Annotated in this window: 38 protein-coding genes (1 of these 38 only partly in view); 18 read left to right on the forward strand and 20 right to left on the reverse strand. The window is 73.4% G+C overall.

Annotation, left to right across the window (positions count from 1 at the left end):
* Positions 1-227: 227 nt before the first annotated feature.
* Together ABZX40_RS03865 and ABZX40_RS03870 are read right to left on the reverse strand one after the other, a co-directional pair.
* Entirely contained in the window at positions 228-1,487 is a 1,260-nt protein-coding gene (locus ABZX40_RS03865) for a helix-turn-helix domain-containing protein (protein ID WP_355731234.1), read from the reverse strand.
* Positions 1,488-1,739: 252 nt separating this feature from the next.
* Complete coding sequence (locus ABZX40_RS03870) at positions 1,740-3,188, reverse strand: aldehyde dehydrogenase family protein (RefSeq protein WP_355731232.1); 1,449 nt, start codon at positions 3,186-3,188, stop codon at positions 1,740-1,742.
* Between the two features lie 75 nt (positions 3,189-3,263).
* Between ABZX40_RS03870 and ABZX40_RS03875 the strand changes: the two genes are divergently transcribed.
* The 3 genes from ABZX40_RS03875 to ABZX40_RS03885 all read left to right on the forward strand — a co-directional run bounded on the left by ABZX40_RS03875 (position 3,264) and on the right by ABZX40_RS03885 (position 8,162).
* Positions 3,264-4,346 (forward strand): NAD(P)-dependent alcohol dehydrogenase, encoded by a 1,083-nt coding sequence (locus tag ABZX40_RS03875; RefSeq protein WP_355731230.1) that lies wholly within the window; start codon positions 3,264-3,266, stop codon positions 4,344-4,346.
* A gap of 167 nt (positions 4,347-4,513) precedes the next feature.
* Positions 4,514-6,772, forward strand: a complete 2,259-nt coding sequence (locus ABZX40_RS03880; protein ID WP_355731228.1) for a cytochrome P450 — start codon at positions 4,514-4,516, stop codon at positions 6,770-6,772.
* Positions 6,773-6,980: 208 nt separating this feature from the next.
* Positions 6,981-8,162 carry an acetamidase/formamidase family protein gene (locus tag ABZX40_RS03885; protein ID WP_355731226.1) on the forward strand — a complete coding sequence of 394 codons (1,182 nt, stop codon included), beginning with the start codon at positions 6,981-6,983 and terminating at the stop codon, positions 8,160-8,162.
* Here the strand turns inward: ABZX40_RS03885 and ABZX40_RS03890 are convergent.
* Complete coding sequence (locus ABZX40_RS03890; protein WP_355731224.1) at positions 8,122-9,039, reverse strand: DMT family transporter; 918 nt, start codon at positions 9,037-9,039, stop codon at positions 8,122-8,124. The genes ABZX40_RS03885 and ABZX40_RS03890 overlap by 41 nt on opposite strands.
* A 92-nt stretch (positions 9,040-9,131) precedes the next feature.
* Here ABZX40_RS03890 and ABZX40_RS03895 point away from each other — a divergent pair, with 92 nt between their 5' ends.
* Positions 9,132-10,049, forward strand: coding sequence for a LysR family transcriptional regulator (locus ABZX40_RS03895; protein ID WP_355731222.1), 918 nt, complete (start codon positions 9,132-9,134; stop codon positions 10,047-10,049).
* Positions 10,050-10,083: 34 nt separating this feature from the next.
* Here the strand turns inward: ABZX40_RS03895 and ABZX40_RS03900 are convergent, their stop codons facing one another.
* Positions 10,084-11,025: an NADP-dependent oxidoreductase gene (locus tag ABZX40_RS03900; RefSeq protein ID WP_355731220.1), complete on the reverse strand. Its 942-nt coding sequence runs from the start codon at positions 11,023-11,025 to the stop codon at positions 10,084-10,086.
* Positions 11,026-11,357: 332 nt separating this feature from the next.
* Between ABZX40_RS03900 and ABZX40_RS03905 the strand changes: the two genes are divergently transcribed.
* The gene (locus ABZX40_RS03905) at positions 11,358-12,194 is read left to right on the forward strand and encodes a S1 family peptidase (protein ID WP_355731218.1); all 837 of its coding nucleotides are present in this window, start codon (positions 11,358-11,360) and stop codon (positions 12,192-12,194) included.
* A gap of 29 nt (positions 12,195-12,223) precedes the next feature.
* Positions 12,224-13,909: an ATP-binding cassette domain-containing protein gene (locus ABZX40_RS03910; RefSeq protein WP_355731216.1), complete on the forward strand. Its 1,686-nt coding sequence runs from the start codon at positions 12,224-12,226 to the stop codon at positions 13,907-13,909.
* 16 nt (positions 13,910-13,925) lie between these two features.
* On the opposite strand, the gene ABZX40_RS03915 is transcribed toward ABZX40_RS03910, so the two are convergent.
* On the reverse strand, positions 13,926-15,260 hold the full coding sequence (locus tag ABZX40_RS03915; protein ID WP_355731510.1) for an aminotransferase class V-fold PLP-dependent enzyme: 1,335 nt from the start codon (positions 15,258-15,260) through the stop codon (positions 13,926-13,928).
* A 699-nt stretch (positions 15,261-15,959) separates the two neighbouring features.
* Here ABZX40_RS03915 and ABZX40_RS03920 point away from each other — a divergent pair.
* Entirely contained in the window at positions 15,960-16,292 is a 333-nt protein-coding gene (locus tag ABZX40_RS03920) for a hypothetical protein (protein ID WP_355731214.1), read from the forward strand.
* A gap of 113 nt (positions 16,293-16,405) precedes the next feature.
* Positions 16,406-17,062, forward strand: coding sequence for a maleylpyruvate isomerase N-terminal domain-containing protein (locus tag ABZX40_RS03925; protein WP_355731212.1), 657 nt, complete (start codon positions 16,406-16,408; stop codon positions 17,060-17,062).
* Between the two features lie 43 nt (positions 17,063-17,105).
* Here the strand turns inward: ABZX40_RS03925 and ABZX40_RS03930 are convergent, their stop codons facing one another.
* Complete coding sequence (locus tag ABZX40_RS03930) at positions 17,106-17,906, reverse strand: VOC family protein (RefSeq protein ID WP_355731211.1); 801 nt, start codon at positions 17,904-17,906, stop codon at positions 17,106-17,108.
* 155 nt (positions 17,907-18,061) lie between these two features.
* Here ABZX40_RS03930 and ABZX40_RS03935 point away from each other — a divergent pair, with 155 nt between their 5' ends.
* Together ABZX40_RS03935 and ABZX40_RS03940 are read left to right on the forward strand one after the other, a co-directional pair.
* On the forward strand, positions 18,062-18,535 hold the full coding sequence (locus ABZX40_RS03935) for a hypothetical protein (RefSeq protein ID WP_355731209.1): 474 nt from the start codon (positions 18,062-18,064) through the stop codon (positions 18,533-18,535).
* Positions 18,536-18,637: 102 nt separating this feature from the next.
* A complete protein-coding gene (locus ABZX40_RS03940) occupies positions 18,638-19,840 on the forward strand; it encodes a cytochrome P450 (protein ID WP_355731207.1) in 1,203 nt (400 codons plus the stop codon).
* On the opposite strand, the gene ABZX40_RS03945 is transcribed toward ABZX40_RS03940, so the two are convergent.
* The 8 genes from ABZX40_RS03945 to ABZX40_RS03980 all read right to left on the reverse strand — a co-directional run bounded on the left by ABZX40_RS03945 (position 19,797) and on the right by ABZX40_RS03980 (position 32,166).
* Positions 19,797-20,372 (reverse strand): TetR family transcriptional regulator, encoded by a 576-nt coding sequence (locus ABZX40_RS03945; RefSeq protein ID WP_355731205.1) that lies wholly within the window; start codon positions 20,370-20,372, stop codon positions 19,797-19,799. The genes ABZX40_RS03940 and ABZX40_RS03945 overlap by 44 nt on opposite strands.
* 29 nt (positions 20,373-20,401) lie before the next feature.
* Entirely contained in the window at positions 20,402-20,983 is a 582-nt protein-coding gene (locus ABZX40_RS03950) for a sugar O-acetyltransferase (RefSeq protein WP_355731203.1), read from the reverse strand.
* Between the two features lie 195 nt (positions 20,984-21,178).
* On the reverse strand, positions 21,179-22,387 hold the full coding sequence (locus ABZX40_RS03955) for an MFS transporter (RefSeq protein ID WP_355731202.1): 1,209 nt from the start codon (positions 22,385-22,387) through the stop codon (positions 21,179-21,181).
* Between the two features lie 174 nt (positions 22,388-22,561).
* On the reverse strand, positions 22,562-24,754 hold the full coding sequence (locus tag ABZX40_RS03960; protein WP_355731200.1) for a bifunctional serine/threonine-protein kinase/ABC transporter substrate-binding protein: 2,193 nt from the start codon (positions 24,752-24,754) through the stop codon (positions 22,562-22,564).
* Positions 24,754-26,889: a bifunctional serine/threonine-protein kinase/ABC transporter substrate-binding protein gene (locus ABZX40_RS03965; protein ID WP_355731198.1), complete on the reverse strand. Its 2,136-nt coding sequence runs from the start codon at positions 26,887-26,889 to the stop codon at positions 24,754-24,756. The genes ABZX40_RS03960 and ABZX40_RS03965 overlap by 1 nt, the downstream gene beginning before the upstream one ends.
* A complete protein-coding gene (locus ABZX40_RS03970; RefSeq protein WP_355731197.1) occupies positions 26,886-27,998 on the reverse strand; it encodes a hypothetical protein in 1,113 nt (370 codons plus the stop codon). Before ABZX40_RS03970 ends, ABZX40_RS03965 begins: the two co-directional genes overlap by 4 nt.
* A gap of 175 nt (positions 27,999-28,173) precedes the next feature.
* The gene (locus tag ABZX40_RS03975) at positions 28,174-28,722 is read right to left on the reverse strand and encodes a DinB family protein (RefSeq protein ID WP_355731196.1); all 549 of its coding nucleotides are present in this window, start codon (positions 28,720-28,722) and stop codon (positions 28,174-28,176) included.
* A gap of 69 nt (positions 28,723-28,791) precedes the next feature.
* Positions 28,792-32,166 (reverse strand): pyruvate carboxylase, encoded by a 3,375-nt coding sequence (locus ABZX40_RS03980; RefSeq protein ID WP_355731194.1) that lies wholly within the window; start codon positions 32,164-32,166, stop codon positions 28,792-28,794.
* 1,093 nt (positions 32,167-33,259) lie between these two features.
* On the opposite strand from ABZX40_RS03980, the gene ABZX40_RS03985 reads away from it, so the two are divergent.
* The 4 genes from ABZX40_RS03985 to ABZX40_RS04000 all read left to right on the forward strand — a co-directional run bounded on the left by ABZX40_RS03985 (position 33,260) and on the right by ABZX40_RS04000 (position 41,087).
* Entirely contained in the window at positions 33,260-33,763 is a 504-nt protein-coding gene (locus tag ABZX40_RS03985) for an FBP domain-containing protein (RefSeq protein WP_355731192.1), read from the forward strand.
* Positions 33,764-34,215: 452 nt separating this feature from the next.
* Positions 34,216-37,347 carry a ThuA domain-containing protein gene (locus ABZX40_RS03990; RefSeq protein ID WP_355731190.1) on the forward strand — a complete coding sequence of 1,044 codons (3,132 nt, stop codon included), beginning with the start codon at positions 34,216-34,218 and terminating at the stop codon, positions 37,345-37,347.
* A gap of 122 nt (positions 37,348-37,469) precedes the next feature.
* Positions 37,470-39,785 carry a glycoside hydrolase family 95 protein gene (locus tag ABZX40_RS03995; RefSeq protein ID WP_355731508.1) on the forward strand — a complete coding sequence of 772 codons (2,316 nt, stop codon included), beginning with the start codon at positions 37,470-37,472 and terminating at the stop codon, positions 39,783-39,785.
* Positions 39,786-40,232: 447 nt separating this feature from the next.
* On the forward strand, positions 40,233-41,087 hold the full coding sequence (locus ABZX40_RS04000) for an ROK family protein (RefSeq protein WP_355731188.1): 855 nt from the start codon (positions 40,233-40,235) through the stop codon (positions 41,085-41,087).
* A 77-nt stretch (positions 41,088-41,164) separates the two neighbouring features.
* Here ABZX40_RS04000 and ABZX40_RS04005 read toward each other — a convergent pair whose 3' ends face one another.
* Genes ABZX40_RS04005 through ABZX40_RS04030 form a run of 6 tightly spaced genes read right to left on the reverse strand, consistent with a single transcriptional unit; the run spans position 41,165 to position 50,371 of the window.
* Positions 41,165-42,250: a Gfo/Idh/MocA family oxidoreductase gene (locus ABZX40_RS04005; protein WP_355731186.1), complete on the reverse strand. Its 1,086-nt coding sequence runs from the start codon at positions 42,248-42,250 to the stop codon at positions 41,165-41,167.
* Entirely contained in the window at positions 42,243-46,226 is a 3,984-nt protein-coding gene (locus tag ABZX40_RS04010; RefSeq protein WP_355731184.1) for a glycosyl hydrolase family 28-related protein, read from the reverse strand. Before ABZX40_RS04010 ends, ABZX40_RS04005 begins: the two co-directional genes overlap by 8 nt.
* Positions 46,227-46,270: 44 nt before the next feature.
* Positions 46,271-47,107: an NAD(P)-dependent oxidoreductase gene (locus tag ABZX40_RS04015; RefSeq protein ID WP_355731182.1), complete on the reverse strand. Its 837-nt coding sequence runs from the start codon at positions 47,105-47,107 to the stop codon at positions 46,271-46,273.
* Positions 47,107-48,006, reverse strand: a complete 900-nt coding sequence (locus ABZX40_RS04020; protein WP_355731181.1) for a carbohydrate ABC transporter permease — start codon at positions 48,004-48,006, stop codon at positions 47,107-47,109. The genes ABZX40_RS04015 and ABZX40_RS04020 overlap by 1 nt, the downstream gene beginning before the upstream one ends.
* Complete coding sequence (locus ABZX40_RS04025) at positions 48,003-49,001, reverse strand: sugar ABC transporter permease (RefSeq protein ID WP_355731179.1); 999 nt, start codon at positions 48,999-49,001, stop codon at positions 48,003-48,005. Before ABZX40_RS04025 ends, ABZX40_RS04020 begins: the two co-directional genes overlap by 4 nt.
* Complete coding sequence (locus ABZX40_RS04030) at positions 48,998-50,371, reverse strand: extracellular solute-binding protein (RefSeq protein ID WP_355731177.1); 1,374 nt, start codon at positions 50,369-50,371, stop codon at positions 48,998-49,000. Before ABZX40_RS04030 ends, ABZX40_RS04025 begins: the two co-directional genes overlap by 4 nt.
* 163 nt (positions 50,372-50,534) lie before the next feature.
* On the opposite strand from ABZX40_RS04030, the gene ABZX40_RS04035 reads away from it, so the two are divergent.
* From ABZX40_RS04035 to ABZX40_RS04050, 4 genes are all read left to right on the forward strand, one after another.
* On the forward strand, positions 50,535-51,320 hold the full coding sequence (locus tag ABZX40_RS04035; RefSeq protein ID WP_355731175.1) for an IclR family transcriptional regulator: 786 nt from the start codon (positions 50,535-50,537) through the stop codon (positions 51,318-51,320).
* 237 nt (positions 51,321-51,557) lie between these two features.
* Complete coding sequence (locus ABZX40_RS04040; RefSeq protein ID WP_355731173.1) at positions 51,558-52,853, forward strand: enolase C-terminal domain-like protein; 1,296 nt, start codon at positions 51,558-51,560, stop codon at positions 52,851-52,853.
* 270 nt (positions 52,854-53,123) lie between these two features.
* Entirely contained in the window at positions 53,124-56,255 is a 3,132-nt protein-coding gene (locus ABZX40_RS04045) for a glycoside hydrolase family 38 C-terminal domain-containing protein (RefSeq protein WP_355731171.1), read from the forward strand.
* A protein-coding gene (locus ABZX40_RS04050) for an ROK family protein (protein WP_355731169.1) crosses the window boundary here: on the forward strand, positions 56,248-57,671 show its 5' portion. The gene runs 811 nt beyond the window's last position; 1,424 of the gene's 2,235 nt are visible here — the first part of the coding sequence; it begins with the start codon at positions 56,248-56,250; the stop codon falls past the right edge of the window. The genes ABZX40_RS04045 and ABZX40_RS04050 overlap by 8 nt, the downstream gene beginning before the upstream one ends.

Here is a 57,671-nt window from a genome sequence, read left to right on the forward strand (position 1 = left end):
GCCCGCCGGACAGCAGCCAGAAGCAGGACGTCACCGCCACCCGGTCCCATCGCGCGCGGCCAGCAAGAACCGAGGCCCGACACCCGCATCAGCCGCACGCAGGCAGCCAAAACCCCGCCGCCACAAGCCCGCCGGACGGCAGCGGGAAGCGAGGCGTCACCGCCACCCGGTCCCAGCGCGCGGCCGACGACAGGCCCGGCCCGCCGCTCGGCCCCGTGGCCATCGCGTCAGCCGTGCGCGGGCAGGGGGTCGTCGTCGCCTCGGGCGGGGCCGGTCCGGGGTGTCCTGGCCGCGTCGGCGGCGAGGAGGTCCAGTGCCGTCAGGGCGAGGTGGAGTTCCGCGGAGGCGGCCGGGAGCAAGGGGTCCGTGCCGAGCAGGTTCTTGATCTGCCGTACCCGGTAGCCGACCGAGTTGCGGTGCAGATGGAGCTGTTCGGAGACGCTCTGCCGGCTGCCCCGTTCGGCGAGCCAGGCCCGCAGTGTCGCCATCAGTTCCGGGCGCTCCCGGACCGGCCCGAGATGGGTCTCGGCGTACGCCTCCAGCCGGGCGCGGGACAGGGGCAGCAGGATCTGTACGACGCCGCAGCGGTCGAAGGTGAGCAGCGGGACCCGCTGGGCGCGGGCCAGGCCGAGCAGCCGTTCCGCCTCGGTGAAGGACTGGGTGAGTCCGTCGGCCGACTCCGGCCGTGAGCCGCTCGCCGCGACGACCTGCCCGGCCGACTCGTCGCCGGTCATCAGCCGCAGCCTGTTCTGGAGCCGGGTGAGGGTGGCGTCGTCCGGGACCACCGTCCAGGCCGTGCGGCCCTCCTGCTGGGCCGGATGCTCCAGCCAGGCGAGGGCGGTGGACCAGGCGCGCAGCCGGGTGCCGCTGTAGTGCAGGACGGCACCGGCGGGCGGGTGGCGCAGATCGATGCCGAGGCTCTCGGCGGCCGAGCGCACCGAGGCACCGGCGGTGCCGGAGCGCAAGGCGGCGACGACATCGGCCGGGGTGTGCCGGGCGGTGGCCTCGGCGGGGTCGTCCCCGGCGCGTACGGCGTCGATGAGCAGAGCGGTGACGGCGGCGCGGGCCAGTGCCTGGACGCGGGGGTCGGCGTGGCCGACGGTCAGCAGGACCCCGGCCACCGTGCTCCCGGCCCGGACGGGCAGGGCGGTGGCGCGGAGGCCGTCGAGGGCCTCGACGACCGGGGGCGCGGCGGCGGGGGCGGGGTCGGCCAGCACCCCGTTCGCGATCTCGGCCGGTACTCCCGGGCCGCCGTCGGTGGTCGCCAGCGGGACGCCCTCGGCGGACAGCAGCCGCAGATGGCGTCCGGTGGCCCGCAGCAGCGCGCGGAGCACGTCCGAGCGGGTGGCACCGGCGAGCACGGCCTCGGTCAGTTCCCGCTCCAGCAGGGCGGGCTGCGGATGGTTCGGCGCCGGTTCGTCGCGGGCCGGGCCGGGCCGGGCCCCGGCGGGGGCGGCCAGGCCGTCCGGCCCGAGAGGGACAGTCACGCCGTCGAGCGCGGCAGGGGCAGCCATACCCTCGGACCCGGCCCGGACAGTCACACCATCCGGCCCAGCAGGGGCAGCCATGCCCTCGGACCCCGCCCGGACAGTCACACCATCCGGCCCGGCAGGGACAGTCACACCATCCAGCCCGGCCCGGACAGTCACACCATCCGACCCAGCAGGGGCAGCCACACCCTCGGACCCCGCCCGGGGGGCCACGTCGTCCGGCCTGGCAGCGGTAGCCATGCGTCGGCCTCAGTGGTCCAGCAACCGGATGGCCACACCCTTTTCCTGGGTGTACTCGCGCAGGGCCGCGTAGCCCCCGCCGCGGCTGAAGCCGCTGTCCTTCTGCATATTGAAGGGGAAGCCGATGACCCCGGCGTCATGGAACTGGTTGACCGCGACCTGCCCGGAGCGGACATCCTTGGCGAGCCGCAGGGCCCGGGAGATGTCATTGGTCCAGATGCAGGCCAGCAGACCGAAGTCGGTGGCGTTCATCAGCTCGGTCGCCTCGGCGGTGCCCTGGAAGGACTGCACGGCGAGCACCGGGCCGAACACCTCCTCGCGGGCGATGCGCATCCCGGCGTCGACCCGGTCGTACACGGTCGGGCGGACGAACCAGCCCCCGTCGCCGGGGGTGCCGCCGGTGACCAGCCGTGCCCCGTCGCGCGGGGCGTCGGCCAGGAAGCCGCTGACCCGGTCGTACTGGGCCTCGCTGACCAGCGGACCCATGTCCGCGTCGGCCTCCCAGGGCCCGGTCTTGACGGCGGCCATGGCGGCGGCGATCCGCTCCACCACCTCGTCGTGCGCCGAGGACTCGACCAGCAGCCGGGACCCGGCGTAGCAGTTCTGTCCGGCGTTCTCGGTGATGGAGGCGACGATGGCGGGGATCGCCGTGTCGAGGTCGGCGTCGGCGAAGAGGACGTTGGGCGACTTGCCGCCGAGTTCCAGCTTGACCGGGACGAGGTTGCGGGCGGCGGACGCCATGATGGCCCGCCCGGTGGTGGTGGAGCCGACGAAGCTGATGTGGTCGACGCCGGGGTGCGAGGTGAGGGCGACGCCCGCCTCGGGGCCGAGGCCCGCGACGACATTGATGACACCCGGCGGGAAGCCCGCGCGGCGGGCGAGTTCGGCCAGCGCGAACGGCGCCAGCGGGGCGATCTCGGAGGGCTTGAGGACGACGGTGTTGCCCGCGGCGAGGGCCGGGGCGACATTCGCGGCGGTCAGGACGGCCGGGACGTTCCACGGGATGATCACCGCGCACACCCCGTACGGCTCATGGACCGTGTAGCCCAGGTAGTCGGGGCTGCGGGTGGGCAGGGTGACACCGGTGAGCTTGTCGGCGGCGCCGGCGAAGTAGTCGATGATGCCGTGCGCGATATAGATGTTCGTCCGGCCGCCGGACAGCGGCTTGCCGACGTCCTGGGCCTCGACGGCCGCGAGCGCCTCGACCTCGGCGATGATCAGGTCGGCCCAGCGGCGGATCAGCGCCCCGCGTTCACTGGGGTTGGTGGCGGCCCAGGCGGGCGCGGCGCGGCGGGCCGCGGCGACCGCGTCGTCGACGTCGGCGGCACCCGCGCGGGCCACGGTGTGGAACACCGACCGGGTCGCCGGATCGAGAACGTCCAGCGTGCCGCCGTCTCGGGCCGCGACCCATTCACCGTCGATGAAGTGCAGAGCAGAGGGGATGTCAACAGCGACCATGGGGGGAACCTTGACCGACCTTGTTGCACATGTCAAGATGCGGTCTCACTTTGTGAGGTGCAACTAGGAGGCCCTGTGCGTGCCACCGCCGCTCTGCTGACCCAGCCCAAAGAGCCGTTCCTGCTGACCGAGGTGGACCTGGAGGAGCCCCGTCCCGACGAGGTTCTCGTACGGGTCGCGGCCGTCGGGATCTGCGGCACCGATCTGGAGTTCGCCACCTTCTTCCCCACCCCCGCCCTGCTCGGCCACGAGGGCTCGGGTGTGGTGGAGAAGGTCGGCGCCCAGGTCACGTCCGTCCGTCCCGGCGACCATGTCGCCATGTCCTTCGCCTCGTGCGGCACCTGTGCGCTGTGCCGTACCGGCTCCCCCGCCTACTGCCGCTCTTTTGACGCGGTCAACTTCTCCGGCCACCGGCCCGACGGCACCTCCGCGGTGTCGTACGAGGGGCGGGAGGTCAATGCCCACTTCCTCGGCCAGTCGTCGTTCGCCAGTCATGTCGTCGCCCCCGAGCGGGCGGTCGTCCGGATCGATCCCTCGCTGGATCTGCTGCGGGCCGGGCCGTTCGGCTGCGGGTTCCAGACCGGGGCGGGCGGGGTGCTCAATGTGCTCCAGCCGCGTCCCGGGTCCTCGCTCGCGGTCTTCGGCGCCGGGGCCGTCGGGGTGGCCGCCATCATCGCCGCCGTGCTGAGCGGCTGCAAGAGCGTGGTCGCGGTCGATGTGAACCCGGCCAAGCTGGAGGCGGCGCGCGGCTACGGCGCCACCCACACCGTGGACTCCTCCACCGGCGACAGCGCGGACAAGCTGGCCGCCCTGGTCCCCGAGGGGTTCGACTTCGTCATCGACACGACCGGCCGCGAGGATGTGCTGCGCACCGCCGTGGAGGCGCTCGGGCCGCTCGGCCGGGCCGGGGTCATCGGGGTCGGGGCGAGCGAGTCCATGAGCTTCGAGTGGCGCTCCATCCTCAACGGGCGTTCCGTCACCGGCATCATCGCCGGGGCGAGCGTGCCCCAGCTGTTCCTGCCGCGGCTGCTGGAGCTCAATGCCGAGGGCCGGTTCCCGGTCGAGAAGATGATCACCTACTTCCCGTTCGAGCAGATCAACGAGGCCGTGGCCGCGGTGCGCTCCGGCGCGGTCGGCAAGGCCGTCCTCACCTTCTGACCCACTCCTTCTGACAGCCCGGTGCGGAGATCGGCCCCGGCCGACTCATTGCCGTCGGCGCGGACACCGCTTAAGGTGACCTGACCTGCGCCGATGAGGCTTCAGACATCCGGTGGCGCGGCCGGACAACACCGCGCACAGGTACCAGCACGTGGAGCGTGCCCACCATGTCCGCCGACATCGACCTCCCGCTCTCCCCCAGCCTCGATCCCGGCTCCGCCGAGGGTCGTCACCCCGACTTCGACCACCACTCCGACGACGCCAACGCCGACCCGGTCGCCTACTACGCCCGGTTCCGGGCCACCTGCCCGGTCGGCCGCTCCGAGGCCCACGGCGGCTTCCACTACACCACCCGGTACGCCGATGTGGCCCGGATCGCCCGTGACGACGAGACCTTCTCCTCGGCCCGCAGCGACTCCGGCGGACCCGGCGTCGGCATCGTCATCCCCAAGGGCCCCGGGCTCGAACAGTTCCCGATCGAGCTGGACCCGCCCCGGTCCACCGAGTACCGGACGCTGATCAACCCCCTGCTGACCCCGGAGGCGGTCGAGCGGCTGGTGCCGATGATCGAGCGCCACGCCGCCCGGATCGTGGACGACTTCATCGAGCTGGGCTCCTGCGACTTCGTCCGCGATCTCACCAACCCGCTGCCCGCCGCGGTCACCCTGGACTGGCTCGGCTTCCCCGAGGAGGACTGGGCGAAGCTGGCCGGGCCGATCCATGACATCTTCGCGGCCCCGGCCGGCAGTGAGCGCGCCGCGCGCGGCGCCGCCGGTCTCGCCTATATGGACCAGCGGATCCGGGAGCTGATCGCCGACCGGCGCACGGCTCCTCGCGAGGACGCCATCAGCGAGCTGGTCGCGGGCCGCCGCTCGGACGGCACGCCGTTCGGCGACGACGAGCTGGTGTCGGTGATCGGGCTGCTCATCGCGGGCGGCGTCGACACCACCACCTCGCTCACCGGCTCCACCCTGGTCCATCTCGCCCGCCATCCCGACCAGCGGCGGCGCCTGGCCGAGACCCCGGACCTGCTGGAGAGCGCCACCGAGGAGTTCCTGCGCGCGTTCGCCCCGTCCCAGTCGATGGCGCGGACCGTCACCCAGGACACCGAGGTGGGCGGCTGCCCGATGCGGGCGGGCGACCGGGTGCTGATCCCCTGGGTCGCCGCCAACCACGACCCGGCCGTGTTCCCCGACCCCGAGCAGGTGCGGCTGGACCGGGACACCACCCGGCACCTCAGCTTCGGCATCGGCTCGCACCGCTGCGCGGGGGCGCATCTGGCGCGGGCCATGTTCCGGGCGATGATGACCCAGATCCTCACCCGGCTGCCCGACTACCGGGTGGTCGAGGAGGGCCTCGTCCCCTACGACACCCTCGGCAACCAGTCCGGCTGGGACGCGATCCCGGCGCTGTTCCCGCCCGCGCCCCGCGCCACCGGCACGGCCGACCGGGGCCCGCGCACCCTCACCGCGCCCACCCCGCTGCGGGTGACCGCCGTGCATCGCGCGGCCGAGGACGTGCTCGCCATCGGCCTCGCCCTGCCGGGCGGCGGCGACCTCCCGGCGTGGCGGGCCGGGGCCCATGTGGAGGTGCGGCTGCCGTCGGGGCGGCTGCGGCAGTACTCGCTGTGCGGGGACCCCGCCGACCCCACCACCTGGCGCATCGGCGTGCTGCGCGAGCCCGGGGGCCGGGGCGGCTCGGTGGAGCTGCACGAACTCGCCCGCCCCGGAGCCACCTTCGCGGTGCGCGGCCCGCGCAACCACTTCCCCCTGGTGGACGCCCCGTCGTATCTGTTCCTCGCGGGCGGTATCGGTGTCACCCCGATCCTCGCGGCGGTCCGCGAGGCCGCCGAGCGCGGCACGCCGTTCACCGTGGTGTACGGCGGACGCTCCCGGTCGACGATGGCGTTCGCCGATGAACTCGCCGCCGTCGCCGGGGACGCCCTCACCCTGCTCCCGCAGGACGAGGCCGGACTGCCGGACCTGCCCCGGCTGCTGGGCGGGCTGGCGGCGGACACCGCGGTCTACGCCTGCGGTCCGGCGCCGATGCTGGCCGCCGTCGAGCGCGAGTGCGCCCGGCTCGAACTGGCGGACCGGCTGCATCTGGAGCGCTTCGCCGCCGGGGACGAACTGGAGACGGCGTTCGCGGCCGAGGCGAACCGGCCCTTCGAGGTCAGCCTCGCCCGCAGCGGCGTCACCCTCGCCGTCCCGGCCGACCGCCGTCTGATCGAGGTGCTGCGCGACTCGGTGAGCGGACTGTCCTACGACTGCGAGAAAGGGTATTGCGGCGCCTGTGAGACCCGGGTGCTCGCCGGGACCCCCGAGCACCGGGACTCGGTGCTCACCGAGGAGGAGCGGCAGGCCGGGCGCACCATGATGATCTGCGTCGGCCGCTGCCAGGGCGACCGCCTCGTGCTCGATCTCTGACCCTCGCCCGGCCCCGTCCGGGGCGAGCCCGCGCACGGGTCCGGCACCCCACCGGCCCCGTGCGTCGGCATGCCCTCCCCCACCCCGATCTCATCGCGAGACGCCATAACGCCATACAAGACGCCGTTACGGGCGTGCCCCCACCGCGAAACACCCGCGCAACGAGTCGTTCCTAGCGTCGGCCCATCCCTTCCACGAAAGGCGGGCCATGCCAGCGACCGACTCTCCCCCGCTCGATGTCGCCGCGACCGGCTTCACCGTCCTCCAGCCCGGCCACGGCGACCTCCCCTCCGGCACCTATGTCCCGGCCACCCCCGGCAACGTCCTGTGGGGCCGACTGCCGTGCGCGGCGGACACCCCCCGCGCGGTGGTGCGCTCCGGTTCCGTCGTCACCGTCGACACCGTCAGCCACGAGGGCGTCCTGGAGGACCAGGGCCGCGACCCCCGGGACTTCTTCGCCCGGTACGGCATCGGCGGCGCCCATGTCCTGGACGACGCCCAGCAGATCGCCGACTCCGCGCTCCCGCACGACGACGACATCGACGGACCACACCTGGTCACCGGCCCGATCGCGGTCTCCGGCGCCCGCCCCGGCGATCTGCTCGCCGTGACCGTCCTCGCCCTCACCCCCCGGGTCCCCTACGGCATGGTCTCCGCCCGGCACGGCTTCGGCGCGCTCCCGGGCGAACTGCCCTCGCTGCCCGGCCCGGTGATCACCTTCGCCACCGCGCACCGGGACGGCGACGGGGCCTTCGGCCGGATGGCGGTGGACCCCGCCGACCCCGCCCGGGGCGCACTGCGCTTCCCGCTGCGCCCGTTCCTCGGGGTCATGGGCGTCGCGGTGCCCGGCGGCGACCGCCCGCACTCGGTGCCCCCGGGACGGCACGGCGGCAATATCGATGTCTCCCTGCTCGGCGTCGGCGCCACCCTCTATCTGCCGGTGCAGGTCGACGACGCCCTCGTCTACTTCGGTGATCCGCACTTCGCGCAGGGCGACGGCGAGGTGGCGCTCACCGCGTTCGAGGCGTCCCTGCGGGCCACCGTCCGGCTGGAGATCGTCTCCGGCGGCGCGGCGCTCCGCCCCGGCCACGGCCGGATCACCCCCTTCGCCGAGACCGACGAATACCTCGTACCCATCGGCCTGGACGAGGATCTGGACCGGGCGATGCGCGACTGTGTGCGCTGCGCGCTGGATCTGCTGGTGACGGACTACGGCATCGACCGGCATCTGGCGATGGCCTACCTCAGCGCCGCGGGCGACTTCGCGGTCTCCCAGGTCGTGGACGGTGTCAAGGGCATCCACGGGAAGATCCGCAAGCGTGACTTCCGCGAGGTGACCGGCCCGGCGCTCACCGCGCGGACGGGGCCCCCGCTGCGGGCCGCAGGCTGACCACCACCCCGCACAGCACCAGGGCGGCGCCCGCGAGCTGGTACCGGGTGGCGGTGCCCGCGCCGGTCAGGAACAGCGCGAGCAGTGAGGCGAAGGGGACCAGCCCGTTGAAGAGCCCGGCGCGGCTCGGCCCGAGCCGTTCGACGGCCGCGTACCAGAGGAGGAAGACGACGGTGGTCACGCCGAGGGCGAGGAAGGCCAGCGCCGTGAACTCCCCGGCGGTGGGCAGCCGCAGGACCGGATTCCCGGTGACGGCCCGGGTGAGCAGGGCGGCGGTGAGGAGCATCGCGGAGGCGAGGGCGCAGGCGTAGGTGGTGACGGTCAGGGCGCCCAGGTCCCGGATGGGCGGTGCGCCGAGCAGGGTGACCGAGACGACCCCCACCAGGGCGAGGCAGGCCCACAGCAGTCCGCCGGGGCTGGGCTCCACCCCCTGGGCTCCGGCGAGTTGGGCCACCGCCGAACCGGCGGCCACGCACAGCGCCCCGCCGGTCAGGGCGCGGGACGGGCGGGTGCCGGTCACCGCGGCCCGGATCAGCACGATGACCAGGGGGGCGGCGCCGATGGCGATGCCGATGTTGCCGGGCGCGGTGGCCGAGGTGGCCCGGATCAGGACGACGCCGTACCCGGCCATGCCCAGGGCCGCCAGGAGGGTGATCCACAGCAGGTCGGTGCGGGTCGGCCGGGTGAAGGTGTGGCGCCGCAGCCGGGCCCAGACCAGCAGGAAGAGGGTGGCCAGGGTGAACCGCACGGCCTGTCCGCCGAGCAGCGGGTAGCCGTGCAGCCGGTCGGAGGCGGCCACGGACCCGCCGACCAGGCACACCGCACCCACCGCCGCCCAGACTCCGGAGCGCGGGGCGGACAGGGGGGTCGGTTTCATGGCGCCAGGCTGACAGCGGCCGGACATCAGCAGAAGTACGGTATTACTGGCCAAGTCGTAAGCAGAACTGATGAACCCGTCCGGGAGGGCCGATGATCGAGGCGCAGCGGCTCGCCGTGTTCCGCGAGGTGGCCCGGCACGGCAGCTTCGCGGGGGCGGCACAGGCGCTGCGGCTGACTCCCTCGGCGGTGTCGCAGCAGATGGCAGCGCTCGAACGGGCCGCCCGCACCCCGCTGTTCGCGCGCAGCACCCGGGGCGTGACCCTCACGGCCGCCGGGACGGCCCTGCTGCGGACGGCGGACGCCGTGCACGGCGAACTGCGCCGGGCCGAACGCACCCTGGCCCGGCTGCGCGAGCAGGGGCCGCCCTCGCTCACCGTCGCCACCTTCGCCAGCGCGGGCTCGCTGCTGCTGGCGCCCGCGCTGGCCGCCCTGAAGCGGGAGGCGGGGGTCGCCACGACGGTGATCGAGGCCGAGCCCGCCGAGGCGCTGGCCGCGCTCCACGACGGCCGGGCCGACATGGCGCTGGTGTACCACTTCAACAGCAGCCTCCCACCCGCGAGTTGGGACGAGACGGCGGGCGGGTGCGCGTACCGGCCGCTGGTCCGGGACGAGCTGCGGCTCGTGGTGCCGGCCGGTCATCCGCTCGCCCGGGGGCGGGCGGTGGCCCGGCTGGAGGCGGTGGCGGACGAGCCGTGGATCCAGGGCTGGGACCTGCCGGGCGAGGCCCTGGACGCCCTCGCCGCCACCCACGGGCTGCGCCCCCGGGTGGTGTGCCGCTCCAGTGACTTCCGGTTCATGCAGGCGCTGGTGGCGGCGGGGGTCGGGGTGGCGTTCGTGCCGTCCCTCGCCATCGAGCGGGGCCCGGACACCCGCGCGGTGCGGATGGAGCCGACGGCGCGCCGCTTCATCGGCGTGTACGCCGCTGCGGGCACGGCGGCGTCGGCGCTGCTCGGGGCGTTGGAGGAGCGGGCGGCGGCACTGGGCACGGAGGCCGGTCGCCGGCCTTGAGCGGGGCACCGGCCCGGTCAGGTGTGCCGCCGGTTCAGCCCGTCTCCTCCTGCGTGACCTGGATGACGGTCTTGCCGGAGGTGCGCCGCTCCGGGGCGAACGCGGCCGGGGTCTCGGCGAGGGGGCGGACCGCGCCGATCCTCGGGTGGAGCCGTCCGTCGCGCACCCGGGCGGCGAGGTCGGCGAGCCGGGCACGGTCGGGTTCCACGACGAAGAACACGGCCCGGCCGTCGTCGGGGCGGACGGTGACCGGGCGGGCGATGGTGACCAGGGTGCCGCCGGGGCGGACCAGCGCGGCGGAGCGGTCCAGGACCTCGCCCCCGATGACATCGAAGACGACATCCACCTGTCCGATGCCCGCCAGGACATCCTTCAGCCGTCCGGCCTGGAGGTCCACGAACGCGGTCGCGCCCAGGGTCCGGGCGGTCTCGCGGTCGGCGGCGCGGCCGGTGCCGACGACCACGGCACCGGCGTCGCGGGCGAGCTGGACGGCGAGGGAGCCGACACCGCCCGCGGCCCCGTGGACCAGCACGGTCTGGCCGGTGGTGAGCCGGGCGTGGTCGAACAGCCCCTGCCAGGCGGTGAGTCCGGAGATGGGCAGCGCGGCGGCCGTGACATGGTCGATGTCGGCCGGGAGCGGGGCGAGATTGCGGGCCTCGACGGCGGTGTACTCGGCGAGGGTGCCGTTGCGGGTCCAGTCGGCGAGGCCGAAGACCCGCTGTCCCACGGTCAGGCCGGTGGTGCCGTAGCCCAGTTCGGCGACCACGCCGGACAGTTCGTGGCCGGGGACGCTCGGGGTGCGGTCACGGCCCGCCCGGTCGGTCCAGGTGCCGGGCCAGGACAGCTCGCCGGGGGTGAATCCGGCGGCGTGGACGCGTACGACGACATCGTTCTCGGCGGCGTGCGGATGGGGCAGCTCGGTGAGGGTGAGGCCGCCGGTTCCGGCGTCACGGTCCTGAACGGTGATGGCTCGCATGGGGGCCTCCTCGGGAGGGGTGGATCGGTCGTCCGTGCCGGTTGATGGTGTCCGTCCCGGCGTGATCTCCACCGTAATGAGGAAGCGGCCCAGCCTCATGGGCCAATCGGAGGCCACCCGACCGGGCCATTGACCGCCGTCGTCGCTCACCCCCCCCCGCCCCGAGGGGAACAAGGGCGAGGGCGAGGCACGCTGGTCGTCGACGGCCGGACACCCCGGTGACCCGACGGACACGGCCGAAGTCCGCCCTATCCGGCGCGGCAGCGCCCAGGCACAATGAGCGCTGGCTCGTGCCCGGCCTGACCGACCTTCTCCCCGGGGGGACTTGGGTGATGAGAGCACGCCGTAGCGTCGTGGGGCGCTGTCTGCTGAGTCTGTTCGTGACGGCCGGCCTCGCCGTGTCCGCCGCTCCGGCGACCGCCGCGCCCCCGGCCGTGGCGCAGGCCCGGGTCGCCGCCGCCGTCGAGTCGCTGGGCATCACCGGTACCGCCTGGGTGCCGGACCCGGTCACCGGCCGTACCCGGGTGCTCGCCGATGCCACGGTCACCGACGCGGATGTGGCCAGACTGGGCCGCCTCGACGGCTCCGTGGCGGTGGAGCGCGTCGAGGGGCGGCTGCGCCCGCTGCTCTCCGGCGGCGACGGCATTTACACCGGCACCTCCCGCTGCACCGCGGGCGTCAATGTGCAGGGCGGTTCGTCGTTCTACTTCGTCACCGCCGGGCACTGCACCTCCGGCGCCGCCGACTGGTACACCTCGTCGGGCCTGAGCACGCTCATCGGTGTCACCACCGCCACCAGCTTCCCCGGCAACGACTTCGGGGTCGTCCGGTACACCAACTCTGCCGTGCCGCACCCCGGCACGATCGGGACCGTCGATGTCACCGGCACCGCGACCGCCACCCTCGGGCTGGCCGTCTGCCAGCGGGGCGCGGTCTCCGGGGTCCGCTGCGGAACGATCACCGCCCTCAACGCCACCGTCAACTACGGCGGCGGAAACGTGGTGTACGGCCTGATCACGACGAACATCTGCTCGCAGCCCGGTGACAGCGGTGCCCCGCTCTACGCGGGCGACCGGATCATCGGCATCCTGTCCGGCGGTTCCGGCTGCACCAGCTTCTACCAGCCGATCCAGGAGGCCCTGGCCATGTACGGAATGTCCGTGTACTGACCCGGCCGGGCGGCTGGCATGCTGCACCCATGGTGACGCCTCCCTCACAGTCCGTCGGCCTCCCCGCCCCCGCCTCCCCGCCCGGCCTGCGTCTGCGGGCCCGCCATGTCGGCCGGGACGTGCCCGGTGCCGGGCGGGTGCTGCACGACATCAGCCTCGACATCCCGCCCGGCCGGCTCACCGTCGTCGCCGGGAGCAGCGGCGCCGGGAAGACGGTCCTGCTCCAGACGCTGGCCGGGCTGAGCGCCCCCAGCACCGGCGAGGTGCTGCACGACGGGGCCGCACCGGGGCCGCCGGGACCGGCGTTCGGCCATGTCCCGCAGGACGACATCATCCACCGCGCGCTCCCGCTGGGCCGCACCCTCACCTACGCGGCGGGCCTGCGGCTGCCGCCCGGCACCCCGGCGGCGGACATCGCGGCGGCCGTGGACCGCGTCCTCGCCGTCCTCTCTCTCACCGACCGCGCGGCGACACCCGTGCGCGCGCTGAGCGGCGGGGAGCGCAAACGGGCCAGTATCGCGGTCGAGTTGCTCACCCGTCCTCGGGTGCTGTTCCTCGACGAACCGACCTCCGGCCTCGACCCGGTCACCGGCGCCGCTCTGCTGCGCACCCTGCGCGCCCTCGCCGCGACCGGCACCACGGTGGTCATGACCACCCATGTCCTCGCCGACCTCCTCGGCGCCGACCGGATCGTCTTCCTCACCTCCGGCGGCGAACTCGCCTACGCGGGGGACCCGGCCGGCCTGTGCCCGGCGTTCGGGGTGGCCACCCTGGAGGAGGTGTACGGGGCGGCGGCGCAGGGCGTACGGGCCGCGCCCGCGACGCCACCGGCTCCGGAGCCGGAACCGGTCGGGGAACCGGCGAGGGACGCCGCGGTCCCCGGCGCCCTGCGCCAATGGGCGCTGCTGACCCGGCGCGGTACCGCGCTGCTGCTGCACGACCGGCTCTCGGTCGCTGTGCTCGCCGGGTCACCGGTGATGATCGTGGCGATGTTCGCGGTGCTGTTCCGGGCGGGGGCGTTCGACGCCGGGTCGCCCGATCCGGGGTCGACGGCCATGATCATGTTCTGGATCGCGTTCGGGGCGTTCTTCTTCGGGCTGACCTACGGGCTGCTCCAGATCTGTCCCGAGCTGCCGGTGCTGCGCCGGGAGTGGCTGGCGGGGCTGCGGATCGGGCCGTATGTGGCGTCGAAGCTGACGACGATGCTGCCGGTGCTGGCGGTGGCGGACGCGCTGCTGCTGGTGGTGCTGCGGGCGCTGGACCGGCTGCCCGCGGCGGGCTGGGGGACGTACGGTTCGCTGTTCATGACGAGTGTGCTGGCCTCGGCCGCCGCGCTGGCGCTGGGGCTGCTGGCCTCGGCGGCGGTGTCGGAACCGGCGCAGGCCACGCTGATGCTGCCGCTGCTGTGCTTTCCGCAGGTGCTGTTCTCGGGGGCGTTCGTGCCGGTGCCCCGGATGACCGCGGCCGGGGAGGCCATCAGCTGGGCGATGACCAACCGCTGGGCGTTCGAGGCACTGGGCGGCGCGGTGGGGCTGGAGACCCTGTGGCGGAGCGGCGGCTCCCCGCTCGGACCGCCGCTGCTCGCCTCGTACGGTGACTCCTTCGGGCATCCGGCGGCGCGGGGATGGCTGATTCTGGCGGGCTTCACCCTCGTCTTCCTGGCGGGTACGTGGGCGGTCCTGGTGCGCAAGTGCCGGGACGGGGCGCGGCGGTGACCGGGGCGGGCGCCGCTCAGCAGCCCTGTCTGGGGGCCAGCCCCGCCGTGCCCGGCGCCCGGTCCCGGTAGGTGTCCTGGACGAAGCCGAGGAAGGTGTCGACGTCCCTCGGCTGGGACGACACACCGAGCGAGACGCGGACGGCGCCCGCCGACGGCAGGTGCAGCGCTTCGAGATAGTCCTCCAGCGAGCCGAGGCGGCGCCGGGCCGCCGCGCGGAGCCGGTCGGCCGGCAGGGCGAAGGCGGCCTCGCCCGCGCCCGGGTTGCAGAAGCAGCCGGTGCGCAGGGAGATCCCGCGCGCGGCGCTGTCCCGGGTGACGAGCCGCTCGTCCACCACCGCGCCGTGCGCGTCGAGTACGTTCAGCGCGACCGTGCCGCCGCGGGCGGTGTCGGCGCGGCCGGGTCCGTACACCCGGACGAGCGGGGTGCCGTCGCTGTGCCGCAGCTGGCCGAGGCCGGTCAGCAACCGGTCGGTGAGGGCGGTGACATGGGCGTGGATCCGGTCCATGCCGATGGCGTCGATCCAGGCGAGCCCGGAGGTGATGTCGGGCAGGGCCAGGAAGTTGAGGGTGCCGTCCTCGAAGGCGCTCTCGCCGGCGGCGAGGACATGCCACTGGGCCTGGGCGCTGACCGCGTAGATGGTGCCGCCGGAGAACCAGGGGCGGCGCAGCACGGCCAGCGCGGAGCGGCGGGCGATGAGCGAGCCGACGCCGGTGGGGTGGCCGAAGACCTTGTACCAGCTCACCGCGGTGAAGTCGGGGTGGTGGCGGCTGAGGTCCAGGGTGTTGGTGGGGGCATGGGCGGCGGCGTCGAGCAGGACGTGATGGCCGTGGGCCTGGGCGGTGGCGATCCAGTCGAGCGGGTGCCGCACCCCGGTGAAGTTGCTCTGCGCGGGGTAGGCGAACAGGCCGGGGCGGCGGGTTCCGGCCAGGGCGGCGCGCAGCCGGTCCTCGTCCAGGGTCAGACCGGGTCCGCTCACGGGGACGTACACCGTCCGCGCTCCCCGGGCGCGGGCGTACTCCCTGAGGCCGTTGACGGAGTTGTGGTTGTCGAGCGACAGCACCAGCCGGGTGGAGCGGGTGAAGGGGTATGCCTCGCCGACCAGGCGCAGGGCGCCGGTGGCGTTGGGGGTGAAGATCACGGCGTACTCGGCGGGGTCGGCGTTGAAGTGCCGCAGCACCGCCGCGCGGGCCTCCTCGACGAGGCGTCCGGAGGCGAGGGAGGCGGGGCTCTCGGAGTGCGGGTTGCCGAACAGCCCGCCGGTGATCCGCCGGGCGCTGCCCTGGACCAGCGAGCGCGGGGGCAGCCCGGCGCCGGTGTGGTCGAGGTAGGTGTGGCCGCCCTCGTCCAGGTACCCGAACTCACGCTCGCGGAGGGCGGCGAGGGTTTCGGCGCGGGCTTGGGCGGGGGCTCGGGCGAGGGTGTCGGCGCGGGCTTCGGCGCGGGCTCGGGCGAGGGCTTCGGCGCGGGTTTCGACGCAGGCTTCGGCGCGGGCTTGGGCGCGATCCTCGCAGGGTCCGTGTGTCGCTTCCGCGGCGAGCGGCGGGCCTGCGGGCAAGGGCCCCGCGGGTGCCTGGCCTGCGGGCAGTGGCCCGCTGGCTGGCGGGACTGCGGGCAGCGGCCCTGCAGCGGGCGGGCCTGCGGATGGCGGGACTGCGGGCAACGACCCGGCGGTCGGCGGTCGGGCGGTCGGCGGACCGGCGCTCGGCGGCCCTACGGGCGGCGGACCTGCCGACAACGGCCCCCCGGGCGGCGACGCCCCCGATGTCGCACCTGCCGACAACGGCCCCGCGGACAACGGACCTCCCGATAACGGCTCTGCGTCGTCAGTCGCCTTCATCACCCTTCCATCCCCCTTGCCCCCGTATGACTGGAACTCCCTTCCACGGTAAACGCGCGGAAGCGCCGGGCGCTTCCGGAGCGGTGGACATCGGACACCTCCGGGAGAGGGACCGGATGGCGGACGGGAGCGGCGGCAGAGGGGTCGGGTCCCCATCCGGCACGCGGGTCGCGGCAAGGACATACACGGACAATGCTTACCATCCCGGGCGTGGCACATACCTTCGAAGAGCTGGTGGGCATGCAGCGCGCCGCCGATCACGCCAATGAACAGGTGCGGCAGTTGCGGGACCAGTACGGTCCGCCGACCGCGCATCCCTGGTCCGAGCAGCAGACGGAGACCTACGAGACCGCGCTGCGCGCCTGGCGCGACCTGGCCCGCGATGTCCAGGCCGCGGTCACCGAGTACGCCCAGGAGCAGGGCATCGCCCGCTTCCAGGCGGAGGTGGACGTGAAGTCGGCGGTCCGCCACCCGGAGCCGGAGCACCCGGGGGACACGGAGGAGACCGGCGATCAGGAGGGCCCGGCGAGCGGCGGGCCCTGACCCCGCACCCGGCGGAGCACGACCGCCCCCCACCCCCCACCCCGTCCCGACGACCTCCGTGAGCCCACCGCCCGCCGATGGTCCCCGCCCCCGCACCGGCCTACGCTGCCCGCGTGGATCACTTCTCCCTCGCGTGGACCGCGTTGCGAACGGCGGTGGCCGCGCTGGACGACGGGGACTTCGAGAGACCGTCCAGGTGCGCCGGATGGCTGGTCCGGGACCTGGTGTGCCATCTGGTCATCGACGCCCAGGACGTGCTGATCACCCTCGTCACCCCGGCCGACGGCCCGCCCACGGCCGATGCCACGACCTACTGGCGGCTGCTCGACGCGCCCCCGACCGGCGACGACCCCCTCGCCGCGCTGATCCCCCGGCTCGCGGCGGCGTACGGGGAGCCGCGCCTGCTCACCTTCCATCTGGACGACGTCGGTTCGGCCGCCGGCCGGGCCGCCCTGCTCGCCGATCCGGCCGCGCGGGTCGGCACCCAGGACATGGTCCTCACCACGGGCGACTATCTCTCGGCGTATGTCCTCGAATGGACCCTGCACCACCTCGATCTGATCGCGTGTCTGCCCTCGGCCTCCGGTCCACCGGCCGAGACCCTGGCGGCGTCCCGGGCGGCGCTGGAGCGGATCGCCGGTGTCCCCTTCCCCTCGTCGTTCTCCGACCGGGACGCCCTGCTGATCGGCACGGGACGCCGTACGGCGAGCGAAGCGCGGCGGGCGGAGCTGGGCGCGCTCGGCGCCCGGCTGCCGCTCATCCTGGGCTGACCCTGCCCCCTGTCCCCTGGCCCGGCCCCGCCGCGCCCGGCGTTCAGTGGGGGCGGCTCGGGGCGAGGACGACGAAGTCGGCGTCCGAGCCGTCGAGGCAGACGGCCATCCGGCCGATGCCCTCGGCCGTGTCGGGGCCCATCTGTATGCTGCCGCCGCTCTCGGCGACCTTGGCGACGGCGGCGTCGCAGTCGGTGACGTCGAAGACCGGGTGCCAGTACGCCTGGCCGTTGGCGAGGGCGAGGGCCTCCTTGTCGACCTGCATGAGGCCGCCGTGCATCCGCTCGTCGGGGAGCCCGGCCGGGGTGATCAGCGAGTAGGTGCCCCCGCCACCGGGCAGCTCCATGTCGCCGAACTGCCAGCCGAAGACCGCGCCGTAGAACTCCTTCGCCGCCGCCGCGTCCGTGGTGTACAGCTCGGTCCAGGAGAGCGAGCCCGGCTTGTCCACAAGTTCGACACCGGGGCTGGTGCCGGGCTGCCAGACGGCGAACTGGGCGCCCTGCGGGTCGGTGTACTGCGCCATGCGGCCCCATTCGTCCAGCGCCATGGGCGGTACCCGCACCGCGCCCCCGGCGCGCTCGACGGCCCGGGTGGTGGCATCGGCGTCGGGGACGGAGTAGTAGATCATCCAGGCCGGGCGGGCGCCCTCCTCGGTGAGTTTGCCGAGTCCGGCGACGGTCTTGCCGTCCTTCTGGAACATGCCGCCCTCCGCGCTGTCCCCCTCCCCCATGGGCTGGTACTCCCAGCCGAGCACCGCGCCGTAGAAGGCGGCGGCGGCCCGGACATCGGGAGCGCCCAGATCGAGGAAACAGGGTGAGCCCGGGGCGAAGTCGGTGGTGATCACTGCGATTCCCTTCGTAGCTCCTGTCTGCCCTCAGCCTGACACCCGCCACTGACAATCGCCCGTCGGACTTCGTACACCAGTTCCTATAATGGGGACAGGGGCGCCGTCCGGGAGACTCGGGGCGGGCCACCCGCCGATCGGACAGGAGCCCTCGGATGACAGCGGACGCCCTCGCCGGGATCCCCGGATGCCTGGCCTGCGATCTCACCGCCGGGCGCGTGCCGCTGCCGGGCGGGATCCTGCTGCGGGCCGGGTCCTGGGTGGTCGAGCACTGTGTCGGCGCGCTGGGCCTGGGCACGCTGGTGGTCAAGCCTGTCCGCCATGTCGTCCATGTCGCCGATCTGACCGGGCCGGAGGCCGCCGACATGGGCCCGCTGCTGCGGCGGGTGAGCGCCACGGTCACCGCCGTGACGGCCCCGGAGCAGGTGTATGTGTGCCTGTGGTCGCACGCGGGCGGGGTCCCCGGTCATCTGCACTTCGTCGTGCAGCCCGTGGACCGGGCGACCGTCGTCCGGTACGACGCCTTCGGACCCCGGCTCCAGGTCGCCCTGGGCGAGGAGGGCCGCGTACCGGAGGCAGGGGAGGTGGAGCGGGTGTGCGACCGGCTACGGGGCGCACTGGGTGGGTGATAGCGGCGGGAGGAAAGAGGGTGGGAGGGAGCGGGCGGACCGTGCCACCGCCGCCTCGGCTAGCCTCGCACGCATGATCGAGATCCTGCCGGAAGGGCCGCGATGAACCCCACCTATCCGCTCGGCGCCGGCCTCACCCTGTCCGGGCTCGCCGACGACCCGCATCCGCTGCTGGCCCGGCTACGGGCGGCGGAACCGGTGTCCTGGGTGGCCGCGCTGGGCGGCTGGCTGGTGACCCGGCGGGATCTGGCGGTGGCGGTGATGCGGGACGCGGACACCTTCACCGTGGACGATCCTCGGTTCTCCACCGCGCGGGTGGTGGGCCCGAGCATGCTGTCGCTGGACGGGGAACGGCATGCGCGGCACCGGGGGCCGTTCGTCGCGCCGTTCCGGCCCCGGGAGGTGCGCCAGGGCTTCGAGGGGTTCATCGAGGCGGAGACGGGGCGGCTGATCGGGCGGTTCGCGGACGCCGGGGAGGTGGACCTGCGGCGGGCGTTCGCGGGGCCGCTGGCGGTCGCGGTGATGACCGAGGCGCTCGGTCTGCGGGGCACCACCACCGCCACCGTACTGGCCTGGTACGACGCCATCGTGCGCACGGTCGCCGGTCTCACCGCCGGACAGGCCGCGGACCCCGAGGGAACGGCCGCCTACGCCCGGTTGCGGGCCGCCGTGGAGGAGACGGTCGCCGACCGGGACGCCACCTCGCTGCTGGTGTCCGCCGCCGGGAGGCTCTCGGTGCCGGAGGTGGCGTCCAATGCCGCGGTGCTGATGTTCGGCGGGATAGAGACCACCGAGGCGATGATCACCAACGCGCTGCTGCACCTGCTGCGCCACCCGGACCAGCTCGCCCTCGTCCGGGCCGATCCGGCGCTGCTGGACGGGGCCGTGGAGGAGTCGCTGCGGCTCGAACCGGGGGCCGCCGTGGTGGACCGGTACGCCACCCGGGACACCGTGCTCGGGGAGGCGTCGATCCGGCGCGGGGATCTGGTCAGTGTGTCGCTGACCGGGGCCAACCGTGATCCGGCGGTGTTCGCCGACCCCGACCGCTTCGATGTGCGGCGGGCCGACGCCCGGCTCCAACTGGCCTTCGCACAGGGCCCGCACTACTGCATCGGCGCCCATCTCGCCCGGCTGGAGACCCGGATCGCCCTGCGGCGGCTCCTGGAGCGCCTCCCGGGCCTGCGGCTCGACCCGGACCGGCCCGCCGCCCCGTACGGGCTGGTGTTCCGCAAGCCCCAGGACCTGTATGTGCGGTGGGAGGTCACACCGGCGGCCGTGGCGGGCCGTCCGCCGGGGGCGTCGTGATCCGTCTGATGGCCTCCAGGGTCACCGCGCGGTCGTGCGGCTCGCGGGCCAGCGCGCGGTGCAGGGTCAGGCCCTCGATCAACGCGTCCAGCTGACGGGCCGTGTCCGGGTCGAAGTGCTTCTCCAGATGCACCCGGCTGCTGCGCATCCAGTCATGGGTGAGCCTGCGGTAGGCGGGGCGCCGGGCCGCCAGCGTGTACAGCTCCTGAGTGAGGACCAGATCGCGCTGGGCGTCGGCCGCGGACAGCGCGTGCACCAGATCGGCGACCGCCTCGACGGCCTCCGCGCGGTTCGCGGGCCGGGCGAGGAAGCCGCCGAAGAACACCACGAACTCGTCGGTGAACCGCTGGAACGCCTCGAACAGCACCTCGTCGATGCCGGTGAAGTGGTACGTCATCGAGCCGAGGGGCACACCGGCCCGGGTGGCGATCTTCCGATGGGAGACGCCCGCCACCCCCACCTCCGCGATCAGATCGAGGGTGGCGGTGAGGATGCGCTCACGGCGCTGCGGGTCGGTGTGTCCGGTTGCCATGCCGGGAGTTTCTCAGAGGTGGGGCGCCTTCACAGGGTGCGGATCACCCGGGCCGGGTTGCCCACCGAGACCGTGTTCGGGGGGACGTCCTTGGTGACGACCGCCCCGGCGCCGATCACCGAGTTCTCCCCGATGGTCACCCCGGGCAGGACGATGACACCGCCGCCGAGCCACACGTTGTCACCGATGGTGATGGGCTTCGCTCCCTCCACCTTGTCCCTGCGAGGCCCCGGTTCCAGCGGATGGGTCGGGGTCAGCAACTGGACGTTCGGCCCGATCTGGCAATCCTCGCCGATGACGATCGCGGCCACGTCCAGCGCGGTCAGATTGAAGTTGACGAAGGTACGGGCGCCGAGGGTGATGTTGCCGCCGAAGTCGACGTGGAGCGGCGGCCGGACGTGGCCTCCCTCGCCGAGGCCGCCCAGCAGTTCGGCGAGCAGCGGCCGGGCGGCCTCCGGGTCCTCGATGTAGGCGGCGTGGTAGCGCGCCGCCAGCCGGACCCCCCGCTCGTAGCGGCGGACGATCTCGGGGTCGTCGGCGATGTAGGGGTCCCCGGCGGCCATGCGTTCGTAGTTGCTGCGCGGGTCGTTGGCGAAGTAGTCCGTCGGCATGCGCGCGATCGTACCGCCCGGAAGCGTACGGTCGTACGCTTCCGGGCACATCTCGGCCCGCGCGACCTTCCCTGGGGGCTGTGCCCCGTGCGACCCACCCCGGGGGCTGCGTCTCGTGCGACCCGCCCTGGGGGCTGTGCCCCGTGCGCCCTACCCCGGGGGCCGTGTCCCGAGCGACCCACCCCAGAGGGGCCGTTACCGTCGGCGCGTGCCCAGGGCGCCCGCCAGGGCGATGACGAGCAGTCCGGCCAGGGGCACCACCAGCAGGCCCAGGCGCAGCCCGGAGGCGTCGGCGACCAGGCCGACGACCGGCGGGGAGAGCAGGAAGCCGAGCCGCATCAGCCAGGAGACGATGGTCAGGCCGGTGCCGGGTCTGAGGCCGGGGAGTTCGTCGGCCTCGTGCATGGCGGCCGGGACCAGGGTCGCCACACCGAAACCGGCCGCCGCGAAGCCGAGGATGGTGCCGGGCACCGAGGGGAACGCCAGGGCCAGCCCCATGCCCCCGGCGGCGATCAGGCCGCCCGCGCGGGCCACCGCCCGCTGCCCGAACCGGTCGACCAACCGGTCACCGAGGATCCGTCCGACGAACTGCGCGCCGACCAGCGCGATGTACCCGGACGCGGCCAGCGCCGCCGCCGCGTGGAGGGAGTCGGAGAGGTACAGGGCCGCCCAGGAACTGCCCGCGTCCTCCACCAGGGTGCCGGCCATGGCGATCAGCACCAGCGCCGCCAGGACGACGGTCCGCCGGGATGAGGTCATCACGGGGCGGGCGGATTCGGTCGCGGGGTGCGCGCCCCCGGTGTCCGTAGCGGGCTCGGTGTCGGGGCCCGGCAGGGCGTAGCGCAGGGCGCCGCACGCGGCCAGGGTGCACAGGGCGGCCGAGATGGCCAGATGCAGTCCGGTGGAGAGGCCGAGGGCGATGGCGGCGGCGGCCATGGAGCCGCCCAGGACGGCGCCGATGGACCAGATGGCGTGGAAGGAGTTGATGATCGAGCGGCCGTAGAGGCGCTGGACGCGCAGTCCGTGGGCGTTCTGCGCCACGTCCGTGATCGCGTCCATCGCCCCGGCCAGGAACAGCGCCGCCGCGAACACCAGCACCGCAGGTGCCGTGCCCGCGACGAGGATGCCGATGCCGGTGAGCAGGGTTCCGGCCACCGCGACCCGGGCCGAGCCGAAGCGCCGGATGAGCACCCCGGCCCCGAGGCCCGCCACGATCGCGCCGGTCGGGAACGCGGCGACGGCCAGTCCGTAGGCGGCGTTGCCGATGCCAAGGTCGGCCTTGATCTGCGGATAGCGCGGCAGGATGTTCGCGAACAGCGCGCCATTGGTGAGGAAGAGAACGGCCACGGCCCCGCGGGCCCGCCGTTCGCGCAGGGCAGGCCGTACCTGCACATCGAGTGTCATGGAGGGGAGCGTAGCGCCTGGAGCGTACGATCGTACACTCGCTGGACGGGGCTTCTCCGGAGCCGGAAGCCGGGAGCCGGGACTCCGGCCGCCTGTCCCTGGGCGCCTGTCAGAGGCGGGTCGCCACTCGCCAAGCCACCGGGTCACCGGGCCACCGGGCCACCGGGTCGCCGGTCAGCCGAGTTGGTCGGCGCGGCCCAGGTAGCGGAAGGTGTCGCCGTTCGCCTGGAAGAGGAAGTACCACCCGGCGGACGGCTCGGCGGCGAGGGCGAGGCGCTTGGCCAGGCCGTCGTGGGTGACGGTGGGCAGCCGCTGGGACACCGCTCCCGGTTCGATACCGGAGCCGCCGCCCAGTTCCGCCAGCACGCGGGCGACCAGGCCCACGGCGTCGTACGCCTCCGCCGACCAGCGCGCGGGCGTGGCGCGGAACCGCTCCAGGAAGGCGCCCCGGAAGCGGCTGGAGGACACCTCGCCGGGGTCGGTGAAGGGGGCGCCGAAGACCCAGCCCTCGGCGGCGGACCCGGCCTCCTGGAGGAAGTCGGGGTCCATGAGGTGCCAGGTTCCCAGCCGGGGGCCGGTGAAGCCCGCTTCGGCGAGGGCGAGGGCGCAGCGGGCTCCCCGCGCGGGGGCGGTGCTGGTGAGGACGACGGCCTGTGCGCGGGCGTCGAGGGCCGCGCGGACGGCGGGGGCGAAGTCGTCGGTGTCCGCGGCCACCGGGTGGGCCGTCGTCGTGCCCTCGTCGGGCGGGGTCCTGGTGAGGGTGTTGGTGAGGGCCGTGCCGGTCGCGCCCGCCGCGCGGTCGTCGATCACGGCGGTGCGCCCGGTCGGCCGCGCCTCGGTCAGATACGCGATCAGCGGCAGTCCGAGCAGGTTCTCCGGGGCACGGGTGACGCACAGGGTGGTGAACCGCTCGTCCTGGGCGGCGAGTTCGGCGCCGTCCGAGGAGATCAGGACCATGGCGGTCCGGGTGTCCTGGTAGCGCGGGGCGGCGGCGACGGCCGCCGCGGGGGTGCCGAGACCGAGCACCGCGCTCACCCCGGCGGTGACGAGACGGCGGGCGGCCCGGTCGGCGCGGGCCGCCTCGCCGCGGTCGTCGGCCGTCTCCAGCGCCAGCCGGAAGGTGATGCCGGAGCGCCTGTTGTGGTCCTCGACGGCGAGCCGCGCCCCGCGTTCCTGGGCCACGCCGTCCGCCCTGCCCGGACCGCTCAGGGCGCCCTGGAAGCCGAGGGCGTGGACGGGGAGGCCGTCGCCGCCCGCGCCGCCGCCACGGTTCAGGAGATAGGCGGTGGTGCCGCCCCCGGCGGCGAGGACGGAGGCGATCGCGCCGCCCATGAGGAGCACCCGGCGGCGGGACGGGGCGGGTGCCCCGGGTGTCTTCGACGCCTCCGGTGTCTCCGGGGGATCGGTGGGCGGGCGGCGGGGGGTGGGGACGTCCAGGGCGCCGGTGGAGCGTTCGGCGACGACCCGCAGCAGGGCGGGCGGCAGCCAGTCCTCCCCCGCGCTGTCGGGCGCCACGCGCGCGAGGGCGGCGCGCGGGTCGCGCAGGGTGGCCGCGAGCTGCCGCGCGGTGGGCCGTTCGGCCGGGTCCTTGGCGAGACAGGCGGCGATCACCGTCCGCAGGACGGCCGGTACTTCGGCGAGGTCCGGTGCCTCGTGGACGGTGCGGAAGAGGACCCCGGCGGCGTGCCCGGCGCCGAACGGGCGGCGCCCGGAGGCCGCGTACGCGAGGACCCCGCCCAGCGAGAAGACATCGCTCGGCGGGCCGACCTCCCCGGCACCGGCCCGCGCCTGCTCGGGGGCGAGGAAGCCGGGGGTGCCGATCACGGCGTCGGGGGCGGTGAGCGCGGTGGCGCCGGAGGTGCGGGCGATCCCGAAGTCGATGAGCCGGGGCCCGTCGAGGGCGAGCAGGACATTGCCGGGCTTCACATCCCGGTGCACGAGCCCCGCCCCGTGCACGACGGCCAGCGCGTCGGCGAGCCGCGCCCCCAGGGCGCGTACGGCGGCCACGGGGAGCGCGCCGAAGCCGTCGACGGCCTCCACCAGCGAGGGCCCGGGGACGAACTCGGTGGCGACCCAGGGCTCCCGGGCCTCGGTGTCGGCGGCGAGCACGGGCACCAGCCAGCGGATGGCGGGCTCCGGGGGCGCCGCCCCGGTCTCCGTCAGCCCCCGCACCGCCCCGACCTCGCGGCGGAAGCGGACGCGGAAGGCGGGGTCGGCCGCGTGTTCCGCGCGGATGGTCTTGAGGGCGACCAGGGTGCCGCCCGGGGTGCGGGCGAGGTGGACGACGCCCATGCCGCCCGTGCCGAGCCGGGCCAGCAGCCGGTGGCCGCCGATCTCCTCGGGGTCGTCGGCGGACAGCGGGCGCATCAGAGGTCGACCTTGCCCGCGTAGGCGAACCGGCCGCCCTTCACCTCGTAGCGGAAGACCTCGTAGCCGGTGAGCCACCGGTAGTCCGGGTCGAAGGCGTAGGTCCGCACCAGGCCCTGGTAGGTGCCCTTGGCGAGCAGGTCGTAGAGCCGGTCGCGGGAGGGTCGGCCGCCCGCCTCGGTGATCCTGGTGATGATCATGCGGGCCACGTCGTACGCCTCGGCGGCCCAGGTGGGGGGCGCGGTGCCGTAGCGCTCGCGGTAGGCCGCGGCGAAGGCGCGGACGGGTTCGGCGGCGGGGTCGATGTACGGGGTGAAGGTCTGCCAGCCGTCCGCGCCGTCCCCGGCGAAGGACAGGAACTCCGGGCGGGCGGCCGGGTAGCCGAGGACGCGCAGTCCGTCGTAACCGGCGTCGGCGAGGGCGCGGGCGACTGCGGCGCCGCGTTCGGGGGTGCCCGTGTAGACCAGGCCGTCGGGGTCGTCGGCGAGCATCTCGGCGACGACCGGGGCGAGGTCCCCGGCCAGCCGGGGCACGACCCGGGGCTCCCCGGCGATCTTCAGGACGCCGAGGTTCTGGAACATGGTGTGGCCGAGCTGCCAGGCCGGGGTGCCGCCCGCGCGGTCGATGAGGACGCCGACCTTGCGGGCGCCCTGGCCGTGGACGGAGAACGCGGCGGTGCCGGGCAGGCTGGTGTAGCCGGGGACGGCCTGGAGGAAGTGCCGGGGCTCGGAGGTGCCGTAGCCGGACTGCGCGGAGGACGCGGTGAGCTGCGGGACGAGCTGTTCGTCGTAGCCGTCCAGGCTGGCGCCGGTGGTGTCGTCGCCGGTGGAGCCGATGACGGCGAGCAGATCGCGGTCGGCGGCGAGGGTGCGGGCGACGCTCCTCGCGCGCGTGGCGTCGCCCCCGTCGTCGGCGGTCTCCAAAGTGAGGGTGAAGGGCTTGTCCTCACGGGCGTTGAACTGTTCGACGGCGAGGCGGACACCACGTTCCTGGGCCTGGCCGATGTCCTTCTGGAAGCCGCTCAGATCGGCCTGGACGCCGAGCACCCAGCGGCGGGCGGCGGGTCGGGCGTCGTCGCGCGCCGCGGTGCCGTCGTCGCGCAGCACGGCCCAGGCGGCGGCACCGCCACCGGCCGCGAGCAGGGCGGCACCGCCGCCGAGGGCCAGGAAGCGGCGCCGGGAGGGGCGGGCGGCGGGAACTTCCGGCTCCGGCCCGTCCGTTGTCGCGTCGAGGGCCGTCGCCTCGATGTCGGGGAGGTCGAGCAGGGCGGCGGAGCGGTCGGCGATGAGGCGGACGACCAGGGCCGGCAGCCAGTCGGTGGTGTCCTCGGGTGGGTCACCGGTGAGCGGGGCGTCCAGTTCGCGGGCCGTGGGACGGGTGGCCGGGTCCTTGGCGAGACAGCGGGAAAGGACGGCCCGGAGGTCGTCGGGGACACCGTCGAGGTCGGGTTCGTCATGGACGGTGCGGTAGAGCAGGGCATCGGTGGTGCCGCTGCCGAAGGGGAGGCGGCCGGTGGCTGCGTAGGAGAGGAGACAGCCGAGGGCGAAGACATCGCCGGCGGCGGTGGCGGGCTCGGCGAGGGCCTGTTCGGGGGCGAGGAAGCCGGGGGTGCCGACGACCATGTCGGCCGAGGTGAGCGCGGTCTCCTCGGTGGCGCGGGCGATCCCGAAGTCGATGAGCCGGGGCCCGTCGAGGGCGAGCAGGACATTGCCGGGCTTGATGTCCCGGTGCACGAGTCCGGCGTCGTGGACGGCGGTCAGTGCGCGGGCCAGCAGCCCGCCCAGGACCCGGACGCCGCTCCCGGGCAGGGGACCGCAGAGGGCGACCGCCTCGGCGAGCGAGGGGCCGGGGACGAACGCGGTGGCGAGCCAGGGCGCGGGCGCGTCCGGGTCGGCGCCGGTGACCGGTACGGCCCAGGGGCTGTCGACCCGGCGGGCGGCGGCCACCTCACGCCGGAAGCGGGCGCGGAACTCGGGCTGGTCGGCGTACTCGGGCAGGATCACCTTGACGGCGGCGAGTTCACCGGATTCGGCGCGGCCGAGATAGACGACGCCCATGCCTCCGGCGCCGAGCCGGGCGAGCAGCCGGTGCCCGCCGATCCGGACGGGGTCGGTCGGGGTGAGCTTCTCGGTCACGCGCCCGCGCCCTTCTTGCCGGTGGAGGACGGGGAGGGGGTCCCGCCCGGGGACGCCGGGGGGTCGGCGGCCGGGTCGGAGGTGTCGCCCGGGTCGCCGGGGCCGTCGGAGCCGTCGGAGCCGTCGGAGCCGTCGGAGCCGTCGGAGCCAGCCGTACCACCGGTGCCAGCCATACCGCCAGAGCCAGCCGTACCGCCGGGTTCCCCGGCGTCCCCTGGGTCCCCCGAGCCGCCGAGGTCCCGCGAGCCCCCGAGATCCCCAAGGCCCCCGAGGTCCTGCGAGCCCCCCTGATCACTCACGCCCCCGGACCCCTCCGGATCCCGTTCCAGCGCTGTCCGGACCGCCGATCCCATGGCGACATGGGCGTCCCGCACCTGGTCGAGCAGGGCGGAGCGGGTCCAGCCCTCGGCGCCCTTGGCGGAGACGGCGAGGGTGACCGGGCCGATCCGGGTCTGGCGCCAGATGTAGGGGTGGGGGCCGCCCTCCTCGGCGTGGGTGTACTCGCCGATCTCGGTGAGGGAGTCGTCGGCGAAGTCATTGCCGGAGTCGCCGAGTGCGGCGGGCACGTCGTTGAGGGAGGTGATCATCTCGTCCGCGCGCAGCCGCTGGGTGGGGCAGCGCATCATCTCCTCCAGCACCTCGGCGCTCTCCCAGTCGGCGAGTTCGGCGCTGCGGTGCACGGTGACGACGGCGCCGAGCCGCAGCAGCCCCTTGCCGTCGGCGGCGGGGATCGCGTAGGAGCGGGTGCGGGTGGCGAGCACCTCGTCCGGCCGGGGCCGCTGCTCCCACACACAGTCGTCGCCGAGCACGGCCCAGCGCTCCGGGTCGCTCTCGTAGGGGCTCTGGCGTACGGCGGCGGGGCCGAAGTCGCCGGGGTCGGGCAGGGTGTCGCGGACCAGTGCGGCGGCCTCGGCCCCGGAGTCGGGGACCTTGTCCGGGTCGATGTCCACGGCCTGGCCCGGGGACGCCGACGGGGACGCCGGGGCGCCGTCCTTGTTCCCGGTCGCGGAGTCGTCCGGTTCACCGCCGCCGGAGGTGCACCCCGTCCAGAGCAGTCCGCCCACCGCGACGGCACAGCCGAGCCGTATCGTTCCGCCCCTCAGGACCACGAGCGGTCCCCCTTCGGATCGTCAGCTCATCAGGCGCACGGCCCGATGCTGTCGAGCCGATGCTAGAGAGCAACGGGCTTGTGCGCAGGCCCGGTTGACGATCATGTGGCACAGCCGTACCCCATCTGTCACACAGCCGGTGCCCGGCCGGTGCTCAGCGGTGTGCGGCCGGTGCTCAGCGGGGTCCGGCACCGGCCGTGCGCAGCAGCCGCAGCTGGCCGATCTCGGCGACGTTCTTCATGAGTTCGGCGTTCGCCCAGGCAAGGGTGTGGGCGAGGGTGCGGCCGGTGGGGTCCTCGCCGGTGTCGCCCCAGGGGAAGGCGCAGGGGCGGTCGAGGTCGGCGTCGGTGAGGGCGTCGACGCCGGTCAGCCAGTCGTCCCGCAGGGCGCGCAGCCAGGCGGCGACGGCGGCCGGGTCGTCGCCGGGCCAGTGGACGTCGGCGCGTTCGCGCGGGGTGCGGCCGTGGACGTGGTCGGTGGCCACGCCGAGCCACCAGCCGAGGTGCCAGCTCACCCAGCCGAGGGTGGGGACGGGCACCGGGTCGGGTTCGGTGTCCGCCCAGTCCGGTACCCAGCCGCCCTCGCCGTCGGGGCGCAGGGTCCAGCAGAGGGGGGCCGGTTCCCAGAGCAGGTCTCCCGGCCTCAGCCGCTCCAGGTGGTACTCGCCGAGGGCCCAGGTCAGCTCGGTCTGCCCACGCAGCAGTTCGTTTCGGGTGGAGATCACCGGGCGACCCTCGCACAGGGGGGCGAGGGCCGCCAGAGAATTACGGGCGGCGCGGGGGCCGCGTGCCCGTCAGACCACCTCCACCAGCAGGTCGCCGCCCTCCACCTGCTGGATGCGGTTGATGGCGAGGCGGGTGACCCGGCCGCCGGACGGGGCCGTGATCGCGGCCTCCATCTTCATCGCCTCGATGGTGGCGACGGTCGCCCCCGCCTCGACCTGGTCGCCCTCGCTCACCGAGAGGGTCACCACTCCGGCGAACGGGGCCGCGACATGGGCGGGGTTGGTGCGGTCGGCCTTCTCGGTGACCGGGATGTCGGAGGCGGCCTCGGTGTCCCGGATCTGGATCGGGCGGAGCTGCCCGTTGAGTCCGGCCATCACCGTGCGCATCCCGCGTTCGTCGGCCTCGCCGATGGCCTGGAGCTCGATCAGCAGCCGGACGCCGGGCTCCAGGTCGACCGCGTACTCCTTGGCGGGACGCAGTCCGTAGAAGAAGTCCTTGCTGTCCAGGACGCTGGTGTCGCCGTAGGACTGGCGGTGGGTCTCGAAGTCGCGGGTGGGGCCGGGGAAGAGCAGCCGGTTGAGGGTGGCGCGGCGGCTCTTCTCCAGGCCGTCGCGGTCCTCGGTGGTCAGGTCCTGTACGGGCTTGGCGGCGGCGCGGCCCTTGAGGGCCTTGGTGCGGAACGGTTCGGGCCAGCCGCCGGGCGGGGTGCCCAGTTCGCCGCGCAGGAAGCCGATCACGGAGTCCGGGATGTCGAAGCGGTCGGGGGTGGCCTCGAAGTCGCCGGGGGTGACGCCCGCGCCGACCAGGTGCAGGGCGAGATCGCCGACCACCTTGGAGGACGGGGTGACCTTGACCAGACGGCCGAGGATGCGGTCGGCGGCGGCGTACATCGCCTCGATCTCCTCGAACCGGTCGCCGAGGCCGAGGGCGACGGCCTGGGTGCGCAGATTGGAGAGCTGGCCGCCGGGGATCTCGTGGTGGTAGACGCGCCCGGTCGGGGAGGCGAGCCCGGCCTCGAAGGGGGCGTAGACGCGGCGGACGCTCTCCCAGTAGGGCTCCAGATCGCCGACGGCCTGGAGGTCGAGGCCGGTGGGGCGGTCGGAGTGGTCGGTGGCGGCGACGATCGCGGACAGCGACGGCTGGGAGGTGGTGCCCGCCATGGAGGCGACCGCCCCGTCCACCGCGTCGACGCCCGCCTGCACCGCCGCGAGATAGGTGGCGAGCTGGCCGCCGGCGGTGTCGTGGGTGTGCAGATGGACCGGCAGGTCGAACTCCCGGCGCAGCGCGGTGACCAGGGTCGCGGCGGCGGGGGCGCGCAGCACGCCCGCCATGTCCTTGACGGCGAGGACATGGGCCCCGGCCTCGACGATCTGCTCGGCGAGCCGGAGATAGTAGTCGAGGGTGTAGAGCCGCTCGTCCGGGTCGGACAGGTCGGCGGTGTAGCAGAGGGCGACCTCGGCGACGGCGGTGCCGGTCGCGCGGACGGCGTCGATGGCGGGCCGCATCTGGCCGACGTCGTTGAGGGCGTCGAAGATGCGGAAGATGTCGACGCCGGTGGCGGCGGCCTCCTCGACGAACGCGTCGGTGACCTCGGTCGGGTACGGGGTGTAGCCGACGGTGTTGCGGCCCCGCAGCAGCATCTGGAGACAGAGGTTGGGCGCGGCCTCGCGCAGTGCGGCCAGCCGCTCCCAGGGGTCCTCGGCGAGGAACCGCAGGGCGACATCGTAGGTGGCGCCGCCCCAGCACTCCAGGGAGAGCAGTCCGGGCAGGGTGCGGGCGACGACCGGGGCGACGGCGAGGAGGTCCTTGGTGCGGACCCGGGTGGCCAGCAGGGACTGGTGGGCGTCGCGGAAGGTGGTGTCGGTGACACCGAGCAGCGGGGACTCGCGCAGGGCGCGGGCGAAGCCCTCGGGGCCGAGTTCGGCGAGGCGCTGGCGGGAGCCCGCGGGCGGCTCACCGGCGGGCAGCGGGGGGAGCTTGGTGGTGGGGTCGATCAGGTCGGGGCGCTCGCCGTGCGGCTTGTTGACGGTGACATCGGCGAGATAGGTGAGCAGCTTGGTGCCGCGGTCGGCGGAGTGCCGGGAGGTGAGCAGATGGGGCCGCTGCTCGATGAAGGAGGTGGTGACCCGCCCGGCCTGGAAGTCGGGGTCGTCCAGGACGGCCTGGAGGAAGGGGATGTTGGTGGCGACGCCGCGGATGCGGAACTCGGCGACCGCGCGCCGGGCCCGCCCGATCGCGGCGTTCAGATCACGGCCCCGGCAGGTCAGCTTGACCAGCATGGAGTCGAAGTGGGCGCTGATCTCCGTACCGGCGTGGGTGGTGCCGCCGTCGAGGCGGATGCCGGAGCCGCCGGGTGAGCGGTAGGCGCTGATGCGGCCGGTGTCGGGGCGGAAGCCGTTGGCGGGGTCCTCGGTGGTGATCCGGCACTGGAGGGCGGCGCCGCGCAGCACGATGGTGTCCTGGGAGAGGCCGAGGTCGGCGAGGGTCTCGCCGGAGGCGATCCGCAGCTGGGCCTGGACCAGGTCGACATCGGTCACCTCCTCGGTGACGGTGTGCTCGACCTGGATGCGGGGGTTCATCTCGATGAAGACATGGTTGCCGTCGCGGTCCAGGAGGAACTCGACGGTGCCCGCGTTGCGGTAGCCGATCTCGCGGGCGAAGCGGACGGCGTCGGCGCAGATCCGTTCCCGCAGTTCCGGGTCGAGATTGGGTGCGGGGGCGAGTTCGATGACCTTCTGGTGGCGGCGCTGGAGCGAGCAGTCCCGCTCGAAGAGATGGATGACATTGCCGTCGCCGTCGGCGAGGATCTGCACCTCGATGTGACGGGGTTCGACCACCGCCTTCTCCAGGAAGACGGTCGGGTCGCCGAACGCGGAGGCGGCCTCGCGGGAGGCGGCCTCGATGGACTCGCGCAGGACCGCCGGGTCCTCGACGCGCCGCATACCGCGTCCGCCGCCGCCCGCGACGGCCTTGACGAACACCGGGAAGCCGATGTCACCGGCGGCGCGGACGAGTTCGTCGGTGTCGGTGGAGGGCTGCGAGGAGCCGAGGACGGGGACACCGGCGGCGCGGGCGGCGGCCACCGCGCGGGCCTTGTTGCCGGTCAGTTCCAGGGTGTCGGCGTCCGGGCCGACGAAGGTGATACCGGCCTCGGCGCAGGCGCGGGCCAGCTCCGGGTTCTCGGACAGAAAGCCGTAGCCCGGGTAGACGGCGTCGGCACCTGCGCGCCGGGCGGCCCGGACGATCTCCTCCACGGACAGATAGGCCCGTACCGGATGGCCGGGTTCGCCGATCTCGTACGCCTCGTCCGCCTTCAGCCGGTGCAGCGAGTTGCGGTCCTCGTGCGGGAAGACGGCGACGGTGCGCGCGCCCAGTTCGTACCCGGCGCGGAACGCGCGGATCGCGATCTCGCCTCTGTTGGCGACCAGTACCTTGCGGAACATCGTGGATCCCTTCGCGTGGCCCGCGGGTGACGAGGACCATGGTGTCCGTGCGGTCCGGGTCACGCCATGTGAGCAAGGCCACTTTCCCGGACGGCTCAGTCATGTCCATCAGTCGGCGCAGTGCCCGGCGAACGCCGCACGACCTGCGGGTTGAGGGGTCGTGAAACGATTCCGGGCCGCTGTGACCGGCCTGCGGGACGGTCCGCAGGCTCGCACGCATGATAGCGACATGTGAGACGTGATGTCGCCATACGAGACGCAACGACATGTGTGGGGCGTCTGTGGCCAGGTGGGCACGGCACTGCTCAGGGCGGTGCGGACGGACCCGGAAATCCGTTGGCGCCCAGCTGGGGGCGTTGTTATCCTCTCCGCGTTCCTTCGGTCTGCATGAGGCCTTTCGCGCCCCGGAAAAGAGATTTCATGTTTCGGCCCGCGCCGCGCGCGCCTCGCGGCACCGTCTGACCGTCCGTCTTCTGCCGTCCCTCGCGGATGGCGTCCGCCGTCCTTCGCGGACGGCCACCGGACGTGATGTCCGCGGTGCTCTGACCCAGCCCACACCCCCGTGCCCGCACTCCTGCCGGCGCGTACGGGGTGGGTGTCTCCGTCGAGGCCGCTCGGCCTGCTCTTGCTGTCATTCCAGACGACTCAGCAAGGAGCACCCCGGGTGTCCAGCACATCTCTCCGCAGCAGATCTCTCCTCTGCACATCTCTCGGCAGCACCTCTCACACCATCCTGACCAGCGCCCTCGCCGGTGCTCGGTGTGCCCTGAGCGTGTTCGCCGCCGCTGGCGACGACACGCGGAAACCTCACCGCCGAAACCGCCTGTCCGGCCCGCCCGGCGACCGGCGGATCCCCAGCGTCCGCACCGCGGACCGCCGCGGCCGGAGGAAAGCCCTCACCCGCGCCACGCGGTGAGCAGGTGTGCCGGTGCCCGGACGCACCGGATTCCTCCCGCCGGTGCCCCGACGCACCGAATTCCCCCGCCGGTGCCTCGAAACACCGCATTCCCCCGCCGGTGCCCCGACGCACCGGATTCCCCCAGAAACCGATCCGATACCCGGTGCACCCCCGTGCACCTCGCAAGGAGCAGCCATGCGCCCCATGACCAGACAAGAAGTGCGCGCCTCGATCGTGAACCTGGAACCGACCGAGAAAATGGTCCGGCTACCGGCCTGGTTCGACGACACCCCCTGGCACCGGATCGACTACCTCGGCTGGCGGGACATGCGCGCCCCGAAACGGGCCTATCTCGTCACCGAGGCCGATGACCAGGCGCTGGGGGTGCTGCTGCGGCAGGCCCCGAACGACGCGGCGCACGCGTCGCGCGCGATGATGTGCGACCTGTGCCGGTCCACCCGCCGGTTCCACGAGGTGTCGCTGTTCACCGCCCGGCTCCCCTCACGCGACAAGCGCCGGCGCCTGAACACGCTCGGCCTTCTCCTGTGCACCGATCTCGACTGCGCGGTGAAGCTCCACGCGAAGCCGATGCGCCAGCCCTTCGGACCTCCGGTGGACGAGATCATCGCCACGCGCCGTGAAGGCATGCGTTCGCGCACGATCGCCTTCATCCGTTCGGTGTCCGAGACGAGGCCATGACCCGGTAGCGGGCGAGGTTCACGGGGAGGGCGAGCACCCCGTGAACCTCGGTGGCGTCGACCCCGCCGAAAGTAAACCGAGTTGACAAACTCGTCAAGAAGTCAGGCTTCGACGCATCGGTCCGGCGCCCCCTCACCACCCCTCCCAACTGGCACTCTCGTCAGGAGCCTTGACCCGTCCGGCCCATGCTCCTAATTTGTCCATCGACTCGACAAATTACCCGGCCAGCGGTTCGAACGCCTTCGACCACCGGGCGCGCGGCTTCACGGAACCCTGGACGAGGGTCCCGCGCAGCCCTCATGGAGCAGCACGGCGCCACCCCCGCACACAGCACGCCGACGCATACCCCTGCCCGCCGAATTGAGGTGCCCATGCCACACCTGTCGGACTCTCGTGGTTTCCACCGGCCTCACCGGCCCCAGCGGCCCCACCGGTTCCATCGATTCCATCGGTTGCGAAGAAGTGCCGCGCGGATCGTCGCCGCCGTCGTCGCGCTGCTGCTGGTGACCGCCGGGGCCGCCGCCGCGCAGCCCGCCGACCGGGCCCCGGAGCGGCCCGCCGCGAAGAAGACCGATCCCTTCGACGCGCTGATCTTCAGCAGGACCGCCGGGTACCGGCACGGCGCCATCCCGGCCGGGATCGCCGCGATCCAGAAGCTGGGCGCCGACCACGGCTTCTCGGTCACCGCCACCGAGGACGCGGGCGTCTTCACCGACGAGGCGCTCGCCGAGTACGAGGTGGTCGTCTTCCTGTCCACCACCGGTGATGTGCTGAACGCCGATCAGCAGGGCGCGTTCCAGCGGTACATCGAGGGCGGCGGCGGCTATGCCGGCGTCCACGCGGCCTCCGACACCGAGTACGACTGGGCCTGGTACGGCGATCTGGTCGGCGCCTACTTCAAGAGCCACCCGGCGCCGCAGAAGGCGAGCGTCAAGGTCGAGGACCCGGCGCACCCGTCGACGGCCAGGCTGCCGGTGCGCTGGGAGCGGACCGACGAGTGGTACGACTTCCGGGCCGACCCGCGCGGGGACGTGCATGTCCTGGCGTCGCTGGACGAGTCGTCGTACACCGGCGGCGCCATGGGCGCCGAGCATCCGATCGCCTGGTGCCAGGACTACGAGGGCGGCCGGTCCTGGTACACCGGGATGGGCCATGAGAGCGCGAGCTACACCGAGCCGAAGTTCCTCGCGCATCTGCTGGGCGGGCTGCGCACCGCCGCCGGGGTGCTGCCCGCCGACTGCACCGCGTCGCTGACCAGCGGTTTCCAGAAGGTGCCGGTGGACGAGAACACCAGCAACCCGATGGAGCTGACCATCGCCGAGGACGGCAGGGTCTTCTATATCGACCGGGGCGGCGAGATCCGTGTGGTGCGCACCGACGGCACCGTGGTCACCGCGGGTGATCTGGACGTCTACACCGGGCAGGAGTTCGGTCTGCTGGGCATCGCCCTGGACCCGGACTTCGACCGCAACAACTGGGTCTATCTCTACTATTCGCCCGCCGGGACCGAGAGCGTCGACCGGGTCTCCCGGTTCACCGTCAAGGACGACGACACCCTCGACGCGGCCAGTGAGAAGGTGCTGCTGAAGGTGGCCGTGCAGCGCCAGGAGTGCTGCCACGCCGGGGGCGCGATGGAGTTCGACGGCGACGGCAACCTCTACATCACCACGGGCGACAACTCCAACCCGTTCGCCTCCGACGGCTACTCCCCGATCGACGAGCGCGAGGGCCGCACCGCGTGGGACGCCCAGGCGACCTCCGCCAACAGCGCCGTCCTGGGCGGCAAGGTGCTGCGGATCAAGCCCCGCGCCAACGGCACCTACAGCGTCCCCAAGGGCAACCTGTTCCGCCCGGGGACACCGGACACCCGGCCCGAGATCTACGCCATGGGCTTCCGCAACCCGTTCCGCATCGGCATCGACCCGGCCACCGACCATCTCTTCGTCGCCGACTACGGCCCCGACGCGGGCAGTGTGAGCCCGACCCGCGGCCCCGACGGACGCGTGGAGTGGAACATCGTCGACAAGCCCGGCTTCTACGGCTGGCCCTACTGCGTCGGCGCCAACACCCCTTACCACGACTACGACTTCGCGACCGGCACCGCGGGCGCCGCCTTCGACTGCTCCGCCCCGGTCAACGACTCCCCGCACAACACCGGCGTCGAGAAACTGCCCGCCGCCCAGCCCGCCGAGCTGTGGATGGGCAAGAGCGCCTCCGGCGTCCCCGAGATCGGCCCCAGCGGCGCCCCCATGACCAGCGGCGCCTACGACTACGACGCCAAGTTGGACTCCGACCGCAAGTGGCCGGCGTACTTCGACGGCAAGGCGGTCTACGGCGACTGGAACGACGGCCGGCTGTTCACCGTGCAGCCCGACCAGAAGCGCACCGGTGTCTCCGATGTGAACGCCCTGCTCCAGGGCATGGACTTCACCCGGCCGCACGCCCTGCAGTTCGGTCCGGACGGGGCGCTGTACGTCATCGACTGGGGCAGCGGCTTCGGCGGCAACAACACCGACTCCGGTGTCTACCGGGTGGACTACGTCCAGGGCAACCGCTCCCCCATCGCCCGTTTCACCCCCGACCGGGCCTCGGGACCGGTGCCGCTGGAGGTGTCCTTCGACGCGTCGGACTCCCACGACCCGGACGGCACCCGGATCACCTACTCCTGGGACTTCGACGGCAACGGCACCCAGGACAGCACCGACCCGTCGCCCGCCTTCACCTACACCCAGCCGGGCCGGTTCACCGCCCAGCTGACCGTGACCGATCCCGACGGGCGCACCGCGGTCGCCGGGGTCGACATCACCGTCGGCAACACCGCCCCGACGATCGAGGTCAAAGCTCCCCTGAACGGCGGCCTGTTCACCTTCGGCGACACCCTCGCCTACGAGGTGACGGTGACCGACCCGGAGGACGGCCCGGTCGACTGCGACGAGGTGATCGTGCAGCCGGGGCTCGGCCATGACGAGCACGGGCACGGCTACGAGCAGTACCGCGGCTGCTCGGGCACCTTCCCGCTGCCGGGCGACGCCGGTCACACCGGCGCCAACATCTTCGGCACGGTGACGGTCACCTACACCGACCACGGCAACGGTGAGGTGCCCGCGCTGACCAGCCAGGAGGTGCTGGTGCTCCAGACCAAGCACCGCGAGGCCGAGCACTTCGACACCACCGGCCGGATCCCGTCCGCACCCGGCGGCGGTGACATCGGCGTGGGCATCGGACCCACCGGGGACACCGCGGGCGGCGGCCAGAACATCGGCTGGATCGAGAACGGCGACTGGTGGTCCTGGGACCCGGTCAACCTGACCAACATCGACGAGATCGGGCTGCGGGCCGCCTCACCGACCTACGGCGCCACCGTCGAGGTCCGCACCGGCAGCCCCGAGGGCCCGGTCGTCGCCACCATCAGAACCACCCCGACCGGCGGCTGGCAGACGTACCAGGACTTCAAGGCGCCGGTCGGCGGGGACAGCGCGACGGCCAGCGGTCCGCTGTACTTCGTGAAGACCACCGGTGAACTCAATGTCAACTGGGTCGACTTCATCGGCCGGGGCATCACCGAGGAGGTACCCGCGCCATGACCCCACCCCCCGAGGTGTCCCGGCGGATCTTCATCGCCGGAGCCGGCGCCCTCGGCGCCGTACCGCTGACCCCCGGCACCGCCGGGGCCGCGCCCGGCGGCGGCCGGGCCACCACCCCCGGGATGACCCTGTGGTACGACGAACCGGCCACGGCCTGGGAGTCGCAGTCACTGCCGCTGGGCAACGGGGCGCTCGGCCTGTGCTTCTTCGGCGGGGCGGGCCGCGAGCAGCTCCAGTTCAACGAGAAGACGCTGTGGACCGGAGGCCCCGGCGCCCCCGGCTACAACCACGGCAACTGGACCTCGCCCCGGCCGGGCGCGCTCGCCGAGGTGCAGCAGCGCATCGCGAGCGAGGGGCGGGCCACGCCGGACTGGGTGGCGCAGAAACTGGGCCAGCCCAAGACCCACTTCGGGTCGTACCAGACCTTCGGCGACCTCTGGATCCAGCAGGCCCGCGACCCGGCGGGCGCCACCGGCTACCGGCGCCATCTCGACATAGCGGAGGCCGTCGGCGGCGTCACCTACACCTGGGAGGGACTCACCTACACCCGTGAGTACTTCGTGTCGGCCGCCGACCAGGTGGCCGTGGCCCGGCTCACCGCCGGGCAGCCGGGGCGGATCTCCGTCACCGTGTCGGTGACCACCGCGACCAACCGCACCGCGAACCTCACCGCGTCCGGCGGCCGGATCACCCTCGCGGGCCGCCTCAGCAACAACGGGCTGCGCTACGAGTCCCAGGTCCGCGTCCTGAACCAGGGCGGCTCGCGCCGGGACAACGCGGACGGCTCGGTCACCGTGACCGGCGCCGACGCGCTCACCCTGGTCCTGGCCGCCGGGACCGACTACGCGGTGCGCTACCCGGACTACCGCACCGGCACCGACCCGCACGCCCGGGTCACCCAGCGCGTGGACGCCGCCGGGGGCAAGACCTACGCCGCCCTGCGCGCCGCCCATGTGGCCGACCACCGGGCGCTGTTCGACCGGGTCCGGCTGGACGTCGGCCAGCAGGACCCGGGCACCCCGACCGACACCGTGCTGGACGCCTACCGGGCCGGGACGCTCGGCGAGGCCGGACGCAAGTCGCTGGAGGTGCTGTTCTTCCAGTACGGCCGCTATCTGCTCATCGCCTCGTCCCGCGCGGGCTCGCTCCCGGCCAATCTCCAGGGTGTGTGGAACAACTCCACCAGTCCGCCGTGGGACGCCGACTACCACGTCAACATCAATCTCCAGATGAACTACTGGCCCGCCGAGACCACCAACCTCACCGAGACCACCGGCCCACTCTTCGAGTATGTGGCGTCGATGGTCCCGCCGGGCCAGGTCACGGCCCGGGAGATCTACGGCAACCGGGGCTGGGTGGTGCACAACGAGACCAACCCGTACGGCTTCACCGGGCTGCACAACTGGGCCACGTCGTTCTACTTCCCGGAGGCCGGTGCCTGGCTCGCCCAGCACTTCTACGAGCACTATCTCTTCACCGGGGACACCGCGTTCCTGCGGGACCGGGCCTATCCGGTGATGAAGGGGCTCGCGCAGTTCTGGATCGACGAGCTGGTGGCCGACCCGCGCGACGGGCGGCTGGTGGTGACGCCGAGCTACTCGCCGGAGCAGGGCGACTTCTCGGCGGGCGCGTCGATGTCCCAGCAGATCGTGTGGGACCTGCTGAACAGCACCGTGGCGGCGGCCCGGCAACTCGGTGACGGCGGCTTCGCCGACGAGGTGTCCACCACCCTGGGCCGGCTCGACACCGGGCTGCGGATCGGCCGCTGGGGTCAGCTCCAGGAGTGGAAGGAGGACTGGGACGACCCGGGCAACGACCACCGGCATGTCTCGCATCTCTTCGCCGTCCACCCCGGACGGCAGGTCACCCCGCAGGGGCAGCCGGGGTTCGCCGAGGCGGCCCGGGTCTCGCTGACCGCGCGGGGCGACGGCGGCACCGGCTGGAGCAAGGCATGGAAGATCAACTTCTGGGCCCGGCTGCACGACGGCGACCACGCCCATCTGATGCTGTCCGAGCAGCTCAGGAACAGCACCCTCACCAACCTCTGGGACACCCACCCCCCGTTCCAGATCGACGGCAACTTCGGCGCCACCGCCGGGGTCGCCGAGATGCTGGTGCAGAGCCATGGCGGCGGGGTCGATCTGCTGCCCGCGCTGCCCGGCTTCTGGCACACCGGGTCGGTCCGGGGCCTCAGGGCCCGGGGGAACGTCACGGTCGACATCGACTGGGTGGACGGCGAACCCGTACGAACCCTCCTCAGAGCCGGGCGGACGGGTGAGCTGACCGTGCGTCACGCCCGCTTCACCACCACCGCCGAGGTCCGCGAGGAAACCGGCGGCACCCGGCCCAGGGTGACCCGGGACGGCCCCGCGCTCACCTTCCGGGCACGGGCGGGACGGACGTACGAGATCGTCTCGGGGGGTGAGGCCCGGAGGTGAGCGGGCCCGCGTGAACCGCTCGGCCGGGAGGCCCGGGACCCGTTCCCGGGCCTCCTGCCGTCGCCGCCGCACGCGATGAGTAGAACGACGTGATACGTCGTCGTCCGGGATCACCGTCCACAGGGGGACACAGCTCGGGAGGCACCCGGCGCACAGCAGGCCGCCCGCCGTCCGGCGGGGGACGAATCTGCCTCGGCCGGGGACTTCAACGAGGCCGTCGTCCTGGACGCCATCCGCCGCGAGCCTGACGGGCTGGGCCGGGTCGAACTGGCCGCGGCGACCGGGCTGTCCGCGCGGACCGTCTCCCACATCGGCCGTCGGCTGATCGACGGCGGGCTCGCCCACGAGACCGGCTAGCGCAGCTCCGGCAGCGGCAAGCCCCGCACGCTGCTGCGGATCGACGTCGGCGGGCGGTTCGGGGTCGGCACCCTGCTGGACCCGGTGGTGATGACCTATGTGGTGCTCGATCTGCTGGGCCGGGTGGTCGCGCAGCGCCGTGCGCCCACCCCGCAGCGGGGTGGCCCGGAGCGGACCATGGCCGGGATCGGTGACGCCGTCCACGCGCTGATCGTCTCCTCGGGGGTGCCGCGTGAGCGGATCCTCGGTCTCGGGATCGCCGCGCCGGGCCCCCTCGACCCGGCTGCCGGGCTGGTGCTGGACCCGCCGGAGCTGCCGGGCTGGGGGCGGGTGCCGCTGCGGAACGTCCTGAGCGCCGCGACGGGGCTGCCGATACTGCTGGACCAGGATGTGATTGCCGCCGCCTTCGCCGAGCGCTGGGCGGGTGCGGCGGCGCACACCGGCGGCTTTCTCTTCTTCTCTCTCGGCACCGGGTCCGGGATGAGGCTGGTGGTGGACGACACCGTGCTGCGTCGGGCGTCCGGGAACGCCGGGGAGATCGGCGGGCTGGACGCGGGCTGCATCCCGCGGGCGATGGTGGAGGCGGCGGTGCTGCCAGTCGTGCCCCGGGAGGCCGGGAGCGGGGCGGCCGAGCTGTGCCGCGGGGCCGGTGCGGATCCGGCCGCGGCGGGGGTCGTGGACCGCTGGGCGGAGTGGGTCGGTCGGGGGGTGAGTCCCGCTGCCACCCTGGTCGACGCCGAGCTGATCGTCTTCGGCGGGCCGAGCCGGCCGCACTTGTCGGAGCGGTTCCTGCGGATCGTGGCCGCGCTGGTCGCCGGGTCCCCGTTCGTGAAGCCCACCCGTCCGACCGTCGTCACCGGCACCGCCGTGGGCGCGGTCGGCGCCGCCTGTCTGGTCCTGGACCACATGCCGTCGGTGCGGCCCCAGGCGTTGCTGCCGGGGTGAGCGGTCGGGACCCCGGCACCGGGTGGCCGGTGCCGGGGCTCGGGGCGGTCGGGTTCGTGGACCGGCCGTCCCTGATCTCAGGCGAGCGGTACCGGTGTCGGGCGCTCGCAGGTGGAGCCGACCGGCAGGGAGCCGCGTCGGTCGGCGGCGTCCAGGAGGGTGAGCATCACGTCCAGGACATGGGCGGCGAGTTCGGCGGAGGCCCGGTGCGGGCGTCCGGTCGCCAGGGCGTCCGCGAGATCGGCGAGGCCGGTGCCGCGTCCGCTGTCGCGGTAGCCGGCCCGGACCGGCAGCGGACGCCACTCGTCGCGGACACGATGGAGTTCGACCAGCCCGTTGAAGCCGTTCGGGTCGGGCACCGACAGGGAGCCGCCGGTGCCGTGCACCTCGATCCGCGGCAGCCGGGACGCGGGGATGTCGAAGCTCATGATCAGGGTGGTCAGGGCGCCGTTCGCGTGTTCCAGGACGCCGGTGACATGGGTGGCGACCTCGACGGCGAACCGGTGCCCGGCCCGGACCCCGCTGCCGATCTCGCGTTCGGCGCGGGGCCGGGAGGCGGCCCCGGTGACCCGGACGACCGGTCCCAGCAGATGCACCAGCGCGGACAGGTAGTACGGGCCCATGTCGAGCAGCGGGCCGCCGCCGGGGCGGTAGTAGAACTCCGGGTCGGGGTGCCAGCGTTCGGGGCCGAGGCCGGTCATGAACGCGGTGGCGGCGACGGGGGTGCCGATCAGTCCGTCGTCCACCGCGGCCCGCGCGCTCTGCACGGCCGTGCCGAGGACGGTGTCCGGGGCGCAGCCCACCCGCAGTCCGGCGGCGCGGGCCGTGGCCAGGACGTGCCCGGCGTCCTCGCGGGTCGCGGTGAGCGGCTTCTCCCCGTACACATGCTTCCCGGCGGCCAGCGCGGCGAGGGTGACCCCGGCGTGCTCACCGGGGGTGGTGAGGTTGAGGACGGCGTCGACGTCGTCGCGGGTGAGGAGTTCGGCGAGGGAGCCGGTGACCGCGACCGGTCCGGGGGTCCGGGCGGCGGCGGCCCCGGCGCGGTGCGGGTCGAGATCGGCGACGGCGGTGAGCCGTACCCGGTCGAGGCGGGCGAGGGTGTCCAGATAGGCGCCGGAGATCTTCCCGGCGCCCACCAGGCCGACCCGCAGGGGGTCAGTCACGTGCGTCCTCCTCGGCGGCTGCCGTGAACCGGGCGGTGACATCGAGGTTCTCGGTCACGGTGAGGGGCAGTTCCGGGTCCTGCCCGGCGTCGGCGCCGTTCACGGTCCAGCCGGTGAAGCGGTGACCGGCGGCCGGGGTGGCGGAGACGGTGACGCGGCTGCCCTTCTCGTACCGGCCGGGTTCGGTCTCGTTGCCGTGGATCGTGACCGTGCCTCCGTCGGCCGGTGCGGCGGTGGCGCGGACGGCGTGCTGGGCCATGCTGATGGCCATGACGTTGATCAGCCGGGCCGGGCCGCTCAGTGTGGTGCCGTTGTAGCGCATCACATTCACGGCGGTGACCTCCGCACCGGCTCCGGCCCTCACGGTGAAGCCGTCGCCACCCAGGTTGTCGGTGCCCAGGTTGAACGCGGTGACCTCGCCGGAGTCCACCACCAGACCGTGGTGGAAGCCGTAGCCGAAGACATCGAGCAGGGTGAGGCCGGTGGCTCCGTCGACGGTGACGATCTGCGCCTGCTCGCGCATGGGGACATCGATGACCTGCGGGAAGATGTTCTTCTCCTGGACCCAGTCGGGCAGGGCGTAGCCGACCCGGGAGACCGCGTTGCCGTTGGAGAGGACACCCTCGATCCGGCCGCCGTCGCTCTCGCCGACGGACACCCCGTGGGAGAAGTAGGCCCCGGCGAGTTTGCGCACGGTGAAGTCGTCGTTGGTGTGGGTGGCCAGGTCGATGCCGTTCCAGGAGTTGGTCAGGCCGATGTCCAGGACATAGGTGCCGGTGCCGTCGCCGCGGACGGTGTACGGGTAGGGCTTCAGGCCGCCGGGTGCGGCGGGGTTGTTCTCCGGGTGGAAGACGCGCAGTCCGCGGACTCCGGCGCGGTCGCCGTCCAGGGTGATCAGCGCGGTGGCGGTGTCGGGGGCGGTGGTACCGCGTCCCTCGAAGGCCATCAGGACGGTGCCCGCGCTGGCGCCGAGCAGGTCGCGGTTCGGGACGGCGGAGGAGCCCCGCAGTTCGACGCCCTTGGGGACCCTGAGGTGGCCGTCGATCCGGTACCAGCCGGCGGGCAGGTAGACGATGCCGCCGCCGTCCCGTCCGGCCCGGTCCAGGGCGCGCTGGACGGCGGCCGTGGCATCGCGCTCGGGCAGGACGCCGTTGCCGGCCGGGGCCTTGAACGGGGCGTCGGTGACGTCGTACAGGACCGCGCGGGCGGGCCTCGGGAGGGGCTTCTGGTCGTAGGCGGGGACGGCTCCGGAGAGGCGGTGGACGGTGCCCTCGGTGGCGCCGGTCAGTTCGGTCCCGGTGACCTTGACATAGGCCTGGGAGCCGTTGGAGATGGCGAAGTCGCTGCCTTCGAGGGTGCTGGAGGCGAAGGAGAGGCCCCAGCGGGAGTCGAAGTCCTCGGCGCGGACGGCCACATCGGTGCGGCGCACGTCCGCCTCGATGAAGCCGCCGGTGAAGGCGGCGCGCTGACCTGGCACGATGTGGATGCCGGTGCGGAAGTCGGAGAGGCTGATCCGGTAGAACTGGTCCCACTCCAGGTCGCCGAGGACGAGTCCGGTGGCGTGGGCGCGGGTCCGGGCGTCGAGGGCGGCGCGGGCCGGGGGCCGGTAGGCGGCGGGGGCCTTGGCCCAGTAGGCGTTGGAGAAGGTGATGTTCTCCCAGGTGCCGACATCGGCGCCGTTGTAGGCGCGGACGCCTTCGGACAGGACGGTGCCCTTGATGTTGCGCAGGGTCGCCGACTCATGGACCTGGCCCGAACTCGCGCTCTCCCCCCGGTCGTTGCGGTAGGTGCTGATGCCGATGCCCCGGTAGGAGTTGAGCAGGGTGAGGTCGGAGAGGGTCGACATCATGTAGTTCTCGTTGCCGGACCAGGCGCGGCCGGGGATCTCGAAGGTGTGGCCGTAGGGGATGGGGTCCTGGGCGTTCTGCCGGGGGTAGTAGGTGGTGAGGCCGATGACGCCCGCGCTGCCGCCGACCCGGAACAGGGCGGGGCCGTCCTCGCCGGAGGGCAGGTCGGCGGAGACGACGGTGCCGTAGGAGCCGCTGCCCCGGTCGGGGTCGCGGCGGTCGCCGCGCAGGGTGCAGAAGGAGTGGATCTCCAGGGTGTCGGTGACCCGGTAGGTGCCCGAGGGCAGCCAGACGGTGCCGCCACCGGCGTCCCGGCAGTCGTACAGGGCGTTCTGGATGGCGTCGGTGGCGTCCTTGCGGCCGGTGGTGTCGGCGCCGTAGGAGCGGGCGTCGAAGTCGGCGACGACCGGGGTCTCGGTCGGGAAGCGGGTGGTGACCAGCCTGGCGTCGCCCTCGACGGCGGGCAGGGCGCGGATCTCGAACTCGCCGACGGTGAAGTTCCCGCCGCTCTCGGCGTAGCCGGTCAGGGAGAGCCGGACATGGCGGGCGGTGGTGGTGTCGAAGCGGGTGGCGAACTCCTTGTCGTCGCCGCCGCCGCCCTCGGCGACGGTGGTGAAGGAGCGGCCGTCGCGGGAGACCTGGACGGCGAACCGGGCGGCGTAGCGCGAGGCCCAGGCCACCCGGACCTCGTTGACGGACCGGGCCTTGCCGAGGTCGGCGCTCAGCCACTCCCCCGTGCCGTCGGAGCCGCTGGTCCACAGCGTCCTGGCATCGTTGTCAGCGGCGTTGGCGGGGGCGCTGCCGGTGGCGGTGCTGCTCGCGGTGAGGGTGGCGCCGTCGGTCAGGTCGGTGCTGACGGCCTTCGCGTGGAAGGCGTCGAGGGCGGTGTCGAGGGTGTGCAGCGCGGTGCGCAGGTCCTCCTCGGTGGCGTTCTCGTCGGCGGCGGTCCGCCGGGCGGCGTCGACGGCGGCGGTCAGTCCGGCCTTGGCCCCTTCGGGGTACTGTCCGTCGCGGTCGCCCTCGCGGGCGGCGTGCAGGGTGAGCGCGGCGTCGTCGATCAGGGCCTCCAGGCCCTGGGCGGGCTTGAGCTGACCGGGGGCGACGGCGACCCTGACCTCGGCGACCTTGAGTTCGGCGCCGGAACCGCCGTTGTGGATACGGAAGTCGGCCCCGTTGGCGCGGTTGGTGAGGATCGCGTCGTCCAGGGCGAAGGTGTGGGTCTTCCAGGTGCCGGTGTCGCCGTAGGTGAAGACCGCGGACGGCTTGAACTTGTCGGCGAGTTCGTCGCCCGGGGAGTCGTAGTGCAGGGCGATCCGGCCGTTGCCGGAGTCGAGGTAGTCGACGCTGACGAACACCTTGTCGGAGGTGTGGTGGAGGTAGGTGTCGTCGACGTTCATATAGAGGAAGTTGACACCGGGCGCGGGGGCGGCGCGGTTGGTCTGCCAGTAGCCGCGGCCGTCGTGCTCCCCGGTGACCAGGCCGCTGGAGGAGTCGCCGCCGCGCGGGGTGATCCCGGCGGCCTCGGGGGCGGCGCCCAGGGTGACCGAGGCGCCGACGGAGCCGATCCGGACGGCGGCGACGGTGATGTCCGGGACGGTGTCGCCGTCGCGGGCGGCGAGGCGCAGGATGTCCTTGCCGCCGGTGAGGTCGGCGTCGGTGAGGTCGAAGGCGCCGGTCTTCCAGGTGCCGGTGCCGGTCAGCGGGAGGGTGGCGTCGGTGCCGTCGGCGCCCTGGCGCAGGGTCAGGGCGCCCTGCCCGGTGTCCCGGTAGGTGACACTGACCACCAGATCGTCGCCGGGCAGGTTCGCCACGTACTCGTCGTCCAGGTCGAAGCTGAGGTACGAGGTCCCGGCGGCGGTGTCGGTGCCCCAGTAGCCGCGGCCGTCCAGTTCGCCGGTGCGCAGTCCGGCCGGGTCCGCGCCGGCGGCGGCGCCCAGGCCGAGGGTGCGCGGGGCGGGCCCGAGGTCGGCGCCGACGCCGTTCGGATACATCACGGGGTCAGCGGCGGCGGCGAGGGGGGCGGGTGCCCCCAGGGTGACCGCGGTGACCAGGGCGGTCATCACGACGGCGGCACGGCCGGACGCTCTTCGGCGGGCGGCCGGTCGGGGGGTGGAGAGGTCGGGCGACACGTGCGTCCTCCTGAGGTGGGAGCGGTGTGCTCTCGTGATCGGGGTCAGAGGGTGCGGGTGCGCCGAGGGCTGTGGCCCAGGAGCCGGGCGCAGGCCGAGCTGTCGAACAGGGAGGTGCGGCCGGGCAGGGGGGCGAGTACGGGGACGTCCGGGAAGTGGCGTTCCAGCAGTTCGGCGGTGGGCTGCGGGGCCGAGGTGTCGGGGGCGGCCACATTGATGACATGGCTGCCGCGCAGGGCGGTGGTGAGGGCCAGCCGGATCACGGTGGCCGCGTCGCGGGTGTCGAGCCAGCCCCACAGTCCGCTCCGGTGCTCGCCGGGGTCGGCGGCCACCTCGGCGAAGTGGCTCTTGAGGCGGGTTCCGGCGCCGGTGAAGGGCATCCGCAGGGACACGATGTCGGTGCCCCAGCGGCGGTGGGTGGCGTGGGCGATCTCCTCCAGGACGAGTTTGGACAGCCCGTAGGGGTCCTCCACGAGGGTGGGGTGCTGTTCGTCCAGGGGCAGATAGCGCGGGGCGAGCGGGCGGGGCGCCCAGGCCAGGCCGACGGCGGCCAGGCTGGAGGTGGCGACCACCCGGGGCACCCCGGCGCGTCCGGCCTCGTCCAGGACGCGGTGGGCGGTGAGGCAGTTGACGGCGAAGAGCCGGCTGTCGTCGTCGGACTTGGGGTGCGGGATGGCACCGAGATGGACGACGGCGTCGACGCCGTCGAGGGCCGTGCGGACGGTGTCCCGGTCCTGGAGGTCGCCGATGTGCGCCCGTTCGACACGGGCGTCCTCGACGGGGTGCTGGTCGAGGGCGGTCAGCCGGTGGCCCCGGGCGGCCAGTTCGCCGATCACATAGCCGCCGAGATGTCCGGCGGCCCCGGTGACCAGGACGCGCATCAGCCCTTCACCGCCCCGACCAGTCCGCTGACGAAGTAGCGCTGGAGGAAGAGGAAGAGCAGGATCACCGGGACGACGATGATCAGCGCGCCCGCCATGAGGTTGTTGTACTGCGGGACGCTCTCCGAGGCGAGGGTCTCCAGGCCCAGGGGGAGGGTGTAGGTGGCGGGGTCGTTGAGGGAGACCCGGGTGAGCAGATACTCGTTCCAGGTGGGGATCGCGGTGAGCAGGGCCACGGTGATCAGGGCGGGCCGGGACAGCGGCAGATAGATCCCGGTGAAGATCCGCAGCTCGGACGCCCCGTCGACGCGGGCTGACTCGCGCAGTTCGCCGGGGATGGCGGAGAAGGCGCCGGTCATGAGGAGGATGGAGAGCGGGGCGGTGCCGTTCACGAAGGGCAGCACGAGGCCCAGATGGGTGCCGAGGATGCCCATCTCGTTCTCCAGGATGACCAGCGGCAGCATCACGGTCACGCCGGGGACGAAGAGCAGCGCCATGAACATCCGCGACAGCGCCGTGCGCCCCTTGAACCGCAGTACGGCGAAGGCGTATCCGGCGGACGCGTAGACCACGAGGGTCAGGGCGACGGTGTAGCCGGTGACGAGGACGCTGTTGAGGAAGTAGTCGAAGAAGTTGAGCCGGTTCCAGGTCTCGACCAGGGTGTCCAGGGTGGGGTTCTCGGGGATGAGGTGTCCGCCGCGCACCACCTCGAACTGGGTCTTGAAGGCGGCCGACACCATCCACAGGAACGGATACAGGCTGACCACGGCGTACCCGGCCAGCAGAGCGAAGACCACGACCCGCGCGGCGATCCGGCCGGCCGGGCGGGAGCCGGGCCGCCGCTCGCCGGGGCCGGTGTCGGTGCGCGGGCGCGCGCCCGGGGTGGCAAGGGTGGTCATACTCGGCTCCTCATGGCGCGCAGATTGATCAGAGCCAGCACCATCGCCGCGGCGAACAGCAGCCAGCCCAGGGCGCTGGCCAGGCCCAGGGTGGGGGCGAGGTCCTCCAGGAACGCCAGCCGATAGGTCTCCAGGCCGAGGACATTGGTGTGGTCGCCGGGTCCGCCGTTGGTCATCACCAGGAAGGTCTGGAAGCCGTGCAGCGATTCCCGCAGGTTGAGCAGGACGTTGATGGCGGTGAGCGGCATCAGCAGGGGCCAGACCACCAAGAGGTTGGTCCGCCACCAGCCGGCGCCGTCGAGTTCGGCGGCCTCCAGCACACTGCGGTCGATGGACTGGAGCCCGGTCAGATAGAGCAGCATGGCGACCGGGACATTGCCCCAGACGGTGACGACGATCAGGGTGCCGAGCGCGGTGTCGGGGTTGCCGAGCCAGCCCTGGGGCTGCTCCAGCGAGCCGAGTCCGACCATGCCCAGCAGATAGTTGACGGCGCCGTCGGGCTGGAGGATGTACCGCCAGGCGAAGTAGACGGCGATACCGGTGGTGACGTACGGCACGAAGTAGATCGACCGCAGGACGCCCTGGAGGCGTTTTGCCTGGTTGAGCAGGACGGCCAGGGGGAACGACACGGCGATCGTGAGCAGCGGTACGAAGATCATCACCCAGAGGGTGTTGAGGGCGGCGGCCTGGACCGGGGGCGCGTGGACGGGGCTGCGCCAGAGCAGGTCGGCGTAGTTGTCGAGGCCGACCCATTTCCACTCGGGGGTGAAGCCGTTCCAGGTCGCGAAGGAGAGCGCGAAGCCGTAGCCGACGGTGTAGAGGCCCATGACGGCGAAGAGCACGACCGCGGGGGCGACGAAGAGATAGCCGGAGACGGCTTCGGTGCGGATCCTGCGGCGGCGGGACGCCGGTCCGGCAGGACCGCCCGGAGGCGTACGGCGTCTGCCGCGGCCTCCGGTGGTCTCCGGGAGCGTGGGGCGGTGTGCGGTGGTCACTCGCCGGACGCCCAGTAGTTGTCGGTCAGCTCGGTGATCCGCTTGCCGGTCTGTGCCGGGGTCAGCCGGTCCAGGGGGCTCATGTCGACCAGGATCTTGGCGGCCTTGTCCTGCTCGTAGGCGGGCGGGAAGTAGGCCCGGTCGCTCGGGTCGTAGGTGGTCTCGGGGGTGCCGTCGAAGCTGGCGAGCATGGAGGCGAGGGCGTCGCCGAGGAGGTCGGCGTCGCCGGAGCCGAGTTCGGTGGCCGGCAGATCGCTGGCGCCCTCGGCGAACTTCGCGGCGACCTCGGGCTGGGAGAGGTACTCCATCCACTTCGCGGCGTTCTCGGGCTGCTCGGTGGCGGCGGACATGCTCAGGCCGGTCAGGGCGAGCGGGCCGAGGGCGGGCTGGGGCACCTGGCCGTCCTCGGCGCCGGGCAGGCCGAAGGCGTAGACGTCGTCGGGGTCCATGCCGCTCTGCTCCAGGAACGACAGGGTGAAGGTGCCGCCGACCAGGAACGCGGACTTGCCCTGGGCGAACGCCTGGTCCGCCTCGTCGATGTCCAGGGACTGGGTGCCGGGCATCCAGTACGGGGTGAGCCGGTCGTACGCCTCAAGGACCGCGGTGCCACCCGGTGAGGACCAGTTGGCCGAGCCGTCGTCGCTGAACAGGGCCTGGTAGTCCTGCTCGCCGAGCATCGAGTAGGCCAGCGGCTGGGCGATCCAGGTCAGCCCGGTGTCGGGGACCTTCAGGCCGAGGGCGAGGCCGCCGTTCTGCGCGTCCTTCGCCTTGGTGGCCTCCAGGGCGTCGATGAGACCGGCCCAGGTGGTGGGCGGCTCGGTGACACCGGCGTCGGTGAGCATCTGCTTGTTGGCGTAGACGATGCCGAAGGTGCCGATGGTGAACGGCACGCTGTGCCGGTCGCCCTTCTCCACCCCGTGGAACTTGGCGTCCTCGGGCTCGGCCTCCTTGAGCTTGGCGTCGTTGACGTAGCCGGACTCCCGGACGCTCTGCGGGTAGCGGTTCAGCCAGGCGTCGTCGACGACATCGGTGAGTTCGGAGACGACCCCGCCGGCGCCCAGGGCCAGGTCCTCGCCGTCCGAGTGCAGTTCCATCACATCGGGGAGGTCACCGGTCTTGGCCGAGCTCTGGATCTTGGTGACGAAGGCTTCGTCGGGGGTGTACGCCTCGATCTCGACCTTGACACCGGTCTCCTTCTCGAAGTCCGCGGCGGCGGCGCGGAGCGCGGCCACATGGGTCTGCTTGAAGGTCCACATCTCCAGGGCGCCGGAGTCCCCGGAGCCCGATGAACCGCCGCAGGCGGTGAGCATCAGCCCGGCCGCGACCGTCGCCGCGGCCAGCCGGGCGGTCCGGGAATGACGTATGCGCATCGACCTTACCTCGCTATCTCGCTATGCTTCATTCAGGTAGCCGAATATCGTTGGGTGACCTGAACATAGGGACGTCGTGATATAGCGTCAAGCAGGGGGACAAGAATCGTTCTGACCGCATGTCAGAAAGCCGGTACGGGAAGCGGAGGTTCGGGTGGAGTCAGTGGCAGCAGCGGCGGGTGAGCGAAGGCCCGAGGAGGTCAAGTCCGCGGCGCGGGTGCTGGAGGTCCTGGAACTGCTCGGCGCGGACGGCGCCAAGCTCTCGCTGGCGGAGCTGGCGGGCTCCATGCGGGTGCCCAAGAGCAGCCTGCACGCGGTGCTGCGCACCATGCAGGCGCGCGGCTGGGTCGACACCGACGCCCAGGGCACCCGCTACGGCCTCGGCCTGAAGGCCCTGATGACCGGCACCGCCTATCTGGAGGGCGACGACGTGGTCTCGCTCGCGGGGCCGGTGCTGGACGCCCTGGCCGAGGAGACCGGGGAGGCGGTGCATCTGACCCGGCTGTCCGGCGCCGATGTGGTGCAGCTGGCCAAGCGCGAGTCCCGGCACGCCCTGCGGATGTACGCGCCGGTCGGGCACCGGGTCCCGGCCCATGCCACGGCCCCCGGCAAGGCGATGCTGGCCCGGTTCGCGCCGGGCGAGGTGGACCGCCGGCTGTCCTGGCCGCTGCCCTCCCTCACCCCGGACACGGTGACCGACCCGGCCGCCCTCGCCGCCCAGCTCGCCGAGGCCCGGCTGCGCGGGTGGGCCCAGGACGACGGGGAGTCCTCGCCCGGGGTGCGGTGCGTGGCGGTCGCGCTGGGCACCGACCAGCAGGGCGGCGACGCGCTCAGCTGCTCGGGGCCCAGCAGCCGCATGGACGACCGGCGCACGGAGGAGATCGCGCTGGCGGTGACGGACGCGGCCCATTCCCTGCGCACGCTGCTGAAACGGCTGGGACAGCACTGAGGGCGCGCAGTGCCGCGCGGGGGTGGCGCTGAGGGAGACGGGACGGCACCGCGGGTGCCGGTGCCCCGGGGCGCGGGCGTCGGATCACCTCGATGAGGGCGGGTGCGCGCACCCGCCCTCACGCCTGTCCGCCACCCCGCTCCCCCACCCCGCCGACGCCCCGGAACGTTGACAGCACACTCCACCGTCCGTTCGGATAGCAGTACGCCATACGCCGATCCGAACGCAGGAGTGTCCATGGCAGACGCCTCTTCCTCCGCCCGCGCCACCCCCACCGTCCTCGCCCCGGCCCCCTGGGTCGAGGAGCGCGGGGCGAAGATCCGCATCACCGCCGTGCGCACCTTCCTCACCGCGCCGCACGGCTGCCCGCAGCTGATCGTGCGGGTGGAGACCAATGAGCCGGGACTGTACGGGCTCGGCTGCGCCGGCGACCCGCAGCGCACCCTCGCGGTGCGTACCGTACTCGACGAGTACGCGGGCCCGCTGCTGCGCGGGCGCGACCCCGACGACATCGAGGATCTGCACCGGCTGCTCCTCAACAGCGGCTACTGGCGCGGCGGTTCGGTGGAGGGCAACGCGCTCGGCGGGGTCGACGTGGCCCTGTGGGACCTCAAGGCCAAACGGCTCGGCGCCCCGCTGTACTCGCTCTTCGGCGGCCGGGTGCGCCGGGCGGCCGAGGCGTACACCCATGTCGACGGCGGCGATCCGGCGGAGATCGCCGACCAGGTCGCGGCGGCCCGGGAGCGCGGCTTCCGGCATGTGCGGGTCCAGGTCTCCGTGCCGGGCTCGGACACCTATGGCGCCGCCCGGGACGGCTCCCTGGCGGCGGCGGCGCACGAGCGCCGGGTGCCCTGGGACTCGGCGGCCTATCTGCGGACCGTGCCGAAGGCGCTCGCCCGGGTCCGGGAACTGGTGGGGGACGAGGTGGAGTTGCTGCACGATGTGCACGAGCGGCTCGATCCCCGGCAGGCCCGGGAGTTCCTGCGCCGGATCGAGGACGTGGGCCTGTACTTCCTGGAGGATCTGCTCGCCCCCGAGGACGCCCGGCACTTCGCCCGGTTGCACGCCGCCTCCCCGGTGCCGCTGGCGGTCGGGGAACTCTTCCACGACCCGGCCCAGTTCCTCGCCCTGCTCGACGGACCGGACATCGACTTCGCCCGGCTGCGCGTGCCGACCCTCGGCGGGCTCACCCCGGCCCGCAAGCTCGCGGCGCTGTGCGAGCTGCGCGGGGTCCGGCTCGCCCCGCACGGCCCGGCGGACGTCAGCCCGGTGGCGCAGGCCGCGACCCTCGCCCTCGACATCAGCAGCCATGCCTTCGGGGTGCAGGAGGCGGCGGCGTTCGCGCCCGCCGTGGCCGAGGTGTTCCCCGGCACGATCGTGCCCGTCCGGGGGGCGCTGGAGCCGTCGCCGGTCCCCGGTCACGGGGTCGACTTCGACGAGGGGGCCGCCCGTCGGCATCCGGTGCCCGAGCCGCTGGAGCACGACCGCTGGGCCCTGCTGCGGGGCACGGACGGCAGCGTGCGGCGCCCCTGACCGCACCGCCGCGCCCGTGGTCCCCCGCCGCCACCGCCCGTCCGCACCGGAAACGGGCGGTGGCACTCGCGTGCCATCGGGAATGCGTCGTATGCCATCTGGAATGTCAGGCAATTCCCTGCCAGAAATCGAATGCTGTGGAAATTAATGCGCCTGACCTTTTACCAGGGGAATTACTCAACTCCCTTTCCCGGTATGCATGAAGGGCCTTGACTTAGTAACACACGTGGTTTTACATGACCGGCACGAGCTGGACAGGAAGGTCCCTCCATGCATGCTCACCAGCAGGCCGGCGAGGAGCGAACGCTCACGTTCCTCAATGAGCGACTGCGGCCGGCGCTGTACCGCCACCGGGAACCGATGGACATCACCGCCTGGACCGTCCCGGGCGAACCCGTTTCCGCGCAGTCGGCACTCCGCGCGGATTACCGGTCGTTCACCGCCGGTGATGCATGGGGAGCGCCCTGGTCGACCACCTGGTTCCGGTTCCGGGCGCGGATCCCGCGGCGCTGGGCGGGACGCCGGGTCGAGGCGCTGTTCGACCTCGGCTTCGATCCCGCCCGGGGTCCCGGCGGCCAGGCGGAGGGGCTCGTCCATGACGAGAACGGCAAGCCCCTCCAGGGCCTGCACCCCGGCCACCGCACGGTGCTGCTGCACCGTTCGGCCGCTGGGGACGAGCCGGTGCGGCTGCTGGTGGAGGCCGCCGCCCACCCGCCGATCGCCGCCGCCACCGGCCACGGCACCCCCTACGGGGACCCCCTGACCGCGGGCGGCACGCCCCTGTACCGGCTGGAGCGGGCCGACCTGGTGGTCCGCGAGGACGACATCTGGCATCTGATCCATGACATGGAGGTGCTGGAAGAGCTGATGCGGGAGCTGCCCGAGGCGCTCCCCCGCCGCCATCTGATCCGCAGAGCCCTGGAGCAGGCCACCGACGCGGTCGACCCGTACGACGTGGCGGGCACCGCCCACCGGGCCCGGGAGATCCTCGCCCCGGCGCTGGCCCGGCGGGCGCACGACTCGGCGCACACCGCCGTCGCCGTCGGCCACGCGCACCTCGACTCGGCGTGGCTGTGGCCGGTCCGGGAGACCGTCCGCAAGTGCGCCCGTACCTTCTCCACCATGGTGACGCTCGCCGAGGAGTACCCGGAGCTGGTCGTCGCCTGCTCCTCGGCCCAGCGGTACGCCTGGATCAAGGAGCGCCAGCCCGAGGTCTACGACCGGGTGCGCAAGGCGGTCGCGGCGGGCAACTGGGCGCCGGTGGGCGGGATGTGGGTGGAGGCGGACGGCAATCTGCCCGGCGGTGAGGCGCTGGCCCGGCAACTGGTCCACGGGCGGCGCTTCTTCCGCGACGAGTTCGGGGTGGAGACCGACGGGGTGTGGCTGCCGGACTCCTTCGGCTACACCGCCGCCTATCCGCAGCTCGCCGCCCTCGCCGGGGCCCGCTGGTTCCTCACCCAGAAGCTGTCCTGGAACGACACCAACCGGCTGCCGCACCACACCTTCTGGTGGGAGGGCATCGACGGCACCCGGATCTTCACCCACTTCCCGCCGGTCGACACCTGCAACGCCCAGCTGACCGGCGCCGAACTCGCCCACGCCGTCGCCAACTACGCCGACAAGGGCGGCGGTTCGCGCTCGCTGGTCCCCTTCGGGGACGGTGACGGGGGCGGGGGGCCGACCGCCTCGATGCTGGAGAAGGCACGCAGACTGGCCGATCTGGAGGGTTCGCCCAAGGTCGGGATCCAGCATCCGTCGGCCTTCTTCCAGCAGGCGCGCGCCGAGTACCCGGACGCCCCGGTGTGGCGGGGCGAGCTGTATCTGGAGACCCATCGCGGCACGTACACCAGCCAGGCGCGGACCAAGCGCGGCAACCGGCGCAGTGAGGCGCTGCTGCGGGAGGCGGAGCTGTGGGCGGCGACGGCGGCGGTGCGCGAGGGCGCCGCCTACCCGTACGACGAGCTGACCGAGCTGTGGAAGCAGGTGCTGCTCCACCAGTTCCACGACATCCTGCCGGGCTCCTCCATCGCCTGGGTGCACCAGGAGGCCGAGCACACCTATGCCCGGATCCACCGGCGGCTGGAGCGGATCGTGGAGCGGGCGGCCGGGGGCCGCGAGGACGCGGGCGGGCGGGTGGCCGTCCTGAACGCGGCGCCGTTCGCCCGCCGGGAGGTCATCACGGTCGAGGAGGTGCCCGCGGGCGCCCGGGCGCAGCGGCTCGCCGACGGCCGCTGGGCGGTGGCGGCCGAGGCCCCGGCACTGGGGCGCGGTCCGGCCGGGCGCGCGGGGAACGAGGGGGCCGTCCCGGTCACGGTGTCCGACGACACGGACGGGCTCGTGCTGGACAACGGGCTGCTGCGGATCCGGGTCGACGCCGACGGGCTGGTCCGCTCGGCCGTGGACCTCGGCACCGGCCGGGACGCCGTGGCGCCGGGCGCGGCGGGCAATCTGCTCCAGCTCCACCCGGACGACCCGGTGCGCTGGAGCGCCTGGAACCTGGACCCGAACTACCGCTCCACGCACCGCGATCTGACCGGGGCGGTGTCGGTGGAACCGCTGGACGACGGGCCGCTGCTGGCGCGGGTGCGGGTCACCCGGTCCACCGGCCGCTCCACGATCGTCCAGGACCTCATCCTGACCGCCGGAAGCCGCGCACTGATCGTTGACAACGATATCGACTGGCGTGAGCGGGACATGATCCTCAAGGCCGCCTGGCCGCTGAACGTGCACGCGGAGACGGCCCGCGCGGAGATCCAGTTCGGCCATGTCGAGCGGCCGACACATGAGAACACCAGCTGGGACGCGGCCCGGTTCGAGATCTGGGCGCACCGCTGGATCCATGTCGGCGAGCACAACTGGGGCGTCGCCCTGGCCACCGACTCCACCTACGGCCACGATGTGGCCCGCCACACCCGCGAGGGCGGCGGCACCACGACGACCGTACGGCTGTCGCTGCTGCGGGCGCCGCACAGTCCCGACCCCTATGCCGACCGGGGCGCCCACCGGTTCCGCTACTCCCTGCGGCCCGGCGCGGACGTGGGCGCGGCCATCACCGAGGGGTACGCGCTCGCTCTGCCGCTGCGCCCGGCCGCGCCCGCCCCGGAGGCGGTGGCCCGGCCGCTGGTCTCGGTGGCCAGCCCGGATGTGGTGGTCGAGGCGGTCAAGCTGGCGGACGACCGCTCCGGCGATGTCGTCGTACGGCTCTACGAGTCGCGCGGCGGGCAGGCCGTCACCACGCTGACCGCGCACTTCCCCCTCGGCCGGGTGCAGGAGACGGATCTGCTGGAGGACCCGCTCACCGAGCACGAGCACACCCCTGACGGGCAAGTGGCGCTGGCCCTGCGTCCGTTCCAGATCCTCACCCTGCGCCTCACCCGCGCCCAGCGGGACACCGATGGCTGAGCGCACCCTGCGGGCCGCCGCCGATCCGCCCCCGGCCGGGCCCGCCGCCGCCTCCTCGTCCGACCCGCAGAGCACACTGCGTCAGTGGGCCCGGCAGGACGGGCCGCTGGCGCTGCGGGCCCGGATCGTGCTGCTGGCGTCGGAGGGGCTGCGGGACGCGGCCATCGCCCGGCGGCTCGGGGTGTCACGGCAGACGGTGGGGACCTGGCGCCACCGGTGGGCGGACCGGGGCCTGGACGGGCTGCGCGGTCAAGGGCGCCCGGGGCGGCCCGCCACGGTGGACGACGCCGAGGTGATCACCCGGACGCTGCTCGGCGCCGGGAGCCGGTCCGCGTCTCGGGCCATCGCCCGCGAACTCGGGCTGTCGCACGCCACCGTGGCGGCCATCCGGCGGCGCTGGGCGGACGGCCCGCCCGCCGAGCCGCCGCTGCCCGGCCCGGACGTATGGGTGCTGGGGCTGCACGCCGACGCCGAGCGGACCGTCCTGCTCACCGGGACCCGGCCCGACGCGGGCGGGGCGCCGCCCGAGAGCAGTGTCGGCGCGGATGTGCTGACCGAGCTGGACCGGGCGTGCGACGCGCTGACGCTCGTCCGTGAGCGGCAGGCGGCCACCGGGGACGGCGGGGCGCTGGCCGGGTTCCTGGGGCGGGCGCAGCGGCGGCATCCGCATGTCGCGCTGCACGCGGTGACGCTGTGGACGGCGCCGGGCGCGGGGTGGCCCGGAGGTCCGCCGGAGGTGACGTACCACCGGATCCCGGCGACCACCCACTGGCGGAGCTATCTGCGGGCGCTGGTCGCGCTGGACAGCACCCGGCATCCGGAGTCCTCCCGCCGGGTGTATCTGGATCTGGCGGGTGCCATCGGGCGGTACGCGCAGGGGTCGCCGGGCGAGCCGCTCCAGTGGCTGCGGGAGAGCATCGCCAGCCATGCCCCCTCGGGCGAGGAGCCGGAGGCGGCACTGCGCCGGGAGAGCGCGGGCGGTGCCAATCACATCGACCTGGGGTCGTTCAACGAGTGCGTGGTGATCGAGGCGGTCCGGCTGGCCGGCACCATCACCCGCGGGGAGATCGCCCATCGCACCGGGCTGACCCAGCAGTCGGTGTCCCGGATCTCGCGCTCGCTGCTGGCGCGCGGAATCCTGGTGGAGGACGCCCAGTTGCGGGCGACCTCCGGCAAACCGCGCACCCCGGTGCGGCTGCGCGGGGACGCGGCGCACGCGGTCGGCATCCATATCGACCCGGAGGTCTTCACCGCCGTCGTCATCGATCTGGACGGCGCCCTGGTCGCCGTCCGCTCCCAGCCGGTGCGGGCGACGGCCGATCCGGAGGTGCTGGTCAAGCAGGTGGTGCAGCTCGGCGGGGAGGTGCTGGCCGATGCGCGGGGGTCGGTGCGCGAGGACGGTTTCCTGGGGATCGG

Source organism: Streptomyces sp. NPDC004610, assembly GCF_040609715.1.
Taxonomy (GTDB): domain Bacteria; phylum Actinomycetota; class Actinomycetes; order Streptomycetales; family Streptomycetaceae; genus Streptomyces.

Excerpts from the sequence above, each read along its gene's own strand:
- ABZX40_RS03870 (WP_355731232.1), bottom strand. The coding sequence starts at position 3,188 with ATGGTCGCTGTTGACATCCCCTCTGCTCTGCACTTCATCGACGGTGAA.
- ABZX40_RS03880 (WP_355731228.1), top strand. The coding sequence starts at position 4,514 with ATGTCCGCCGACATCGACCTCCCGCTCTCCCCCAGCCTCGATCCCGGC.
- ABZX40_RS03885 (WP_355731226.1), top strand. The coding sequence starts at position 6,981 with ATGCCAGCGACCGACTCTCCCCCGCTCGATGTCGCCGCGACCGGCTTC.
- ABZX40_RS03890 (WP_355731224.1), bottom strand. The coding sequence starts at position 9,039 with ATGAAACCGACCCCCCTGTCCGCCCCGCGCTCCGGAGTCTGGGCGGCG.
- ABZX40_RS03895 (WP_355731222.1), top strand. The coding sequence starts at position 9,132 with ATGATCGAGGCGCAGCGGCTCGCCGTGTTCCGCGAGGTGGCCCGGCAC.
- ABZX40_RS03900 (WP_355731220.1), bottom strand. The coding sequence starts at position 11,025 with ATGCGAGCCATCACCGTTCAGGACCGTGACGCCGGAACCGGCGGCCTC.
- ABZX40_RS03905 (WP_355731218.1), top strand. The coding sequence starts at position 11,358 with ATGAGAGCACGCCGTAGCGTCGTGGGGCGCTGTCTGCTGAGTCTGTTC.
- ABZX40_RS03910 (WP_355731216.1), top strand. The coding sequence starts at position 12,224 with ATGGTGACGCCTCCCTCACAGTCCGTCGGCCTCCCCGCCCCCGCCTCC.
- ABZX40_RS03935 (WP_355731209.1), top strand. The coding sequence starts at position 18,062 with ATGACAGCGGACGCCCTCGCCGGGATCCCCGGATGCCTGGCCTGCGAT.
- ABZX40_RS03940 (WP_355731207.1), top strand. The coding sequence starts at position 18,638 with ATGAACCCCACCTATCCGCTCGGCGCCGGCCTCACCCTGTCCGGGCTC.
- ABZX40_RS03945 (WP_355731205.1), bottom strand. The coding sequence starts at position 20,372 with ATGGCAACCGGACACACCGACCCGCAGCGCCGTGAGCGCATCCTCACC.
- ABZX40_RS03950 (WP_355731203.1), bottom strand. The coding sequence starts at position 20,983 with ATGCCGACGGACTACTTCGCCAACGACCCGCGCAGCAACTACGAACGC.
- ABZX40_RS03955 (WP_355731202.1), bottom strand. The coding sequence starts at position 22,387 with ATGACACTCGATGTGCAGGTACGGCCTGCCCTGCGCGAACGGCGGGCC.
- ABZX40_RS03960 (WP_355731200.1), bottom strand. The coding sequence starts at position 24,754 with ATGCGCCCGCTGTCCGCCGACGACCCCGAGGAGATCGGCGGCCACCGG.
- ABZX40_RS03980 (WP_355731194.1), bottom strand. The coding sequence starts at position 32,166 with ATGTTCCGCAAGGTACTGGTCGCCAACAGAGGCGAGATCGCGATCCGC.
- ABZX40_RS03985 (WP_355731192.1), top strand. The coding sequence starts at position 33,260 with ATGCGCCCCATGACCAGACAAGAAGTGCGCGCCTCGATCGTGAACCTG.
- ABZX40_RS03995 (WP_355731508.1), top strand. The coding sequence starts at position 37,470 with ATGACCCTGTGGTACGACGAACCGGCCACGGCCTGGGAGTCGCAGTCA.
- ABZX40_RS04000 (WP_355731188.1), top strand. The coding sequence starts at position 40,233 with ATGACCTATGTGGTGCTCGATCTGCTGGGCCGGGTGGTCGCGCAGCGC.
- ABZX40_RS04015 (WP_355731182.1), bottom strand. The coding sequence starts at position 47,107 with ATGCGCGTCCTGGTCACCGGGGCCGCCGGACATCTCGGCGGCTATGTG.
- ABZX40_RS04020 (WP_355731181.1), bottom strand. The coding sequence starts at position 48,006 with ATGACCACCCTTGCCACCCCGGGCGCGCGCCCGCGCACCGACACCGGC.
- ABZX40_RS04030 (WP_355731177.1), bottom strand. The coding sequence starts at position 50,371 with ATGCGCATACGTCATTCCCGGACCGCCCGGCTGGCCGCGGCGACGGTC.
- ABZX40_RS04040 (WP_355731173.1), top strand. The coding sequence starts at position 51,558 with ATGGCAGACGCCTCTTCCTCCGCCCGCGCCACCCCCACCGTCCTCGCC.
- ABZX40_RS04045 (WP_355731171.1), top strand. The coding sequence starts at position 53,124 with ATGCATGCTCACCAGCAGGCCGGCGAGGAGCGAACGCTCACGTTCCTC.